Source organism: Methanobrevibacter sp. (assembly GCF_015062985.1).
Lineage (GTDB): Archaea > Methanobacteriota > Methanobacteria > Methanobacteriales > Methanobacteriaceae > Methanocatella.
In genome coordinates this window covers 1-57,671 of record NZ_SUTI01000010.1, presented here as the reverse complement: position 1 = coordinate 57,671, position 57,671 = coordinate 1, and the positions used below count along the sequence as shown (strand labels likewise).

Here is a 57,671-nt window from a genome sequence, read left to right as displayed (position 1 = left end):
TTTTATTCTCTAAAGTGTTGACGATGTGATTTAAATCAATAGAGCCTTCACCTAATGCAAGGTGTGAGTCATCATCACCAAAATTATCATGGATATGTACGTGTTTAATTGAATCAAAATACATTGCGTCTGGAGAATATCCTGCATGCTTTGCATGGCCGATGTCTAATGTCATTGACATGTCCAGTGATGTGAGAAGCTCATGCAAATCTTCAATATTGTGGTAGATCATCGCATCAAATATTGGCATGTTCTCAATTGTTGTTAAAACGCCAAGGTCATTTCCATACTCGCCGAGCTCTTTGATGGATTCATTTGAACACTCATAAACCTTATCTAAAAAATATTTTTTCGCCAAAAATGTGGCTAGTCCCGGATGGACAACAACGGCCTCGGCATTAATCCTGTTGGCCAAATCAATGGAATCCTTAATCTGGTCAATTGAATTCAATCGGCTTTTATCCTGTAGGGCGGCAATATTGACATCCATGAATGGGGAGTGAACGGAATATTTCAAATTGAAACTTTCCAGTATTTCAATGTCAATGTCTTCACAGGGGAACTGATGAACCAGTTCGGCATACTCGATTCCCAGGCTTTCTATAAATTCCAATGTGTTTTCCAATGAATCTTCTATTCCGGCAAGTGTTGATGCTCCAATTTTCATATTATCACATTTTTTGAACAGCAGTAATCTTCAATCCCATTTCAATAGCTTCAATAATGAAATCGGATAATTCTATTCCTCTTTTTATCTTAATTTCTCCCTTTTTGGAAGTGGTTGCAGTCAGCAGGTATTCATTTTCGATATAAACATCAAAGTTTTTTCCTCCGTTGTCTTTTCCCAAATCCAAAATCAATTGTTTTTTGGTATGAACTATGTCCACTTCAAATGGAGTTTTGTTAACTGGTTTTTCTTCTATAACTTCAACTCCAAGACTTATTCCGATGCTGTCTTCAATTTCAGCGATTCTTTTACCGTTTTTACCTATGATTTTTGGAACGTATTCTTCGGGAATGTAGATGTTCGCCCTTTCTGGGGAGATTACCTCAACATCAACTTTGGCTTTTTTAGGAAGAATCTTCTTGATTTTCCTTAGGATTTCCTTTTCGGCTATTCTGTCAACAGATGATTTGTGACGTTCATCATCTGAAGTCCCGTTGACAAGGTTCATGTCCATGACAATGGTTTGCTCACCATAAGTGTAGATTTCATTTTTGAGCTCGCCGGTTTCAAAATCCCTGACTTCGATAACGGGTCTTGCAAGATCTGCCTCTTTCATTCCGGTCGGAACCTTAACGGTCATTTTGGTTTCATAAACGCTTGTGACCTTACCGTTCTCAATGTAAATGCTTGTATCGACAATGGAAGGGATTACACCAAGTTCCACTCTTGAGGCAATTCTCTGTATCGCATCAATCGGTCTGGTTGCATGAACAACCCCAATCATTCCGACGCCCGCCAGCCTCATATCTGCAAAGATGTTGAAGTCAGTATTTTTTCTAAGCTCATCGTAAATTGTGTAATCAGGCCTTACGAGTAACAATACGTCTGCAGTATTTTCCATACTGCCTTCAAGCGGAGCGTATTGTGTTATTTCATCCGGAAGCTGCAGATCCCTTGGGGATTCCATAGTTTTTACAATCTTATTTAATTCTGATGAGTAGTATTTTGCGATGGCCTGCACAAATGTGGATTTTCCAGCTCCGGGAGAACCTGAAATCAGTATTCCTTCCGCACTGGTTCTGATTCTGTTTAATAATTTATCGGACAGGCGGTATTCATCAAGGCTTATGTTGGCCACAGGCCTTACGATGGTGATTTCCAAAGCTTCGGAAAATGGAGGGTAAGCTATTGAAATTCTGTATTCTCTTGACTGAACAACAAATGAACCTTCCTTCTCGCTTTCCAGGTAAGTTTTAGGGTCACTTTTAGCCTTGTCCAGGATTTCATCTACTATCTTCTTAAGTTCCTTGTAGGAATAGCGCTTTTCACTTAACACCTCAAAATCAATGTGTCCTGGTGTTCCTTTCTTAGCCATCGGAACTACATTTTCCTTCAAGTGGATGGACATTGTGCTTTCATCAAAGAATTTTTCTATTGACAACGGATTTTCAACATATTCCTGTTTGTAAAAGTAGACCGGAATTCCCTGCGCTTTTGCGGTTTCGGCCTGCACCTTATCATTTGTAAGTAGGGTTCCCATTTCACTTCTGGCCAAATCCCTTATTATGCTATCGATTTCACCGCTCTTTGCATATCTGATGTCATAATTGGTGGGTCTTTTCCCTTTAAAGCTAATGGATAGTTCCCCATCATATTGAAGCTCCTGCAGTTTCTGCAATTCTTTCAAGCCTCTGCGACCTTCAGATCTGTTGGCATTGGCTTGGTGTTCAAGTTCACAGACGACAGCTTCAGGCACGATAATTTCCGGATAATCCAAATCTTTCTCTTCAATCAATTTACTTACTGCACCTATAATGACTGCACTTGTGTCCGGTATTATACATTTCATCTTAATACACATCTTCTGGGTTTACAAGCCTTTCTAAAACGACTTCCAAATCTTCATCTTTCAAGTCTTCAATATCGACATCGCTTTCTGTTTTTAATTTTCTAAAGAAGCATGAACGGTATCCTTCATGGCAGGCTGCACCGGTCTGCTCGATTTTTAAAATGATTGCATCCATATCACAATCTACAAGGATTTCCTTAACTTCCTGGAAATGGCCTGAACTTTCACCTTTAAGCCATAATTTGTTTCTTGATGTGCTCCAGTAGTGTGCCTTGCTTGTTTCAATTGTTTTGATTAGTGCTTCCTTGTTCATGTTTGCAAGCATTAATATCTGATTTGTATTCACATCCTGTGCAATTGCCGTAATCACTTTAATGCCGTTGATTTCATGTCTGAAGTTTATTTCCATATTCATTCCTCTTTTAAATATTCAACAATTCCGTCAACATCAATTAATTCCTGCTCTCCGCTGACCATATCTTTCACGGTAACTTTACCTTCGGCAAGGTCATTGGCACCGATAATCAGGATTTTTTCAACCTTTATCTTGTCGGCATAATTCATCAGTTTCTTGAATTTTTTACCATTCAAATCAACATCGGTGTTGAAACCGTTTTTTCTTAGAGTTTGAGTAATTTCAAATGCTTTAGGCCTGACATCTGCTGAAATAGGAGCCACATACACATCCAAGTGTGAAGGCAATTCTTCCTTGTCTGTCAGTTCTTCAATCGCATTCATCAGTCTATCGAAACCTAGAGCAAATCCGGTTGATTCAACTTCCTGGCCTCCAAATAGTTTAACGAGACTGTATGATCCTCCGCCGCAAATCTGCTTTTGTGCGCCAAGTTCGGGAACATAAATCTCAAACACGATTCCTGTATAGTAGTCAAGCCCTCTTGCAACCCCAAGGTTCAATGTATAATTTTCAACCTGGAATGCTTCCAATAATGCTATTAATTCCTTAAGCTCTTCCAATGATTCTTTTGGCTCTTCATATGGTGCAATCAACTCTTCAACATCAGGTATGATGGTTTTGTCTCCCACCAAATCAATTAATTTTAACAATATTTGATTTAACTCATCATTGTCAATAATAGGCTCGTCTCCGCTTAAGGATTCGATGAGCAAATCCTTATCTCCCTTGTCGATGACAATCATTATTTCGCTTTGTGTTTCAGCTGAAATGCCGAAATGTTCAAAGAGCCCCCTGATGATTCCCAGGTGGTTAATGTTGACGTCGGCGGTGGTAATTCCTAAGGAGTTTATTGCATCGGTACATAATGCGATGACTTCAGCCTCTCCCTGAGGTGTTTTCGCACCTATTAATTCACAGCCGAATTGCCAAAATTGTCTGAATCTGCCTTTTTGAGGCCTTTCATATCTAAAACAGCTCCCATAGTAATAAAGCTTAATTGGTTTGGTAGCTGTCTTTTCAAGTTCGTTTAAGTATAATCTTGCCACTGGAGCTGTTATTTCAGGTCTTAATGTTAATTCTCTGTCTGATTTATCCTTGAAATTGTATAATTGATTTACAATTTCGTCTCCAGATTTTGTTGTAAATAATTTTAATTCTTCAAATAAAGGGGTTTTGATTTCTTGATAACCGTAACTTTCGAATACTTTTCTTAAGGTACTTTCCGCTTTTTTTCTTTCTCTCATTTCTTCAAATAAGAAATCTCTTGTACCTCTTGGTCTTGTAAATTCCATTTTTACACTCCTTTGATAAGATATATTATAATTAAAATTTGTATCTGCAAAGTTATATAATCTTTGTTAATCAATTAAATATTATATGAAAATTAAAGGTAGTACAAATATTGTAGGGCTGATAGGCCATCCTGTTGAACACAGTTTTTCACCGCCAATGCACAATGCTGCATTTGACAAGCTTGGAATGGATTATGCCTATGTTGCATTCGATGTCGATCCTCAGGATTTGAAATCAGCGATTGAAGGTGCAAAATCCCTTAACATTAAGGGATTCAATGTCACAATTCCTCATAAAATCGAAGTGATGCAGTATTTGGATGAAATTGATGAAATTGCCGGTTTAATCGGTGCTGTCAATACAATCGATTTTGGGGATTTGAAAGGATACAACACTGATGGAATTGGTGCTGTAAAGGCAATTGAAGAGGTAACCTCCATTAAAAATAAGAATGTGGTTGTTGCAGGTGCCGGTGGGGCATCAAGAGCCATTTCATTTTACCTTGCAAAATATGGTGCTGAGTCCATAACATTATTGAACAGAAATGTGGAAAAGGCGCAAAGTCTTGCCAATGACATTTCAGCTTCAGCTTTGATAGATGATGTTAAGGCGGATTCAATTTCTGAAATTTCCTCCTATCTGGGCAATTCAGATATTTTGGTGGATACAACACCAATCGGAATGCATCCTAACATCGATGATGAACCGATTGCCAAGGCTGAGGACATGCATGAGGATTTAGTTGTATTTGATGCGGTTTACAATCCTAATGAAACAGTATTGATAAAAGAAGCTATTAAGGCAGGTTCAAAGCCTGTTTATGGAATTAAGATGCTGCTTTATCAGGGTGCTGAAAGCTTTAAAATTTGGACTGGAAGGGATGCGCCTGTTGACGAGATGGAAACTGCCCTAAAGGATACACTTAATTTAGAATGATAATATGGATTTAATGTTTGATATTTCAGGATTTAATAATGAAAAAGAGGAATTCTCAAACTCTAAAAAAGATGTATTGAAATTTCTGAAGATAATTGGAGTTGACACCCGTTTCGTTTCATACACTCCGCAGAAGATTTACATCAACAATTTGAGATTTTCAAAGTTTTCTAGGAAACGTGAAGCTACCTTTATGAAGCAATATCCTGAAATTGAAGTTGTCAGAAACAAGCTTTTCCAAAAGATATGTTCAAAGTCATCCAAACATCTTGCTCTTGAAATCGAGCCGAATTCCCGCATATTAATGACAGATGATAATTTCATCATTGAACTGCTTATGGAACCTTATACCCGTAAGTATGGCGTTAAGTTAGTTTATGAAGGGGAATATGATTTAAAGGTCAATCCTCTGATTTTGGATGATCAGGTCAACGATATCTTTGAAGGCATTTTTTCAGGCGAGGGTTTAAACTATTCTAAAAAGTCAGATGAGGTTTATCCATTAATCAATGTTCCTTTGGATTGGATTAACTCCTTTTTAGAAATGGATGGTCAGGATATTCTAGAAAATGAGAATAAAAATGATTTGGCCAATTCATTTTCCGAATTTTTGGAAGATGTTGCCCCGCAATATAGGGAAAATGTTGTAAAGGCGGCCGAATACATTGAAAATAAATTAGAAGCTGAACAATGAAACTTGCTTATCAGTTTTCTTTTTCTCTTTTTTCTCTTCAGCTTTTTCTTCTACTTCTTCTAACTCCTCAACAGGTTCTTCAGGGGTTTCCTCTTCAGTTTCATTTGAGTCGATTCCAGGAATTTCAAATGGCAGTTCATCTTCATGAGGCTCTTCAGCTTCAGGAATGAAGTTAGTCATTTGGGCTTTAAGCTCTTCTGCACGTTGGTCACGTTCCTCAACTCTCATTTGAGCTTTTTGTTTTTCCATTTTATTGATTACTTTTTTAGGAATCTTTTTAGATCTGAATCGCTTGATTTCAGTATCTTCAAGTTCTAAAAAGTCAGAGATTTCCCAAGCGAGCTCATCATTTTGAAACATTATTTCAAGATAAGGGAACATTGAAATTGCCTCATATCTTGAGATGTGTAATTTCTCGGTCATTTTATCGGCAATTCCATCTCTCAAGTTTCTCTTGCCTCTGTTTCGGCTCATTAAAGTGAAGATTGTTGGGGTCTGAATTTTTGTGAATTTTTTATAGGTTTCATCCTTGGAGTTGCTCACTCCAATCCCCATAAAGTCGCTTGCATATTTCCAATAACCATAATTTCTGCTTGCATTGGTTCTTCCAAAGAATATGTCGGCTTTTGAAATGTAGTCATAAGCCTTTTTAATCTCTTCTTTTTTCTTGTATTCCCTTGGAATGTTTTCTGCAATGTATTCCATAACGAGTGTAGGGTCTTCTTCAATCCATAGGGCTTCTTTAACATGAGCGGGAGTTTTACTTTTTAAAACACCTGTGATGGCATTGAATATGTCGGAACGTGTGTCCTTGGTGACCATATTTTCAACGTCGCTAACGCCTAATTTATGGTCTTTGTCAGATAGTGCCTGCAGTGTGTTAATCGCAGACCTTACGTCCCCTTGGGATTTTACTGCAATTTCCTTTAAAGCAGCAGGTTCCACTTCCACTCCTTCTGCAACGGCTATTTTTCTTAAAAGTGCAGAAATGGAATTCCATCTTGATTTTTTCATTTTTATTACTTGACATTTCGGTTTGATGGATTGCAGTCTTTTTGAATAAAAATCATTGGCTATTAAAATCATTGGGTGCTTTGAGTTTTTTATTATTTCGCCGATGGCCTTAACTCCCCCACGGTCATTGGTTCCGTGTATTCCGTCTACCTCGTCCAGAATAATTAGTTTGTATTCGTCTCCAAAAAGAGATCTGGAGGATGATGATTCTCCTATTGTGCGTTTAATCACGTCTTGGGAACGCTTGTCACTGGCATTAAGCTCAATATATTCTGAAAAGTCTTTTGCAATAATCTGTGCCAGCGTAGTTTTTCCAATGCCTGGCGGTCCAACTAGGAGTAGTGGTATTTGAGGGTCATTTGATTTCCATGCGTTAACCCAATCTGTGATTATCTTAATCTCTTTTTTGTTACCGACCACTTCATTAAGACTTTGAGGTCGGTATTTATCAGTCCATAACATTTCAATACCTTATAAGAATTGGGTTAATAAAGCTTCAAGTTGTATTCTCGGATTGGCGCCTTCTCTAATTCTGAAATCACATTCGGCAATTGATTCAATTAAATCCATGTAAATGTTTGCATCCATTTTGCCTTCAATTACTCTTTTGGAAACGTCCTGATAAATTTGGGTCACCATATCCTCTCCACTGGTTCCCTGTAAAACCATGGTTTCTCTTAGGATATTTCGGGCACCCATAAAGTCGCCCATAAGCGCTTTGTTAATCATGTTTCCGATATCTTGCGGTTTGGCCTTTGAAACAACTTCATAAACTGAATTTTCGGTAATCGCTTCGCCTTCTGAAGCTGCTGCCTGAAGGATATTGACGGCTTTCCTCATATCCCCTTCAGCGAAATACACGATTGTTTCAAGACCCTTTTCCTCTGCTTCGAAACCTTCATTGTCACAGATGAATTGCAGACGTTCCTTTATCTCTTCTCCTTTGAGTGGAGCAAACCTGAATATTGCACATCTTGATTGAATAGGATCTATAATTTTTGATGAGTAGTTACATGAGAGTATAAATGAAGCGGTTTTAGTATACATTTCCATTTCACGACGAAGTGCATGCTGAGCATCTTTTGTCATGTTGTCTACTTCGTCTAAAAATATTATTCTGAATGGGGCGCCGACAGGTTTCAATCTGCAGAAGCTTTTAATGCGCTCTCTTACGGTATCGATTCCTCTTGCATCGGATGCATTCAATTCTAAAAAATTGTTTCTCCAATATTCCCCTAGAATAGATTTCACTAGTGCTAAGGCAGTGGTTGTTTTACCAACACCTGCAGGGCCGGTAAACATTAGGTTAGGCATGCTTTCTTCGCCTACATATTTTTCCAATCTTGCTACTATTTGCTTTTGCCCTACGATGTCTTCTAATTTTTGTGGTCTATATTTTTCTACCCATGGTCCGCTCATTTAATCACCATTTTTTTATAGTAAGATTTATGTATGATGTGGTTAAATTATTTTTTGCTTAACTTTTATTAATGTATGAAATCTAATAAATATATAATTAAAGTGAGCATTTGATAAGTAATGTTTACAAAAAATTAGGGTGTTAATAATGAAAGGCACATGGAAACTTAGATTAAGAATGTGGATTATATCCATTTTGATGTTTACAACAGTTTATATTCTCATCATGGCTGCCGGAATATATCTGGGCGTCCGCAGTTACATGGTATGGTTTGTTGCAAGCTTAGTAATTGTATTTTTACAATATTGGTTTGGACCATCATTGGTTAAACGCTCTATGAATGTAAGGCCGTTGTCTGAAGCTGAAGCACCTCATATTCATCAGATGGTTCAGGAATTGGCAGATGCTGCAGGAATTCCAAAACCTGAAGTGGGCTTGTCTGAAGTGAATATCCCAAATGCATTTGCTTATGGAAGATCAAAAAGGAACGGACATATTGCAATTACCCGTCCGATTTTAGGATTGCTGGACCGTGACGAGCTAAGAGCCGTACTTGGTCATGAGATGGGCCACATTAAACATAATGACATGATTGTAACTACAATTGTCAGTGTTGTCCCGATGATTTGCTATTATGTTGCTTTGTCCTTCATGTTTTCAGGGGACAGGGATAACGGCGGAACAATAATCATTGGAATTTTAGGTTACGTATTTTACATTATAGGTCAATTCTTGGTATTGTTCATTTCAAGAATAAGGGAATACTATGCTGATGAGGCAAGTGTGGAGTTCGGAAACAGGCCTGCGGCATTAGTGTCAGCACTTTATAAATTGTCCTATGGTGCCGCAAAATGCAGCAATGAAACAATTGCGGATTTAAATACAAACAGGGCATTTTTTGTCAATGATATTAATAACGCAAAACATGACGTTAATGACTTCAGTCAAATTGACTTTGACGGTGATGGAAGAATATCAGATGAAGAGTTAAGAAGACTTGCAAATTCTGAGGTTACTATATCCAAGAAAAATGGAATCATGGAACTGTTGTCCACTCACCCGGATTCCTTAAAAAGAGTTAAAAGATTAGCTGAGCTTGAATTAGGTGAATAGCATGAAGATGATTTTAGATGAACGTGGAAAGAAATATGTTTTAAAACCTGGTGAGGACTTTCAAAGCGATTTGGGAATCGTCAAGGCAGAGGTTTTGGATGATGCTGAAATCGGCGATGAAGTTAAAAGCCACCTTGACCACACATTTAAAATCATGAAACCTAACATCAATGATTTCATTGACATAATGGACAGGAGATGTTCAATATTAATTCAAAAGGATATTGGGCAGGTTTTAGCCCATTCAGGTTTAGGTGCCGGTTGCCGCGTTGTTGATGCAGGAACTGGTGCCGGAGCCATTGCACTTAATTTTGGAAATGTCGTAGGCCCTGAAGGGGATGTATTTACCTACGAGATTCGTGAAGACTTTGCCGAAGTCGCCCAAAAGAACATTGACAGATTTGGAATAAGCAACGTTCACGTTAAAAACCAGAATATTAAGGATGGAATCGATGAAGACAACATTGATTTGATCTTTTTGGATTTGCCGAAGCCTTATGAGATTTTTGAAGAGGTATGGGATTCCTTGAACGTTGGAGGATGGCTATGTGTCTATGCACCATATATTGACCAGGCGGAAATATCCTATAGGGTTGCCAAAAAGTTAGGTTTCTATGACATTGAAATATTTGAAACATTGGAAAGGGGCCTGGAGGTTAGAACTCAAGGTGTAAGGCCTAAAACACGTATGGTTGGCCATAGCGGATATCTGATGTTTGCAAGAAAATTATAGTAATATTTTAATAGTAAAAAAAGAAAAATAGTTGGAATAATTAAATTATTCCATAAATAACGCTGGTTTGTAAGGCATTGCGTTTTTAGCCTTATTTTGTGGGTCGTATGAGTCATCGGTATGAATGATAACTTCGTTTCCACATTCTTCTTTTATGTAGTCAAGAGCATCGGTTAAGATTTCCTCTTCGTTGATTTTTCCGATGTATCTTGTTTTGGTTATTTCCTTACCGATTTTTTTAGCTACCATAGCTATTTCCTTTTTGTCATCGTAGATGTTAGCTCCGATAGCTCTGCCCATAATTTGGCCGATATCAGGTTTTCCAACTTCATCAGCTATTTTGTATAATTCCCATTTCCAATCAGGAGCAAGGTATATGTGGACTTTTTCAACATCGTCTCCAACCATCTGTTTGATGTGTGCAATGTCCTTGATGATATTTTCCACTAATTCTTCTGATTTTTCAATTTCGAGACTTACGTGATCTTCATCATATTCAGGCCATGCGGCTTCACTTACAAAGCCTTCTCCACCATAAGTGGACCATAACTCTTCAGAGGTATGTGGTGTAAATGGTGCTAAAAGCCTAATCCATGCTTCAAGGACAGTTGAAAGGACATAGATGACTGCAGGGTCCTTATCATCAATTATGTGTTTCACACGATATAAGTAGTGGTCAACATCTTTTTTAAGTAGGAATAAGGAATTTTGCAATGCTTGCCTGGTTTGGAATACTTCCAAAGCTTCTGTTGATTTTTTGATGTGCTGATTTAGTTGACTGATCATCCATAAGTCGATGGTACGGGTCAGTTCAACTTCCTCGATGTTGCTCAAGTCTAAAGGTGAACCTTTGATTTCTTCTATTCTGGCTGCAAATTCCCTAAACCATTCAAGTCTTCTTTTTGTTCCAAGAACTTCTTTCTCTCTCCAGTCGAAGTCTTGCCATGGTTCGGCTGATGCCATTAGGAATAACCTTACAACGTCAGCAGTATAATCTTTAATTGCATCTTTTAGGAGAATCACATTCCCTTTTGATGAGGACATTTTATTTCCTTCCAAAAGACCCATTCCAAATACTACGGTTCCTTTAGGCCATTTTTCTTCAGGATAGATTGCACTGTGAGCAAACATCAAAAAGCTTAAGTGGTTACCTACGAGGTCTTTTGCGGACAGTCTCCAGTCAAGAGGATACCAGTAGTTGAATTCGTCCTGAATCTCTTTAACTTTTTCTTCAGGTACTGTAATTTCACCTGAATCCTTGTTTAGCAATACCTTATCAAAGAATGCAAGGTTTAAATCATCAGGATCCATGTCTCTTAAGTATTTGGCAATTGCATAATAGGACATGTAGATTGTTGAATCAGTTAAAGGCTCGATTAACCATTGATTGTCCCAAGGGAGTTTTGTTCCAAGCCCTACTTTTCTGGAACATGCCCAATCATCTAACCAGTTAATGTAATAGTCAAAGTTATTTTTAAGTTCATGAGGAATTATGGTTTCACCTTCAAGGACTTTTAAAGTTTTCTCGGTCCATTCCTCATTACCATATTTCATGAACCATTGGTCGTCCATAATTTTCACGACACAGTTGTTTCCGCATCTGCAGATGACTGGCCTTTCAGCAAAGTCGTACATGATTGTAGCCATATTTTTGGAAATTAGTTCTTCTTTTAACTCTTCACGAGCAAAACGAACTTTCATTCCACCAAATCCTGGGATGGATTCGATAATGGTACCTTTACTGTGCTGTTGTTTGTATAGCTCATTTGTAGCTTCATGTAATTTTTCATCATTCTGGTCTGTAATTCCAAGCCTTTCGATAATGTCTGCTGCCGGGATTTCTCCGTAGCCTTTAAGGGTACAGACTGGAATAGGTACCACATTTTCAACAATTCCTTCCAAGTTGTACTTGGCTATCAATTCATCATTATTTTTTAAATCTTGAAGAGCAATGTAGTCGGCAGGTGCGTCAGCAGGTTCGGAAAATACAACACCGCTTCCGTATGATGCACTTACAAAGCTTGCAGGGAAAACTGGGATTTCATTTCCTAAAAATGGATTTGTAGCCATTTTACCAATTAAATCATTAGGGTCAATTTCAGATATGATATCCAAATCTTTAATTTGATTTTTTAAATTATAGTGAGCTTCTTTTGTAATAACCCATTTTTCGCCATTGGCATTAACTAAAACATATTCCACATCAGGATTTAACCAGATATTGGTTGCTCCAACGATAGTTTCAGGTCTAAGTGTTGCAGTAACAAGGATTTTATCTTCAATTGGGAATTTTAAAAGGGTAAGTTCATTGACGCCTACTCCTTCACCTTCGAGTAAATCATGGTCTCCAACAGGATTGTCACAGTTTGGACAGTATTTTACAGGGTGTTCCCCTTTTTGAACTAATCCTTTTTCATGCAATGTTGTAATTTGCCATTCTATGAATTTCTTATAAGTTGGATCGATTGTCCTAAATTCCCTTCTCCAGTCAATAGAATAACCCATTTCGTCCATTACTTCATGGTATTCTGTTGAAAAGTATTTCACAATAAATTCAGGATCTTCCAATTCAGGTAAGGTTTCTTTTGGGACTCCATGCACTCTGTGGTATAAGTCAAGTGTCCATGGGTCTTTCCTTTTAATCCTATCTGCAATTCCAATAACTGGGGCACCGGTTACGTGCCATGCCATTGGGAATAATACATTATATCCTTCCATTCTTTTAAATCTTGCATATACATCAGGTACTGTATAAGTACGTCCATGACCTATGTGCATTGCTCCACTAGGGTATGGAAAAGCAACAGTAATGTATAATTTTTCTCTTTCATCAGGGTTAGATTCAAATAATTTTGCATCAGCCCATTTTTTCTGCCATTTCTTCTCAATATTTTCGCTCACTAAATCACCATTATAAGGTTGTTTTTAAAGGACTTTCAGGAACTTTGCTTTTGTGTTTGCTCCTGACCACTTTATTAATAATCATATCAACATCATCAACTGAAATGTCTAGTTTTTCAGCTATTTCATCATTTTTCATCTCTTTTTCATAATAGAGATATAAAATTTGGTCAAGTAAATTGTAGGTCATTCCAATTTCATCTTCATCAGTTTGATTTTCCCATAATCCTGCACGAGGAGGCTTTTCAATAATTTCTTTTGGAATGTCCAGGAATTTGCTTAAGTTAAAAACGTCTGTTTTGTATAAATCTCCAATCGGTTCAATATCACATGCGCCATCCCCATGCTTTGTAAAATAACCAATTAGGATTTCGCTTTTATTACCTGTTCCACAAACGAGGTAATTCTTTTGATTGGCATAATAATAAATGATTGACATTCTAATCCTAGCTTTCAGGTTACCAATAGCTAAATTATCGCTGTCAAGTTGGGTTGCAGATAAATATTCATTCAGAATGCTGTCAATAGCTATTTCCTTATGGGGGATTCCCAGGATTTGAGCTATTTCAGTTCCGTGAATTTTATCTTCTGTTGGTGTTGTAGTGGATGGCATAATTATCCCAAAAACGTTTTCACATCCTACTGCTTCACAAGCCAAATAGGCTGCAAGAGTTGAATCTATTCCTCCGCTCAGACCAACAACAAGGCCGCCGGTTTTAGATTCGGATACTTTTGAGGCAATGAATTCAACAATGTCACTTTTTGTTTTTTCACAGTTCAGTTCTGGAATTTCACTAATGTTCTCACCAACCTATCATTTATACATTATTTAGTTTGTAATTATTTATTAATAAATTATATCATGAAATTTTAAATGACACTTTCAAAAACTTTGTTGATTTTCAAAATCGGATTTTTGACTTTGATTCCATCTTAAATCTCTGCGATATATTGTTTTAAATTCATCATTTTGTCTTGAATATCAGTTTTATTGATTTGGGCATTATTTTTTCAATTTGTTTTATCTTTTAAGTGTGAATGAAGCGTTTATATCTTGAAAGATTAATTTTCTAATTATTTTGTTTAACACACTTTTATTATTTAAAATTAGTTAATATTTTATTATCCTTCTTTCAAAAGTATTAATAGGTGATAAATTGTTAGAAGAATATTTACCTTTTATTGGATTAATTATATTTGGGAACATTGAAAACCTTATTTTAGCATCACAAGGTGTTGTTCAAGGTGTAAACCCTAAAATTTTAGGTGGTTTGAGTATTATTGCAGTAATAATCTGGTTGGTAATCGGAACTGTAGCTACAGAAATTGCAATACAATATGCGAATTATATCACATTTATTGGCGGGCTTGCAATATTCATATTAGGTATTCAAGCTGTCTATGAAGCTATAAAACACATTAAAGCTACTAAAAGGGGTGAATAAGATGGTAGATTTGAAAGCTTATGCTCCTTTTACAGGATTACTTATTTTTGGAAACATTGAAAACTTAATTCTAGCATCCCAAGGTGCTGTAGCACATGTAGATCCCTTTATATTAGGGGGATTAAGTTTAGTTGCAGTAGTAATTTGGTTATTGCTTGGAACTTATGGAACAAAAATTGCCATCAAATATGCTGACTACATCGAAATTTTCGGCGGTGTGGCTATTATCATTTTAGGTGTTCAATCCATGATTGAAGCTATGGGATTAACTCTTTTCCCATAATCCTTATTTTTTTTATTTACAGCGGATTTTAAAAAAATAGAATAGAAGTTAAAAATTAACTTCTAAAATACCAGCTATCTGCTTTAAAACGAATGTTTAGTAGCTAACACGTATCATATTATGCGATAACTCAAGCCATGAAAAAATTTCAAATCAACAAAGTTTTTGAAAGAGTCTTTTAAATGGGGCAGCAATGAAGAAATGTTCATTTCATGGCAATTACTTTAATTAATATTAAAATCAATATAATAATGACAATAATCATGACAGTATTGCATTTTAAATTTTCAATATTTGCGGGCATTCTTTAGCGCTCGCATGTTATGAGTTAAGGAATTGGGAATATGAACAGTGAACATGAAAGGGAAACAATAAGGGAAAAATCAGAAAAGCGTTTTCATTAACAGAGGATTCAGCATCAAATGAAGAAATTCGTACACGTCTCTTGGATGGCGGACAGATTACCGGAACGAATATGTGTGTATTGGTATGTGCAATGGTAATTGCATCTGTAGGTCTCAATATGAGTTCAACAGCAGTTATTATAGGAGCAATGCTGATTTCACCTATAACGGGAAGTATTCTTGCTTCAGCATATGCAAATGTATCCGCAGATTATCCTTTGTTTACTAATCATATGGTCGGTTTCGGAATGCAGATTGCAATCAGTGTTATTGCAGCATCAATTTATTTTTTCCTTTCTCCGGTTAAAGAGCCAACTGCAGAATTGATGGCAAGGACTGCACCAACATTCTATGACGTGCTGATTGCCTTTTTCGGGGGACTTGCAGGAATCATCGGACAGACCAGGCTAGACAAAGCAAACACTGTCATCCCGGGTGTTGCAATTGCAACCGCCCTTATGCCTCCGCTTTGTACCTGAGGATATTCAATTGCAAACGGAAGGTGGGACATGCTCCTTGGAGCAGGATATCTCTTTATCATTAATGCATATTTCATTTTCCTGGCTGCCAGCATTATCTTAAGTATTTTAAAAATCCCAAAAACTAAGGAATTGACAGAAAAAGAATGGAAAATGCATCGTTTAAGAATGATCCGCAATACACTCATCATTGCGATACCTAGTATAGTGGCAGTTTATTGGATGATACAGTAAATCAATATTATTGGAGATGGAAGTTATGATGTGTTTTCCACTATAACTTCTATTAACTTCAAATGACCATCACCGACTCATTTTAAAAACAATTTTATACAGAATACTTGCTAATGTTCAATTAAAAAAAGTTCATATGTTGAAATATATATTACTTGGGATTTTCTCAAATATATTGTATTTTTTCACATAATATTGTCTTGTTAATTAAATTAAAATTGTTGTTAAGTTATTTTACTTTTTATAATATAAAGCTATTTTTTTAAAATTTTTTTAGAATTTTTGCTGATATATGAAACATTGTGTGATTGTTATTAACAATTAAGTTTATATACTATAAACATTAAATAACATTTAGTAACTAAAAGTAACTTTATTAAGGAGGTAATTTACTTGGCATTTAAAGATTATTTCAAATTCAATAAAGATGATACAACCTTTATTTTCGTAGGAGGTAAAGGAGGTGTTGGAAAAACATCTGTATCTTCAGCTACTGCACTTTGGTTAGCTGAACAAGGTAAAAAAACTTTAATTGTATCAACAGACCCTGCACATTCACTATCAGATTCACTTGAAGTTCCTATTGGAAGCTACCCTCGTGAAATAAAAACCAATCTGTTTGCTGTTGAAATCGATCCGGAAGTGGCAATGGCTCAAAAACAAGCACAATTGGAAGCCCAAAAAGCAGCAAATCCTGATGAGGATGGGGGTTTATTCGGTATGGATTTCCTATCTGATCAATTGGATATGGCATCATCTTCTCCAGGTGCTGATGAAGCGGCAGCATTTGAATTGTTCATGGGTGTAATGAACTCAGATGAATATGATGTTGTTGTATTTGATACCGCACCAACAGGCCATACCTTAAGATTGCTGTCCTTCCCTGAAGTAATGGACTCATGGGTAGGTAAGATGATGATGCTTAAGGCAAAACTGGGTACTGCAACAAATGCTTTAAAGAAAATCATGCCATTTATGGATGCTGTCGATGACCCTCAAACTTCTGAAGATTTGAAAAGAACAAAAGAGGAACTTGATAAGGCAAAAGCTATCTTATCCGATCCAGACAGAACAACTTTTAAAATGGTTGTCATTCCGGAGGAAATGTCAATTTATGAATCAGAAAGAGCATTAGAAGCATTAGCCAAACATGACATTACTGTAGATAGTGTTATTGTAAATCAGGTAATGCCGGACATTTGTGATTGTGATTTCTGCCATTCAAGACATAAATTACAGCAAAAACGTTTAGCTTTAATCGACCAAAAATTCCCTGAGCAACACATTGCTGAAATTCCATTATTTAAAGATGAAGTTAAAGGTCAGGAAAAGCTATTAAAATTAGCTCACATCTTGTATGATGATGAAGACAATGATGAAGTTGTTCAAGAAGCTATTCAACTCTAAAAAATAAAAATAAGTTAAAACCAATGTGTTTTAACTTCAATTAATTTTCTTTTTTTAAAAAGCTTTGACAAAGTGGAATTGCTACTATTAAAAACAGTAATATCCAGCTTATCGAAAGGCTTTGCATTGTTGCCAATTCATAAACTAAAACTATTATGAATGCAATATCCAAAATTTGCACAATTATGTGCTGTTTTCTAAAAGCATCTATTATTTTCATTTATATTCCTCTCCAGCTTTCATCCCAATATTTTGAAGGCATGCTAAATGGTGTAAGATATTCTTCACAGAAATATTTGTATGTCTCCGGCTTAGTTAACTTTTTTGTTTTTCCGTCGCTGATGTATAATGCATTATCCCTATCAAGAGTCAGGTCATTGTTGATTTTGACTTCAATATAGTCGTATCCTCCGTTATTGTTTGGAATGTTGTATACTTTTTTAGATTGAAGATAGCCGGGACGTGTAAATGTTACCTTATCCATTGTTTCGTGCCAATATTTCTCATCAATCATTCCTTCCCTATACTTTGTCCCAATGTCCTGTATTAGGGTCATTGTTGACAATAATCCAAAGCAAGCAACTTCTGCGCCAGTAGATACTTTGGTTAGTATAAATATCAGTCCTTTGTAGGCTATTGTGCTGAAGGAGTGCATGTTATTTAATTCATCCGTTAATAGATATGCTCCTGGAGCTACAAATTTTATCATCTCCCTGATTTCATTTATCATATCATTTGCCAGATTGCAGATGCTGCAGCAGTCATTTGTGGTGGTGACGCTTGATCCTTTATAGATGGAACTGTTTTTATTGAGTATTACGCTTGAAACGCCACTTGTACAATTTAATATGATTGCAGAACTTTTATCATTTGAAAATACATATAATAAATCCCCTAATTGGAACATACTGTAATTATTTGAAACAGATGAAAATATATTAACGAATGAATTGCTGCTTTTATCTGAATACCTATTTGAAATGCTTTTAAGGGCATAATCCTCCAATTCAGGCAGGTGGAGTGAATTGATCAGTCGGAATAGAACAACATTTTTATTTTTCCCCTGAACATCCATTCCCATATCCGCATTTAGGATGTCTATATATGTATCTTGAAGATTTATGCCTGCTAATATTGTTAGAGTATGGTTTCTCTGCCATTTTACTTTAAAGTCACTAGAATATTCATTGGCAAAAATATCGCTGAACCAGGTAGTTTCAAGTGAAGCTAAATGCATTCCGTAGGCGTTTAATACTCCAAATCTATTCAAATATCTTGAACTTTTCGAAATCCAGTTTTCCAAAACTTTTTTAGTAATCTTCTCGTTGATTATGCTATAGGATTGCAGAACTTCAAAGCCCATAGCATTTCGGTATTTGTCGCTTAGTCCATAGCTAATTGTTTCATTTTTTTCAGCTTCCTCTTTTCCATTTACCATGAATTTTGTTATTATATTTTCTTTTGAGGGATGTCCTGTGATATAATTGTTGTAATAGCTGAATGTGACAGGCTGTTGGGTATTTGCAAATTTTATTGATTCAAGATTGTCTCTGGTAATTTCATAATAGTTTCTGTAGTAAAAATCATAGGTGGGCCTTCCATAAAATTTGGCGATGCTGTATTTCAAGCCGTCCTCATCATAATTCACAGTCTGGATGTTGATTTTTGCCATTATTTTGTCATTTTGAAGGTATGTGAATGTCTCTCCCTGGTCCAATCCTTTACTTGCATAAAATCCGAATAATGCCGTGTTATCCTGAGTTCTGCTCTGATAATCAATTACGGTGTAACCTTTCATTGTTGAAATGATTATGCCGTCTTTTTTTAGATTGTTCTTGTCCATATTGTCCTCCATAGTGTTTCCATCCAATGGTATGAGGTAGCTTCTGAGTCCAAGCAGTGTGGAATTTATGCCGGTAATTTTTGCGGTAGAAAACTTATAGGTTTTTTCTCCGATTTGGATTGTAAAGAGTTCATTTTTAGGCATTCTTATAATTCCGTCAAATCCTGTTTTCAACGAATAGTAATAGTTTTCATAAACATATGGGACGGTGACATTGACATAATTCGGAATCAGCATGGTGTGCTTGAATGGTGTAGTTATAACTTTCTTTACAGTAATCTTATTGGAATTCTTAAGTCCGTCATATTCGGTTGTTATCGGATAAGTCCCGGTCTTCAGATTAAGGTTTAGGGATGCAATTCCGTTTTTGTTTGTTGTTCTTTCATAGCTTTTTCCATTGATGTTTATTGTTACTTGCTCATTGGGTGAAGGATTTCCCATACTGTTTAAGATTTTCACGCTGAATTTTTCAGGGGAGGTTTCATTCATTGTCAAATCTTTGGTTATAATCAGTGATTTTACCGTAATCGTTTTTTTAAGTATTTCCCCGGTTTGTGAGTTAATCGATGAAATGGGATATTCTCCGGGTTTTTGGTTTATAACTATTTTTGCAATGCCCTTGCTGTTTGTCTTAACAGTGTAGTTTTTGTTTTTCAGTGTAAATGCAACGGAAGCATTCTTAAGAATGTTTCCTTTTTTGTCATAAAAAATGGAGCTGTATTTTTCGGTATTTCCGTAGTATTTTGTAAAATCATCGCATTTTATGGTGCTCTTCACGATGATGGTGCTTTTCACAATCCTTCCGTAGTGAGTGCCGTTCCCGGTAAATTTTGTCTCAATGGTGTAATTTCCACTCTCTAAATTTATTTTAAGGTAGGCAATACCTTTACTGTTGGTTTCTTTAGTGTATGTACAATTGTTTACAGTAAATTTTATTTTAGCTTTGCTTATCGCTTGATTGGTATTGTCTTTCAGCAATGCTTTGAATTTGCTTCCATCCTCATAGTACATGTTTAAATCAGGAGCATCAATCACGACTTTCTTTTTAGCGGTTGTGCTTGCAGCCCCTAAACTTTCCACTTCGCCTTTGTCCGTTCCTTGTTCTTCATTTATCTTACACAAATCCTGATTTGGTTCAGGCTGTTCAATTGCAGTTGTCGTTTCATTTTCATTATTCGCTGCAGATACTGCGCCAGCTAAAAATAGTAATAGGAAAATGAAACATATGGTGTTTATTTTTTTGTTCATAGTATCTACCTTAAATGTCAATTCAATTTATTTGACGTTTAAAGTATGATATTATGGATATATAAACTTTAATTTTAAAAATAAATAGTAAATGATTTTTAAAATGAATTTTACGGATAAATTGTTCTAATAAATTACCATAATGCACATATAGGTAAATTCACTTTGAGCAATATCCTTCAAGTTGGACTCAACAATTCTTTCATCAGGATAACTTAATCTTTCACAGACTACAACCTTCCTGTCCTCTTCAACTCCATTGTCGATTAAAAATTGTGCCATATCTTTCACTTTTCTTGATGGGAGGGCAATTGTTGTTTTTCCATTGTTGATGACCGGCAGGATGTCTTCTATATTTTCTCTTCCATGGAAGGTCATCACATTGGCGTTGTCCCATTGGATGTGGCATTTTGCCGCTGCAAGCTGAAGGGAACTGATTCCAGGGATTACTTCAATGTTTTCTTTTGGAAAATCCTTTTCGGCAGAAATTCTTAAAACGGTATTTAAAACACCTGAAAAACCGGGGTCTCCTGTTGATAATATTGAAACGGTATTGCCGTCACAAGCAAGTTCCACACCCTCTTCCAATTTGTCAAGCAGTTCCTTCACATTAAATGAGATTTTGTTTTGCACATCATCAAATAATTCGATTGCCCGTGTACTTCCAACAGTATAATCGCTCATTTTAACAGTATCAATCGCTTTTTTAGTTAGATATTCGCTTGCTCCAGGCCCAATTCCAATAATATAAATTTTTCCAGTCATTTTAATCATCAATGTTCAATGTTTCTTTAAATGTATTCTTCAATTCATTTCTAACTTCGTCAGAATAGCTATTTTCATCATGTAATGTAAACATGGCTAGTTCATAGACAATTCTATTCATGGATTTTCCATATTCAGTCAGATAATACTCAGTGCTGACAGGACTTGTATTTAAAACTTTTTTTTCAATTAAACCATTTTCTTCCAATTCTTTCAGGCAATTTGACAGTACTTTATTGCTTAGGTTTGGTTTGTCCTCTTGAAATTCTTTAAAACGTTTCTTTCCGAAAAACATGTCCCTTATAATTTGTATGCTCCATTTCTTATTAATCAGATTTAGAGTTCTATCCACGGGGCAGATTATTTTTTCGTTGTTCATATTTTTAAATTGTTTTAAATCATTATTTAATAGTTACTTTTTAGTTACTGGGTTTCCTTGAAGTTACAAAAATAATTTAAATACTCAAATTCTAATAATAATTAACACTTTTAAGGAGGGATTAAAATAAATAGCGAAGAACAGTTGGATTTTTTAATAAATTACTTAATTGAAGAAAGAGGCGAGTTAATTGAAATTCCAAACAGTTATGGGGAAAAGAGAGGATTGCTTCGTTCATTGATGAATGTCAGGTTGCCTCAAAACATATCCGATGAATTTTTAAAAGTTCAGGATGAATTTTTAACTTCAGAAACATTGAATAAGGAGTTGACATCAGTTGAAGATATTAAGGAATTTAAAGGAAAAATCATGCTTTGGCAAGGCGACATTACAACTTTGAAAGTCGACGGAATTGTCAATGCCGCCAATTCCAAATTGCTCGGATGCTTCATCCCTCAGCACAATTGCATTGATAACGCGATTCATTCCGCTGCAGGAATCCAATTGAGGGAAGAGTGCAATGCCCTCATGAAAGTTCAGGGAATCGATGAGGAGGTTGGAAAAGCCAAGATAACAGCAGCTTATAATCTTCCTTCCAAACATGTCATACACACTGTAGGTCCTGCAATCGCTTATGGTTCAAAACCGAGTGATGAGGACTGCAAAGCATTAGCTAGCTGTTACAGGTCCTGTTTGGAAATAGCTGATCAAAATGATTTAGAATCAATTGCATTCTGCAATATTTCAACAGGAGTTTTTAACTTTCCGCAGGATATGGCCTGCAGGATAGCAATCAAAACGGTTGATGATTATTTGAATTCAAATGAAAGCACATTGAAGCATGTGATTTTTGACGTGTTCAGTGACTCCAGCTATTCATTATATAAAAAGGAATTGTTCGGTGATTAGGATGGAACGTTTTGTTCAAAGATTAGATAAGGCAAAAAAGGCTATTGATGATGCCGATTATATTTTAATAGGTGCAGGTGCGGGATTTTCAGCGGCCGCAGGGATAGAATATTCAGGGAAACGCTTTGAAGAAAATTTTCAGGATTTCATTGAAAAGTATGGCGTTCAGGATATGTACTCTGCAACATTTTATCCTTACGAAACACAAGAGGAAAAATGGGCGCACTGGATTCGCCATGTTTATGTAAATAGATATTCAGTTGGAAAAACAAGATTATATGAGCAGTTATTGGAACTTGTAAAAGATAAGGATTACTTTGTCCTGACGACAAATGTTGAACATCAATTTTGGATAAACGGATTTGAGGATGAAAGGATTTTTGCTACTCAGGGAGATTACGGTTTAATTCAATGTGAAAAAGCCTGCCACAACAAGCTTTACTCAAATGAGGATCTGGTTTTTGATGCTTTGGAAAAGATAGAGGACTGTAAAATTCCCTCTGAACTGGTTCCGGTATGCCCTGTTTGCGGCGGAAATATGGAAATCAATGTAAGAAAGGATAATTTCTTTGTCGAAGATGAAAAATGGCATGAGATGTATCATAATTATCAGAATTTCCTATCAGGCATTGATGAAAATAAAAAGATAGTCTTTTTGGAGTTGGGTGTTGGATTTAATACTCCCGTAATCATAAGGTATCCATTTGAACAGATGACCTATGAAAATCAGAATACAACATTAATCAGATTGAATAGGAGTCATCCAAATGCAATTCCACAGAATAAGGATAAGACAATAAGCTTCAATGAAGAAATTTCTGAAATATTCGATTATTGGCTTTCAAGATTTTAAATCGTTTATCTCTTTTTTCAGAAACTTGTAAATTGATGAAGCGCCGATTAGCTCTCCAGGGTCTTCCCACTCTGAAGGGTATAAAATGAATGGTTTTGTCTGGTCTCCTCCAAGACCTCCGTGAGACCCGATAAGCTCTTCAAAAGCACAAACCTCATTGAGCTTTTTGTCATAAAAGCTGTTTACCATTATGTCCGGCATGTTCTCAAATGAATTTTCTCGTTTCAGGTGTTCTGCAGCATGTTTTCCGAAATCCTTCAACGGATTTTCACCGATAATCCTATCATCATCAAGATAATATATTCCATTTTCGCTGATGACCATTCCTCCATTGGATATGGAATCCACTAAAACGAATCCAATTCCGGGATGTTTTACAAGTCCTGGAATCAAATCGGGGAATAACATCACTATTTCTTCATAGTTTAGGCGTTGTTTCCATTCGGTTAGGTAAATCAACCCTAAATTTCCGGATCCCAAAACAATCAGTTCGGAATCTCGAGCTTTTTTGGTACTATGTTCCCTGCTTTCATAGTCTGTAATGTATTCCAGGTTATTTGAATATCTTTCACGTAAATTAAGGAATTGATTATTTTCAAAAATTATTGCAGGCTTCCTGTTTTCCAGTCCTTCCCTGATGTTCTGTAAGAACTCCCTATCTTCGAAAAGGTCTCCGCGAATATAACCCATTTTTTCTTTTATGTTTCTGATTTGTTTATTTTCAGGAATGATTGCGTCTCTAAAGTGGTCAATGTTGTATTCTGTCTTAAACATTTTCAAATCATCGGGGAGGAATCTTCTAACATAGTTCCCTAATGTTATTCCGTATCTCTGTTTGAATGTGGCACCATTTGACTGGCCGTGGTCTGATAGGATTACTAATTTGTATTCTCTGTCGCTCATCTTTATTGCAGAGGTGATTTTTGCAAATTGAGCATCAATCATCTTCAAGGTTTTCCAAACATCATCATCCTGGACTCCTGAATGGTGAGCTATTTCGTCATATCCCATATATGTGGCATATGCAGTGTCGATATTGCCTGTCAATATTTCACTTGTCAATACATCGGTTGTAACTTCCCTTAGGACTACATTAGCTCCAGCCCTGACTGCAGCATAGACGATGGTTCTTCTAAGGCGTGGCTGTATATTTTTTATATAATGAACCGCCTGTGACTTTAATTCAAGAATTATGTCCCATAAAAACAGAACGAATAGCCTTTGGAAATTATATGCATCTAAAAAGACAGCATCCAATGGTTTATTGTAGATATTGGCCAAACCCTCCAGTTTCGAGGATGTTAAGGTTGGAATTTTACTGTCTCCAGAAAACATGTTTGCAATACTGATTCCATCTACAAGTAACCCCTGCCCATCACTGATTTTCTCTTCAATTTCCGGAGCATCGCTCAATTTTCCTGAAACGATTAGTCTATTGTTATTTTCCTTTTCGACCCATCTGTATGAAATAATGTTTTCATTAGTTCCATGCAATATTCCTGCCTGGCTTGCTCCTGTTTGTGATGACAGGTCAGTTTCCCAGCCCTTCAGGGTGTGTGTCTTTTCATCCAGGTATTTTTTAATGTTGGGCATCATCCCTTTGTCAAGAGCCATTTTTAAAGTATTGGTTGAAAGGCCATCTATCTCAAGCATTATTACTCCAGGATATCTCTTTTTATAGGGTGTTTTTCGCTTTAGAGCATAATTGAGGATATTTTTCATGTATCTGTCATAGTAACTTGTGTTGATGATATTGCTGGTAAATGTAGAAAAGATTGCCATCACAATCGGAACTTGTAAAACCCCATAAATTCCGGCTGAAACTCCAGGCACGAATAATGATGCAATATAAAAGATTAGCGAGTTTAGGAAGATTGATCCAATCCCAAAAGTGAATATGATGATTTTCATAAAAAATCTTCTAAAAATTGGCCATAACAGTGCATTTGCAATTGCAAGCGCTATAAGGATAATGATGGCATTGTACCAAGGACCTATTGTGAAATCGGCGCTAATGTAGTCTACCACATATATTGCAATTATGTTTGACAGTGACAGCAGTAATGTTGTTATTATAGTTCGCAGGGATGAAATTAATCTATTCTTGATCATTCTATCTTTATTCTTCTTTTCTGATTTGTTTTCAATGTTATTATTGTAATTTCAGGTTTGCAGTTAATTCTTATCCTGAAGGAGTTTGTACCAAGACCCTTGCTTGTGTATTGCATCATATTTCTAACTTTATATAATCCAACAGGGTATTTTGATGAATTAGGACCTCTAAAGGGTGTAGTTTCAAATTTTGGAATAATTAACTGGCCTCCATGTGAATGTCCGGAAATTTGAAGGTCAAACAGATTTGTCTGACTTGATTCCTCTGCAAAATCGGGTTCGTGTACAAGAAGGATGCTCGGTATGTTTTTAGGCATTTTAGCAATCACTTTGTCCAAGTCGTCAGCGCAAACGGTACAGCTGTCGACGCCGCAGATGTTTAAAAAATCCCCATCCTTTTCAATAGTGCAAACATCATTGCTTAAATCGATAATGTCTGCTTTTTTGAAGATGTCCCGGATTTTATCGGCGTCCATCCAATGGTCATGATTTCCCAAAACTCCGAATTTTCCGTATCTTGCATTTAACTTTTTAAGAGAATTCGTTAAGCATTCTTCATATCCATCAATAACATATGAAAAATAATCTCCTGTAAGAGTAATCAGGTCAATGTTGAGGGTGTTGACATAATCTACCAGGTCATCCAGATACTCCGGATTGATCCATTGGCCTATGTGAATATCAGTCAGATTCAATATCTTAAAGTTGCGAAAGTTCTGACCCAAATTGTTGATTTCAATGTCCACTTCGACTAAATCAATTCCATCGGTTGAAAACTTCTTGTTAGGAAGTGAATTTGTCATTGCATCTTGAATGCCTTGTCTAATTTTCATCCCTTGGGGACGTTCTATATCATTTTCTTTCATTAAATAATAATTAATTCTGAAACTATTTATAATTTTAAAAACATACATTTAGATGTTATTAGATATTAAGTGATTATTATGCTTCAAATTGCAGTTTGTGGAAAACCAAATGTCGGAAAATCCTCTTTTTTCAATTCAGCAACAGCGTCAACTGTAGAAATGGCCAATTATCCATTTACAACTATTGATGCAAATAAGGCTGTTGCTCATGTAATTAAGGATTGTCCATGTAAAGAATTAGGAGTTACCTGTAATCCTCACAATTCAATTTGTATAGATGGAAAAAGATTGCTTCCAATAGAATTAATAGATGTCGCCGGACTTGTTCCGGGAGCACATGAAGGAAAAGGATTGGGTAATAAGTTTTTAGATGATTTAATGCAGGCAAAAGTATTTATAAACGTCATTGATGCTTCAGGTTCAACAGATCTTGAAGGAAACCCAGTCGACCCTGGAAGCCACGACCCATTGGATGACCTGGAATTTTTAGAAAATGAAATTGTAATGTGGATGTATGGAATCTTATCAAAGAATTGGGTAAGGCTGGTCAGAAAAGTTGGAGCTGAACATTTGGATATCTCAAAAGTATTATTTGATCAGTTGTCAGGAACAGGAATAGCTATCGAAGATATTATCGAAGCTAAAAGAGGCATTGAACCTGATTACAATAAGTGGGAAGAAGAGGACTTGATTGAACTCACAAGGAATATTCTCCACATTGCCAAGCCGATGATGATTATTGCGAATAAGGCAGACCTCCCAACATCAGAGGAAAACATCAAAAGGATTAAGGAAAAATATCCTAACGTAATTCCAACTTCAGCCGAATCTGAAATCGCGCTTGTAAGAGCATCAGAAGCAGGTCTCATTTCATATGTTTCAGGCGAGGATCACTTTGAAATATTGAAGGCTGATGAATTAAATGCAAACCAAATTAAAGCGCTTGAATATATCCAAACCAATATTTTGGACAAATATGGCAGTACCGGTGTTCAGGATGCCCTTAATTATGGTATATTTGATTTGCTCGACAGAATAGTTGTGTACCCCGTTCAGGATGAACATAAATACACTGACCAAAAGGGTAATGTCTTGCCTGACGGATTTTTGGTTCCAAAAGGTTCAACCCCAAAGCAATTGGCTTATATTGTACACACTGACATAGGTGATAAGTTCATGCATGCCGTTGATGCAAGATCACATATGCGTGTAGCCAGTGATTATGAGTTGAAAGACGGTGACATTATCAGTATTGTAACAAGAGGATAATTCCTCTTCTATTTTTATTTTTAAAGATTTTCATGGTTCAATTAACTAGAGACTTAAAAGCAGATGAATTTAAGGAATACTATTTTTTAAAAGAGGATTTGAAAGATTTTTGCAGGCTGGAAGGTTTAAAGGTAAGCGGTTCCAAACAGGATTTGGAAAATCGGATAATTCATTATTTGGCCACTGGCGAAAAGTTAGAAGAGCCTATCACCAAACAATATTCAAATCAATCAAACTTGGAAATTACTTTGGATTCTAGATTAGGTGAAAACTTCAAATGCGGTGAAGACAAAAGGCAATTTTTCGAGAATGAAATTGGAAAAGGATTTAAATTCAAAGTCAAATTTCAGAAATGGTTGAAAGCTAATCCTGATAAGACTTATCGTGAAGCTATCGACGCTTATTATGAAATTCAAAATTCAAATGGAAAAACAAAGATAGGTAAACAATTTCAATACAACCAGTACATACGTGATTTTTTCGAAGATAATGAAGGCAGGTCTCTGGAAGATGCAATTAAATGTTGGAACTATAAAAAAGGCCTTAAAGGCCATAACAAGTATGAAAAAAGCGATTTGAGAGTGTTATTATGAAAAAAGTAAAAATTACCGTCATGCGAAAAGTTAGGCATGATGATTTGATTGAAAAATATGAAAACCCTCTAGAGCATGAATGTGATGTTGAATTGGGTGATGTTTTCATAGCTAATGGATGGGAAAAACCTGATAATTTCTGTGACAGTGCATGGGAAAGTCTTTCACCCTTTGTAATGGCTCTGGCCAATGGTGCCGAGGACTTTTATGATGGTTGGATGAAGAATAAAAAATCTGCAATGATATCCTGCAATGATGGTTTCAGACCGGTAAGCTTTCTTTTGGAAACTTTAGATGAAGATGCCGATTGATTACTTTGGAGATTTTAAATTCAGATTCGAGGTTTTCTGCACTCGGCGTAAATAGTTTATTATATTACATTAAATAAACAAATACTATGGTTAAATTAATGGATAGTGCATTTGATTTTTTTAAAAAGGAAATTGTATTTTCAATATCTGTGATTTTAGCCATTATCTCTTGTTTTTTTGTTCAGCCGAATATCGATTATTTGGTTTATATTAATTGGGATACAATCATATTGCTTTTTGTTATAATGCTAATTGTTGAAGTTTTAAAAAATCTTTCTATTTTTGAGGTGCTGGTTCGCAAATTGTTAATTCGGATTGGAAATGCCCGCCAGCTGGTCCTGCTTTTGGTTTCAATTGTATTTTTTAGTTCAATATTCATCACTAATGATGTTTCTTTAATTATATTCGTACCTTTTGCCATGTTGGCTTTAAAAAAGGTTGGCAGGATTGATTTAATAATATTCACAGTTTCTTTGCAGACAATTGCCGCTAATGTGGGATGCATGGTTCTTCCTATCGGGGCACCACACAATATTGTTATGTATACAGTATCTAAAATCTCATTTGAGTCATTTTTCCTATTGCTTTTGCCGTATATTATTGTATCTGTGATATTTTTAGTTGCTTTATCATTGTTTGTTTCAAGGGATAGGATTTCTTTGCCTGAAATAAATAAAATAGAAATCGATAGAAAGAATTTCCTAAAAAGGGTTTTTCGTGGTGTCGATTATTACTTGCTTTTAACTTTCATTGCATTATTTATTTTGATTGGCAATTTGGAAAATATTCCATTTTTCACATCAATATTTAAGAAGTGGATTATTGGCAATGAAGTATTTTGGGGCATTGTTGCATCCCAAGTAATTTCCAATGTTCCTGCGGCAATGTTGCTTAGTGGTTTCAGCACTAATTATGAGGCCATCATAGTTGGAATTAATATTGGTGGTTTGGGAACGCTCATTGCTTCAATGGCGAATTTAATTTCATATAAAATTCTTGTCAGGGAATATGATGAATTTAAAATCAGGTATCTTTTTGTATTCACACTATTAAATTTTATATTGTTATTTATTTTATTGGGCAGTTATTTTTTAATAAAGTAATTATTTGATATTTAATTTAGGGATTTGTTTAAAAATATTTAATATATGAAAATAAATATAATATCCTGAATGTTGAAGAGGACGTCACTGGGAAAAAATTATAGCTGCTACATTTAAACTTCTTCAAGAGGAAGGGGTTCAAAAAACAACAACAAAAAAGATTGCTGTTGAAGCAGGAGTTAATGAAGTAACTATTTTTAGAAAGTTTGGAAATAAAAATGCTCTCGTGGAAGCTACTAAAGAGTATTATCTTAAGGAATTAACTGATAAATTAGAAGAAATTTTTGATTTCAATGGTGATGAAGAAATTGATGAATATCTTAAAATCAATTTTTACGGGATTTTAGTTTTATCAGAAGATGACTTTAGTATAATGAAAGTAGCAATGGAAGAAGTTAGGGAAGTTCCTGATAGGCAACTTTTAATGTCACAGATTATCGGTACAATTGTCGTTAAATTGGAGGAATTTTTCACATTACAATTGGAAAAAGGAAAAATTAGGGAAGTTAATCCTAGATCATTATCCCTATTGGTATTCAGTATCTTGTTCCAGTCTGTAATCCTGTCAAAAATATATAATAGGGCTCCTACTCATCAAGAAGATTTCTATGCCGATGAATTTTTAGATATCCTGTTTAAAGGAATAAATCCTGAAGAATCTGTTGATTGAAGTTTCAGCTTTCCCATAACTAAAAAATCGAGTTCGAAACTCGTAATTTTCAATGAAACTAATTTGTCCCAGGGTAGATTGTCATATAATCACAATGGGATATTCATAATCCTATAATGGTGATGTAGGACATAATAATTAGGGGGATTATTCTCGTGTTCTCATTTTAAAACGGATTTTTTTTCCTGTTTTGAATATTTCTTCAAATATATGTTTCACTCTCAACATTAAACTAAAAAATTAACTTAAATATTGCCTTATTTATTTTAATTAATCTTTAAATTACTTATTTTTTTAAAATATTAATTTAAATTTACTATTTTATTATTTAAAGATGTAAGTGTGCACTTGCATTCGAAAAACTTTATATATAGTCTTTTTCATATAATTACTTGTGTCAAATTGGTTATTTTCTTCAACCGGCTTTTTTTAAATCAATAGGATTAAGGTGATATTATGGATATTATGAAAACATATTTAGCATTACTTATAATATTTTGTATAATTGGTTCTGCAGCAGCTGTTTGCGCTGCAGATGTGGGTGATAATTTTGACGCTCAAGCTTTAGGTCAAAGTAATGATTTTGACGGAGGCTGGGCTGGTAGCCAATACAATGCAACATTGGAAAATGCAACCACTGCAATTGATGCAACTAATGCAATAAATACAACCAATGTAACTAATGCAACTAATGCTACCGATGTAACTGCAAACACAACTGCTCCTGTTGTTGCTAATTCAACAAATTCAACAAATTCAACTGTTCCTCACAATATGTTAGCAACTGGTAATCCAATCTTATTATTACTCGGAGTATCAGCAGTTTTAGGCGGTTACACTGTTTTAAGAAAAAAAGATTAAACCTTATTATTAACCATTTAAAAGCAGGATTTTAAATCCTGCTTTCCTCCCTTTTTAATTTAAGTTATTTTTTTTACTAAATTTTTATTGGAATGTGCCATTATTTGAACGGCATTATTCATCCCATAATTCGGCTACTTTTTTTGCAATAAACACGCAGCAGTCAACGCATGGTGATTTATCTTCTCCATTTTTACTAATTATATCACAACGGACAGTCCCATATTCCTCTTTAAAAGCGTTGAATATTTCTTTTGCATTAGATTTGATTTTTGCAGGATCGTCTAAAACAATACCATTAGCCATCAATGCTCCTGTTACTGCTCCGCAGGTTCCCTCATCAAATGTGCCACCCATTCCGCCTGCAAATCCGCAGGCCAATTTTGTCATTTCAGCAGGGGTAATATCTGCACCGGCAGTTTCACAAAGCCCCATTAATGTAGATTCAGAACAACTTTTAAAAGTTCTGTATTCTCTAATTTTTTCCTCTAAAATTTTTTCATCAAGTTTCATAATGCAATCTCCCAATTCAGTTAATTAATTATATTAATTAAGAATTTAAAATATTTATTTGTTAAAATGAATTAGGTGATAAAAATTATACATCCAAGACCAAGTCCAATTGCCGCCACTCTTTATACACTAAGGGATATGAATGTTGACGTCATTGTTATGCATGGACCTACAGGCTGTTGTTTTAGGACAGCTAGGCTTTTAGAAAGCGATGGGGTACGCGTTGTAACTACAGGAATGTCTGAAAATGATTTTATTTTAGGTGCCGGTGAAAAATTAGTTGAAACTTTAACTGAAGCTTATGATTTATTCAAACCAAAACTGATGGGCATTGCAGGTACATGTGCCAGTATGATTATCGGTGAAGATTTAAAAGAAGCGATTGCAACAGCAGACTTGCCCTGCACTGTTATTCCGGTGGAATCCCATGGAGGATCAGGTGAAGGAGACAATACTGTTGGAGCAATAATGGTTTTGGATGCTGCAGTTGAATGTGGTGTAATCCCAAAAGAGGAAGCTGATAGGCAAATTGAAATGCTTGAAAAAGCAACAGAAGTTGAAAAAACCCGTGGAATGGCACAGGGAAAGTACATCAAGCCTAATTTTGGTGATTCAAAGGAAAGTATTGCAAAAATTGTTGTCAAAGCTCTGAAAGATAATAAAAAAGTTGCTTTTGTCCTGAATGTTAAAAAAGAAACATCATATCTGTTTTCAGATATCATCAATTTCGACTATACGGATATTAATCCGGAGAATAAACCTCTTTTTGTAGCTAATTTGGATGAAAACATAGGGCTTCCTAGAATAAGGCAGCATGCAGTGAATATTAGAAATCAACTTGATATGGAACCTGATTTTATTACTGGAGGCCTTGATGAGTATCCTATTACTGGTGATAAAGCAGCAGAATTCTTAAAGGATAAGGATTTGGATTTGATTGTTGTATTCGGTGTTCCACATGCATTCCCAATTGAAGACTTTGACGCTGAATCAGTTGCTGTAACTGATGGTCCTCGTCTGGTGGAACCTCTTAGGGAATTGGGCTATACTCATGTTGTGGCGGAACTTGATGCGCACTCAAAAACATTAGGTACTGATGAAATAGTATTTTCAGACTTTGGCGGAATGATTAGATCAGCTATTGGATGGTTAGATGAATGATAACAATTATTGATTATAAAAGCGGTAACTTAAAAAGCATTTCAAACGGATTTAAAAAAATCGGTGTTGACTACACAATAAGCGATGATAAAGAGGTGCTTGCAGACAGTGATTTTTTAGTTCTGCCGGGTGTTGGAGCATTTGGCAGTGCAATGGAAAATCTGGAACCTTTTAAAGATGTAATTTATGAGCATGTTAATGATGATAAGCCATTTTTGGGAATTTGTCTAGGCCAGCAGGTCCTGATGGGTTCAAGTGATGAATCCCCTGGAGTTGAAGGCTTGAATCTCTTTAAGGGACATGTCGAAATATTGCCTAAAGGTGTCAAAATTCCACATATGGGTTGGAATAAACTTAAAGTAGTTAACAGTTCACCTATTCTAAAGGGGGTTGATGGTGAATACTTTTATTTTGTTCATTCTTATCATGTTGTCCCTGATAATGAAGAAATTGTTGCAGGAATATGTGATTACGGAGGTGATGTTGTTGCATCATTATCTCAAAACAATTTGTTCGCCACACAATTTCATCCAGAAAAAAGCGGTATAGCAGGACTTAAAATTTTAAAGAATTTCACTAAATTGGAGATATAACCATGGATATTGAGGGATTTGTAAGAGCTAGAATTGATGATTATGATTATGAAGACCTTGCAGAAATTTTAGCTGTAAGAATCAGAGAATATAAGAAAATTTCAGAAGAAAATTCTGTTGAAATGGCAAAGGCTGTAATTGATGAGGTTTCAACAACTCTCAAATTGCAGGAAAGTGACGATGAATTTTTAAAGGAAATCGCTAATGTAAATAAGGCTGGCGTATTGATGGGCGAAATGGGAGTTGGATCCCGTGGAGCTGGTGATTTCTTTGTTCACAGGAAAATCGCAGAGATTGTATCATCCACCAATACTGCATCTTTGGTGAATCCATCCGAACAGGATGACGGTGGTGTTGTAAAGGCTGCAGTTAAAAATGATGAAGTATACATTACAACAGCTGTGGATGGAATACACTCACGTTTAAGTGAATATCCATTTTTAGGAGGATTCCATGTAACAAGAGCGACTCTAAGGGATGTTTGTGTAATGGGCGCTGATCCCGTTGCTATTTTAAGCGATGTTCACCTTGCAGACGATGGTGATGTTGCAAAAATATTTGACTTTACAGCAGGTGTGGCTGCCGTCTCAGAACTTGTAGATGTTCCGATTGTTGCGGGAAGTACATTGCGTGTCGGTGGAGACATGGTTTTAGGAGACAGGTTTGTATCCGCTGTTGGAAGTGTAGGTGTGTCACCGCATCCTCCAACTGCCCGTAAAGGCGCAACTGAAGGAGATATAATCCTTTTAACAGAAGGTTCCGGTGGAGGAACAATCACAACAACCGCATTATACAACGGTTTTTTTGATGTTGTATGGGATACAATGAACGTAAACTTTGTTCAGGCATCACATGCATTGTTTGAAGCTGACCTCGTAAAGGACATTCATGCAATGACTGATGTAACAAACGGAGGTCTTAGAGGAGATGCTCATGAAATATCAAATACAACAGGAGTTGGTTTGGAGTTCTATGAAAAAGAAATCAGGAAAATGGTGGCTCCAAATGTATTGAACATGCTTGAAACATTGAATATCGACCCATTAGGTGTTTCAACAGACTCATTAATGTTAATTGCACCTCCTGAAATAGTTGGAGACATTAAAAAAGCGGTTGCAAAATATGATGTTGACATTTCAGAGATTGGTGTGGTAAACAACTCAGGAGAACCGATATTGATTAAGGAAGATTCAACTGAGGAAAAATTAGTTCCATTGTTTAGGGAAGCCGCATATACCAAAATTAAAAAGTTGGTTGGAGATACAACCCCTGAAGACTTTGAAGAAATGAAAGAAAAGGTTCAAAGGGCTTCAGACGCGGCGATAGCTAAAAAGGATAAAGTGATAAATCATATTCGTGCAAATTAATTTTTGCACACTTTACTATTTTTTTAATACTTTAAAATCCTATTTTCATTCATGTTAGATGAAAAAGGATATTTTTACATTATCGATGCAATTCTTGCAGTAACATTGCTTTTAATCGCATTTTTGATTGTGAATGCAGCCATCTCTGTTCCAAATCCTGATTATTCATACGAATCAAAGGACATCAGAATTGCTCAGGATGCAATGGAGATGCTGAGCGGTAAGGTGAATTTTACAGACCGGACTTTTCTTGGTGAAATTTCTGAAATTTTAAAGCGCAATGAAAATTCAAAAGAGTCCATTCGTGAGGTTTCAAATCTCTGCAGGGATAAACTGGATTCATTGAACATTAAAAATTACAGATTCAGTGAAAATAACATTTTAAAAGGAAAGGTATTGGCATCATCCGGTGATTATTCCAAAGCGATTGCAGTTTCAGTTGCAACAAGGAATTATGGCAATTATTCATATAGCCTTTCAACATGGTAATTATTAAATAGTATGAAAAATATAAAATTAATTGTTATCTTATTTTGTTTAGCCCTGATGGTGTAGTTTGGATAACACATGGGACTGCGGATCCCATTCCCCGGGTTCAAATCCCGGTCAGGGCATTGTAATTTTCCGTGATTATTATGTTAAATGCTACTACTTATGTTACAGCTCAAAAAGGTATTGGTGGAACAATCAGAAACCGATATGAAGACTTTTATGTTGAAGAGATTCCAGAAATCATTCCTGAAGGTGAAGGGCCTAACGTTTATGTGTGGATTGAAAAATTGGGAAGGACTACATTGGATGTTGTCTTAGACATTGCCCGTGATTTGCACATATCCCGAAAAAGAATGGGTTTTGCAGGAATGAAGGATAAAAAGGCTATAACCCGTCAATGGATTTGCATAGCTAATATGGATTCAGAAGAACAATTCAAGCAAGTTGAAAACTTGGATATATATAAAACTGATTTTTTAAAAGTTGTCAGAGGCCGGAAAAAACTTAGAATGGGACAGCTAAAAGGAAACAAGTTCAGAATTCTCATTAAGGATTTGGATGATATTCGGGAAAGTGCCGATATCGCTAATGAGGTTCTGGCTGAACTTGAAGTCAAGGGAGTTCCTAATTACTTTGGCTGGCAGAGGTTTGGCAAGCCTAGAACAATAACCCATCTGGTGGGTGAGGCTCTGGTTGAAAATGACCTTGAAAAAGCTGTCAATACTTATATCGGAAATCCTCAAAGCGATGAAGGTGAAGACAATCGGATGGCAAGGCAGGCATATGATGATGGAAACCTCGAAGAATCCCTTAATTTGATGGGTAAAAGCATGCGCTATGAGAAAATGATGGTTAAGGAATTAATAAGAGATTCTAAAAAAGGTGAATTGACCGATAAGTCTTATATGAATGCATTGCATGCACTTCCAAAACCTCTTCAAAGAATGTTTGTCCACGCTTATCAATCTTATCTATTCAATGAAGCCGTAAGTAAACGGGTGGAGATGGGAATCAACAGATATGTTGAAGGAGATATTGTCATTGACGCTGAAGAGCATATTGTTCGTGATAAGACTCCCGAAGAAATCCAAGAAATGATTGATAATTTTGAGGCAAGTCCAACCTGTCCGCTCTTCGGTACCAAAGTTCCATTTGCCGGAGGGGAAGTTGGTGAGATGGAAGAAAACATTTTAAAAAATTATAATATTACAAAAGCCGATTTTGAAGTTCCAAAGATGCCACGTTTGGGAAGTCATGGTCTTAGAAGATCCATGAGATTCCAGGTATGGGATGCATCCGCTAAAGCAACTGATGATGGTGTTTTATGCGAATTTTCAATAAATAAAGGTTCTTACGCTACTGCAGTTTTAAGAGAAATAATGAAAAATGAGGTTGTTTAACTTTTTATATTATTATAAATAAATTAATATCAGATGTTTAAAATGGTAATTTGTCCAGATTGTGGAAAAGAAGTAAAAGATGCAAAATTCTGTTCCAACTGTGGAAGTCGTCTTCCAGAAGTTGCTGATGCTGTTTCCGAAGAAAAAATCGACGATGCTATTGGTAAAGAAGTAGTTGAAGATGTTCCTGTTGAAGAAGTTGAAGCTATTGAAGAGGAAGCTGTTGAGGAAGTTCCTGTGGAAGAGGTTCTTGAAGGGCCTGCTGAGGAAGTTGAAGCTATTGAAGAGGAATCTGTCGATGATGTTGTTGAGGAAAAAGAGGAAATCATCGAAGAACCAATCGAAGAAAAAGAAGAAGCAGTAGATGTCAATGTTGTTAAAAAATCTAAATTTTGCCCTAACTGTGGAAATGAAGTTACTCCAGAAACAGTTTTCTGCTCTAAATGTGGTTTCAGATTAATTGGTGAGGAAAAACCACAAACAAAATTCTGCCAAAATTGTGGTAAAAAAATAGACATCAACGCTGAAATATGTCCTCATTGTGGTGTTAGGGTAGCTAATAGGCCGGCTTCTGAAGAGAAAAATGTGCTTCTATCACCAATCTTAAGCTTTTTATTCCCTGGTCTTGGTCATTTGTATCTTGGTTTAAGCAAAAAAGGAATTTCATTTATTCTTGCTTATATTGTTTCAGCTATTCTCATTTTTTTATTCATAGGTATCGTTTTAATGATAGCAGTATGGCTCGGGGCTTTGATTGATTCAATCAAATCAACTGAAGCCATTAACCGCGGGGAATATGTTGAAGATAAGTTATTCTAATCTCATTTATTGGTGATTAAATGATTGAATGTAGAAATATTGCAAAAGGAAAAGGAAAAGGAGAATTAATTGTTTCATCTGAACCCATAAGCTTTTTAGGTGGAGTCAATCCTGAAACAGGTGTGATAATTGATCCAACACATGAATTAAAAGGTGAATGCATAAAGGATAAAGTCTTATTCATCCCGGGAGGTAAAGGCTCAACAGTCGGGTCATATGTTATTTTCCAGATGATGAAGAACAATACTGCTCCTAAAGCCATTATATGTCTTAATGCAGAACCGATTATAGCAACTGGAGCAATCATGTCAGATATTCCAATGGTTGATTCACCTTCTGAAACTAAAGATTTGACAACTGGAACTTTAGTTGAAGTGGATGGGGACAATGGAACAATAGAAATATTATAGTGATAACATGCAAACTCTAATTGAGAATGTAAACATCTTAAATCCGAATGAGGACATCAGGACTCATCAGAATGTATTAATCGAAGACAAATTTATTAAAGAAATCTCATCAGGCAAAATAGCCACTAAAACTGATGTAAAGGTTATTGATGGTGAGGACAACTTTTTGCTTCCGGGTTTTATTGATTGCCACACACACATTTTCGCAAAAGGTTTCCACAAGGAAGAAAACATGGCAAATCCATTAGGAATTCATTTTTACAATGCGGTTCCTCACTCTTTACAAACAGTCAATGCAGGTGTTACAACAATTAGGGATTGTGGTTCAGCAGATTTAAGTTTTAAGTTGGCTCAACAACGAGGGCTTTTTATAGCCCCCAAAGTCCATCTGTCAATCACTCCGTTAGTGATGACAGGAGGACATTTTGATCTGCTTCTTCCTTCAGGATGGGACATGGAAATAATGTATCCGGGGTTTCCAAAAGGAAGATGCGACGGTGTTGAGGAAGTTCTGAAAAAGACCCGTGAAGTTAAAAGGGCAGGTGCTGATTTTATCAAGGTGATGTGCAGCGGCGGTGTTTTGACTACAAACACCTCTCCCGAATTCGCACAATTCAACAAAAAGGAACTTAAGACAATCGTCAATGAGGCTGCTGTGAACAATATGAAAGTTTCAGCTCATTGCCATAGTTTAAAAGGAATGAACAATTGTATTGATGCAGGATTTTCCTCAATTGAACATGGAACATTCATTGATAAAAAAACATCCTGCAAAATGGCTAAAAACAATGTAAGTTTGGTTCCGACACTTCTTGTTCATCAATTTTTATATAAGAGCGGATTTCCGGCATGGGATAATTATGCAGAAGAGAAAACCGCTAAATTAAAGGAAGTAGTTAAAGTCCACAAGGAAAACATTTCAACCGCTTACCAGGAAGGCGTTAACATTTTGATGGGAACAGATAGTGGGGTCATTCCTCATGGACATAACCTGGAAGAATTGGTTCATTTAACAGACATCGGAATGAGTGAAGCTGAAGCACTGGCCAGCGGTACAATTAAGGCTGCGGAATTTTTAGGAAAAGATGATTTGGGAATCATTAAGGAAAATTACGTGGCGGACTTGATTTTAGTCAATTCAAATCCTATGGATGACATTTCTATTTTAAGTGATAACGATAACGTTTTAATTGTCATTCAGGACGGCAAATTGGTAAAATAAATATATTATAACTTATTTTTAATTTTTAAACATTATTTAGTATAACCTAAACTTTTATAATATTTGAAATAGATATTTAGTTTTATAGAATTGAAACGGTTGTGATACTTTGGTAAAGCATAAGCATATGGATTTGCCAATTGAAGGAATGCACTGTGCTTCATGTGTCTTAAGCGTCAATAAAACCTTTGGAAGGATTGAAGGTGTAGAAGAGGTTGATGCGGACCTTGCGGCAAACAAATTACACATTACAGTTGATACTAAAAAGATTTCCTATGAAGAGATTGAGAGGTTAGTTAAGAATCTTGGTTTTGATCTTCACTCTGATGAAATGACAATAAGGATTCAGGGGATGCATTGCGCTTCATGCACAATGAATGTTGAGAATTTTTTAATCAGGTTAGACGGGATTTTTGACGTTAAGGCTGATTTGACTTCACAATCTGCAAGAATAAGATATGATTCATCTAAAGTAACATTGGATGAAATTGATGAGGTAATCACTTCGTTGGGTTTTGAACTTCTCGGCGTTGAAGGGCAAACGGAAATCGACGAAGAGGCAATCTACCAGCAGGACTTAAAGGAAAAACGTAACAGAATCATTGTAGGTTTAATATTTTCAGCTATTTTAATGATTTTAATGTTTAGCGGATGGGATCCGTTAATGGGATTGACCCATTCAATCCACCAGGTAACAGGCCTGCATATTTCTTCCATGGGACTTTTGTCATTAATCGTAAGTATAGGTCCTTTTTTATATGTTTCCCTACCGATTTTAAAGGCAGGAATCAACGGATTAATGCATAAAAACCTGAACATGGATGTAATGTATTCAATGGGTATCCTAGTTGCATACGTTTCAAGTATTTTAGGAACATTTGGTATTGTCCTGGACCACACATTCATGTTTTATGACTCCGCAGTAATGCTTCCGTCATTTTTGATGATAGGAAGATATCTTGAGGCAAGGGCTAAAAAAAGGACTTCCGATTCAATTCGCGAATTGATTGGCCTTCAGCCAACTGTCGCAACAGCCATAGAAATTGATGAAAACGGTGAAATAACATCTCAGAAGGAAGTTTCAATATCAGATATTGTCATTGATGATCTGCTTCTGGTAAAGCCTGGTGATAAGATACCTGTTGATGGGGATGTTGTTGGTGGAGAGTCATATGTTGATGAATCCATGATAAACGGTGAACCGATTCCTAAAGTTAAAAAAGACGGTGAAGAAGTATTTGCAGGAACCATTAATCAGGATGGTGTGCTCCACATTAAGGCAAAAAAGATTGGAAAGGAAACTGTACTGTCCAATATCATTCGCCTTGTTGAAAAGGCACAGTCATCAAGACCACCGGTTCAAAAGTTCGCAAATACAATTGTTTCATATTTCATTCCGGTTATTTTGACAATAGCCATTGTCGTATTCCTGATTTGGTACTTTGTGCTAGGTGCCTCCTTATTGTTCTCACTTACATGTCTGATTTCAATTCTGGTGGTGGCATGCCCATGTGCGCTTGGTCTTGCAACTCCAACCGCCGTTACCGTAGGTGTTGGAAGGGCTGCAGAATACGGAATCCTAATTAAAAATGGTGATACTCTGGAAAATGCAGGGCAGGTTGATGTGGCTGCATTTGACAAGACAGGTACAATAACCGAAGGAAAGCCTGAAGTGGATGATGTCATTCCATATGATGTTTCTGATGAAGAATTAATCAAGCTTGCCGCCAGTGTTGAGCAAAATTCAAATCACCCCATTGCTAAAGCTATCGTGAACAAATCCCGGGAATTAAACATTGATTTGGATTCAACATCACGCTTTGAAAATATAACCGGTAAGGGCTTAAAGGCTGAGTTAAATGGCAGCGAAGTTTTAGCGGGTAATTTGGCTTTAATGCAGTCTGAAGATGTTGAAGTCTCTTCTGAACTTGTTGATAAATATCATGAACTTGAAAAATTGTCCAAAACCATCATATTTCTGGCTAAGGACAAAAGCGTTAAGGGAATTTTAAGCCTATCTGATAAGATTAAACCAACATCCAAAAGGACAATCGAAGAGTTCCACAAGATGGGTGTTGAAACTTATATGTTGACAGGGGACAATGAATCCACTGCCTTAAATGTTGCACGTGAAGTTGGAATTGACAATGTCAAAGCAGGGGTTCTTCCTGAAAATAAGTTGGACATTGTTAAGAAAGCTCAGGCAAACCATACTAAAAAGGTTCTATTTGTTGGGGACGGCATTAATGATGCTCCTGCACTTACACAGGCAGATATCGGTGTAGCTATGGGCAACGGTACTGACATCGCTATGGAAAGCGGTGACATTGTTGTCATGGAAGGAGATTTGGAAAATGTTGTTGCCGCAGTGCAATTCTCTAAAAAGGTAATGCGTAGAATCAAGGAAAACATTTTCTGGGCATTTGCATATAACTCAATTTTAATTCCGGTTGCTGCAGGTGTGTTATATCCTGCCTTTGGAATAACATTCGAACCAGCTCTTGCAGGATTGGCTATGGCAATGAGTTCAGTAACTGTAATATCTCTTTCATTAATGCTTAAGAGGTATGTTCCTGAGATAAAAAGAAAAAATAGTAAAAATTAATTGAAATCATTCAATTAATTCTTTTTTTAATTTTAAAACCAACTTTCGGACTTTTCAAGCAGTTCATCAATGATGGTTGGTATGGATCCGATGTAGGTGTGAGGGTCCATCAGTTTATCGACATCTTCTTTGGTCAAGTATTTTTGAACTTCCTCGTCCTCTAAGATTAACTCACCAAGCAATAACTTTTCTTTGTTTGCTTTAATGGCATTTTTTCTTACAATTCCGTATGCGGTTTGTTTTCCCATTCCTGCACGGGTAAGTTCTGCCATTAACCTTTCAGCCATGATTAATCCGTTGGTTAGGTTTAGGTTTCTTTCGATGTTTTCATCGTAGAAAACTAAGTTATTCATTAATTTAATTGTTAAGTTTAAGATGTAATCGGTTAATATACAGCTTTCCGGAAACATTATCCTTTCACAGGAGGAATTGGTCAGGTCTCTTTCATGCCAAAGAGGGTTGTTGTCCAATGCGGCATTGATGAATGATTTGACAATTCTTGCCACTCCACAAATCCTTTCTGCTGTAATCGGATTCATTTTGTGCGGCATTGTACTGCTTCCGACTTGTTTTTCAGGATCGAAATATTCGCCCACTTCCATGATTTCTGTTCTTTGCAGGCTTCTGATTTCAAGAGCGATTTTATCTAAAGTACTTGCGATGTTGGCTAAAACACTAATGAATTCTACGTGATTGTCTCTTTGGACAACTTGGTTTGTTATTGTTGCTGCAGGCAATCCTAATATTTCAGCAACGGTTTTATGTATTTCCCATCCTTGTTCGCCTAAAGCGGCTGTTGTTCCTACTGCCCCGTCCATCATTCCGATACATACATTAGATTCAGCATGTTCCAGTCGTTCATATTGTCTGTGGAGTTCATCAGCCCATAGACCAAATTTCATTCCATATGTGGTTGGAAGCGCATGTTGGCCGTGTGTACGTCCTATGCAGACTTTCATCTTGTTTTCTTTTGCCAAATCAAGCATTATTTTAGTCAATCTTTCCAATTTTTCTTTCAATACTCCAATGGAATCTTTAATTAACAATGAATTTGAACTGTCTACTATATCATTGGATGTTGCTCCAAAGTGCACATATTCTCCGGCACCGTTTTCACAAACTTCTGTAATAGATTTTGATAAAGCAGCTATGTCATGGTTGGTTTCTGCTTCGATTTCTTTCATTCTTTCTAATTTAACATATTTGGTGTTTGCTTTGGCCGCAATCTCATCGGCAACCTCTTGAGGTATAATGCCGAGTTTTCCTTCAGCTTGAGCTAATGCGGATTCCACATCTAACATTTTTTGTAATTTATTCTCTTCTTCCCAAATGTTTTTCATTTCGGGTGTCCCATATCTAAATTCAATTGGGTGTATAGCCATTTTTTATCAACTCGCATAAATTATTAATTGAATAATATAATATTTAATTTTTAAATTATTATAGTTTAGGTAAACGTTTTGGAAACATTTATATTGTTTTATATAAAGATTTAATATCACTGTTATAATCATAATAGGTGGTTAGTTGGAAACAAGAATAAGACTGTTGCGCCAAAAAAAAGGCATAACCCAACAGCAACTCGCTGATTTAGCTGGTGTAACACGTCAAACAATAAATGCTTTAGAAAATGCTCGCTATAACCCTTCCTTATTATTGGCCTATCATATAACTAAGATTTTGGGTAAAAATGCTATAGAAGATGTTTTCATCTTCAATGAAGATGATTGAATGTATTATTAAATGAATAATTGATTATTTGGCTATAATTTTTAATTGTCTTTCACTTATCAGACAGTTTTATCAAAAAATTTTAGGATTGATTTTTTTATTTTTAAGTGATCCACATGTCTTTATTCAACGATAAACTTAAACAAATTAGTTTAAAAGAAGTAATTTCTTTAATGATTATTCTATTTGTTCTAATGTTTATTATTAATCGTTTGAACATTTTTCACATCGACCCGATTTTTATCAATATTTTTCTAATATGTTATATTTTGTATAAAATTGGAAATTTTTCAAGTTTAAAACATGATATTTTTGAGGCATTTTCTATTGATTTGTTTAAATATGCTCTATTTGTTGTCATATTGAATATTTTCTTATCATATGGCCTATTGTACTTGGCAGATTCAATTTTGAATATATTCCCTGCTTTAAACTTCTTAGTTTATTTGAACATGTCTTCTATTGATTTAACCTATTCAATTGTAATTTCCAGTTTTGTCGCTACAGTTTTCATATCTCCTGTTTTTGAGGAGCTATTCTTTAGGGGTATTTTTATGAATAAGTTGAACATTATTGTCCCGCCACTTTTTTCAATATTGATTATATCTCTTCTCTTTGCAGCATTGCACACTTTCGGAAATATCACTTCAGCATTTGTTTTTTCAATTTGCATGGCTATCCTGTATATTAAGACAGACAATATTGTTGTTGCGATATTGGCACACTTTTTAAATAATTTCATTGCTGAAAGCATAGTGGTTTTGGACACAAACAACCTGCTGTTTACAAATAGTGTTGTCATGGGATGTGTCTCTTTTTTAGCTATTGTGTCAGCTATTTTACTCATTGTTTCAATTGTTCGGGAATTGAATAAGATTAAATAATAGTGAATTATAGATATTCTATTATGGATTTAAGAAAAATCGGAATTGTTTTGATATTTGTTGGCATCTTTTTAACTGTCATGTTTGTAGGTAATGAGAAAGTTTTTGTTCCTGCATTGACAATAACTGTTCTGGGATTTTTCATAACTGTTGTCGGATTTGTCATACAGATTAGAAAGCAGAAGATTATCAATGATAAGTTGGACGAGGATATAGGTTCCATTCTCCAGCCTTTGATTACAAAGTATTCAAATTTGAATAAACAGTACCGCAGCGAATATGAAGGTGAAGAGTACGCTGAAAAAAGGCTTCAACTGAATAGGAATTTGGAAAAGGAAATTGCCGATAAACTCCCATATCTGGAAAGCAGGGAAATTAAAAAGATAGTAATCCAGTTCAGCAAGGAACAGGACAAAATGAATTAAATTTTTTTAAATTTTTTTATCAATGTACAAATTGTTACAACAAGGTTTTAAATAGTACATTATACTAATTATATTATGTAAAATAAAAAATGTGATATGATGTTTTCCCCAAGTTTAGATGAAGTAAAAAAAATTGCACAAAATAAGGAGTTTAAATGCATTCCAATATCTTATGAATTATTTTCAGATATTGTCACTCCAATAGGCGTTTTAAGAATTTTAAAAGGTATCAGCAAGCATGTTTACATGTTGGAAAGTGTTGAAGATTCACAAAAATGGGGAAGATACAGCTTTTTAGGATTCGATCCGATATTGGAGTTCACATGTCAGGACGGAACTGTACATATCAGGGGAGATAAGGATTTCAATGGCCTGACAGATGATGAGGAAATTATCGAAACCCGCAATCCAAGTGAAATTATTAAGGGGATTGTAAAAGAAAACAGGTCTCCAAAGCTTGATTATCTGCCTCCATTTACAGGTGGATTTGTCGGTTATTTTGCATATGACTATATCAAATACGTTGAACCGTCATTGAACTTGGATGCTGAAAACCAGGATTGCTTTAAGGACATCGATTTGATGCTATTTGATAAGGTAATTGCATTTGACAATTTCAAACAGAAAATCATTCTTATTTCCAATATCAAGACCGATGATTTGGAAAATAACTATAAAAAAGCATGTGAGGAGTTAAAAGAAATTGCTCATTTAATCAAAAATGGAAAAAAATCTAAAATTATACCACTTAGCTTACAATCAGATTTTAAGCCTATTTTTTCACGAGACAAATATTGTAAAATGGTTGATGCAGCAAAAAAATATATTTATGAGGGGGACATATTTCAAGTTGTACTCTCAAACAGGATAGAAGCGGATATTTCCGGAAGCTTGTTTGATACTTATAGGGTATTGAGAACAACCAATCCATCTCCTTACATGTTTTACTTTTCAAGTGATGACATTGAGATTGCAGGGGCATCACCTGAAACGCTAGTCAAACTAACTGATGATAAACTCTATACTTTCCCTCTTGCAGGAACAAGGCCCCGCGGTGAAACTGAAGAGGAGGACATGAACCTAGAAAAGGAATTGTTGGCGGATGAAAAGGAGTTGGCCGAACATAACATGCTTGTGGATTTGGGAAGGAATGACATTGGAAGAATTGCAGAATTTGGATCTGTAAAGGTTGACAAATATCTGTCTGTTGAGAGATTTTCTCATGTAATGCACATTGGCTCAACTGTATCCGGAACGTTGAGAAGCGATTTGGATTCGCTTTCTGCTATTGACTCAATATTGCCGGCAGGAACATTGTCCGGAGCTCCAAAGATTAGGGCATGTGAAATAATCAATGAATTGGAGGACAATAAAAGAGGAATCTACGGTGGTGCGATTGGTTATATTGATTTAAGCGGAAATATTGATACTTGCATCTCCATAAGAATTGCATTTGCACGCAACAACAAGGTTTTCATCCGTTCCGGTGCAGGAATTGTGGCGGATAGCGTCCCTGACAAGGAATTTGATGAATGCTTAAATAAGGCTAAAGCGGTTATAAATGCCTTAGAAATTGCTGATGGGGGTATTGAATGATTATTTTAATTGATAATTATGACAGTTTTTCATTTAATCTTGTTCAGCTAATTGCTGAAATCAATTCAGATATTCAAGTTTATAGAAATGATAAGATTACAATCGAAGAGATTAAAAGTTTAAATCCGGAATGCATTATTTTGTCTCCCGGACCTGGAAGGCCTGAAAATGCAGGAATCTGTGTTGATATTGTAAAGGAATTTCACAATTCAATTCCTATATTGGGGGTTTGTTTAGGCCATCAGGCAATATGTGAAGCATTAGGGGGCAGGATATCTCACGCTAAAAGATTAATGCACGGTAAATCTTCAGATATTTCCTTGGATTATGATTATATCTTTAAGGGTCTGCCTAGTGAAATTAGCGTTGGCAGGTATCATTCTTTAAGCCTGGTTAAGGATACTCTTCCTGAGTGTCTTGAAATCATTTCAAAATCAAAGGATGATGGTGAAATCATGGCTGTAAAACATGTTGATTTTAATGTCTATGGCCTTCAGTTTCATCCGGAATCTATATTAACACCTGATGGGTTAACAATTATGAGAAATTTTTTAGAAAAAGTAGATAAAGGGATTTTATGATTAAGGAAGCTATTTTAAAAGTATATAAACATGAAGATTTAACTTATGATGAAGCATATCAAACTATGGATGAAATCATGAGTGGTGAAGCAAGTGAAGTTCAAATGAGCGCCTATTTAACAGCAATGTCCATGAAAGGTGAAACAATAGATGAAATCACTGCATCCGCTGAAGCCATGAGAGCTCATTGTGTAAGATTATTGAATGACAAAGAGGTTTTGGAAATCGTCGGAACCGGAGGGGATGGATCAAACACCTTCAATATTTCAACCACATCGTCGATTGTCATTTCGGCTGCGGGTGTTCCGGTTGCAAAGCATGGAAACCGTTCCGCATCCAGCAAATGTGGTGCTGCGGATGTATTGGAGGCGCTGGGCGTCAACATTTACATAGAACCGGAAAAAAGTTTAAAATGTCTAGAAGAAATTAATTTATGTTTCTTATTTGCTCAGAATTATCATTTATCAATGAAATATGTAGCTAATGTGCGTAAAGAGCTTTCTATAAGGACAATATTTAATATTCTAGGTCCTTTAACAAATCCTGCCGGTGCTACAATGCAAGTGTTGGGAGTTTATGAAAAGGAATTGGTAGAGCCATTGATGGATGTATTGAAGAATTTGGGTGTTAAATCCGCCGTATCTGTTTATGGTATGGATGTCATGGATGAGATTTCAGTCAGTGATAAAACTTTTGTATGTGAACTTAAAGATGGTAAAACAATGTCTTATGAAATCTCACCGGAATTCTTTGGAATGGAGTTGGCATCCAAGGAAGACATTGTGGGTGGAGATGCAAAAGAGAATGCCGAAATCACCCTGTCAATATTGAAGGGTGAAAAAGGCCCAAGGAGAAACGCCGTTCTTTTGAATTCTGCTGCAGGTCTGTATGTTGCAGGAAAAGCCGAATCTTTAAGGGAAGGTGTTGCTTTAGCAGAGGATCTCATCGATTCCGGGAAAGCTTTAAGACAACTTGAAAAATTTATTGAATTTACAAACAGCTGATTATTATGTTGGATGAAATTGTTGAAAAAACAAAGGAAAGGGTTGAGAAGGCAAAAGAAATCATTCCTTTGGATGAACTTAAAAGGGAAGTATCACAATTGGAGATATCAGAGGATTTTCCATTTAAAGAGGCGCTGAGCGGAGATGATATTTCAATCATTGCGGAAGTTAAAAAGGCCTCTCCTTCAAAAGGACTGATTGCTGAAGATTTCGACTATTTAAAAATTGCAAAGGAATATGAGGAAGCCGGAGCAAGTGCCATATCAGTTTTAACAGAACCTTACTTCTTCATGGGGGATGATGATTATCTCAAGGAAATTGCCGAAGCCGTAGACATCCCCGTCCTGAGAAAGGATTTCGTTGTTGATGAATATATGATTTGGGAAGCAAAATTGCTTGGCGCTTCAGCCATTCTACTGATTGTTTCAATATTGGATATTGTTCAGCTAAAAAGATATTTGGATCTGGCTCATGATTTGGGATTGTCCGCAATTGTGGAGACTCATGACGGTGATGAAATCATGCGTGCAATGACAGTCGGAGCGGAAATCATAGGAGTCAACAACAGGAACCTAAATGATTTCACAGTTGACATTGAAAATAGTATCAGTCTACGTAGATGTGTTAGTGGAGATGTCATATTTATTTCAGAAAGCGGCATTAAAACAAAAGAAGATGTTGCTAGATTAAAAGAAAATGATGTTGATGCAGTTTTAATAGGTGAAACTTTAATGAAAAGTGATGATAAGAAGGCTATGATTTCGGAGTTGAAGAATGGTTAAAATCAAAATCTGTGGACTTAAAAGATTGGAAGATATTGAAATAGTAAACAAGTATAACCCTGATTATATTGGTTTTGTGTTCGCAGACAGTAAAAGAAAAGTTTCTCACGAATTGGCCAGTAAATTAAAGAAGAATTTGGACTCAAATATAATTTCAGTAGGTGTTTTTGTAGATTCCTCTCAGGATGAAATATTAAGCTTATTCAATGACGGAACAATTGAGATTGCACAGCTTCACGGAAGTGAAAGTGAAGAGTTCATCAGCGGTTTGAAAGATAAAACCGGCGGGGACTTGAAAATCATCAAGGCAATTGAAATGTCAAATGACATCAATTTGGAGGAATATGAAAAATCTGAAGCGGACTTTTTGCTTTTGGACAGCGGCAAGGGAAGTGGAAAAACTTTCGACTGGCGCTTGATTAGAAAAAATTTAAAAAAGGAATTTTTCCTGGCAGGAGGATTGAACAGTTCAAACATTTGTGAAGCCATAAAGGAATTTAATCCTTATGCTGTTGACTTAAGTTCCAGTCTTGAAACTGATGGATTTAAAGATGAAAATAAGATAAAGGAGATTATGGAGGTTATAAATTGAATAATGGGAGATATGGTGAGTATGGTGGTCAGTACATATCTGAAACATTAATGAATGAGCTGCTCTATTTGGAAGAGCAATATTATCATTATATGAATGATCCGGAATTTGTAAATGAGCTCAATACATTATTGAAAGAATATGCTGGAAGGCCGTCCCTATTGTATTACGCTAAACGAATGACAGAAGACCTTGGCGGAGCTAAGATTTACTTGAAACGTGAAGACCTGAATCATACAGGAGCTCACAAGATTAACAATGTTCTTGGCCAGGTTCTGCTTGCTAAAAAAATGGGAAAGACAAGGGTCATTGCCGAAACAGGTGCGGGCCAGCATGGGGTGGCAACCGCCACTGCGGCAGCACTTTTGGACATGGAATGTGAAGTGTTCATGGGGGAAGTCGATACCAAAAGGCAAGCATTGAACGTTTATAGGATGGAATTGTTGGGAGCTAAGGTTCATACAGTTAAATCAGGTACAAAAACATTAAAGGACGCGGTAAATGATGCTTTCAGAGATTGGATTGCACGCGTTCATGATACCAATTATGTAATAGGCTCTACAATGGGACCTCATCCATTTCCGATGATTGTCCGTGATTTCCAATCAGTTATCAGTGCAGAGGCACGAGAGCAGTTTCTGGAAAAAGAAGGAAAATTGCCAAATGCAGTAATTGCCTGTGTTGGAGGTGGCAGTAATGCAATGGGAGCATTTTATAATTTCATTGAAGATGAAGAGGTTAAATTAATCGGCTGTGAAGCTGGAGGAAAAGGTGTTGACACTCCATATAATGCGGCTGCATTGACCAACGGCAAAATTGGAATATTCCATGGGATGAAATCAATTTTCAACCAGGGTGATTACGGTCAGATTGCCCCTGTTTATTCAGTTTCAGCAGGCCTTGACTATCCTGGTGTAGGTCCTGAACATGCTTATCTGAGGGACTGTGGAAGAGCGGAATATGTTCCTGTCACTGATGAGGAAGCGGTGGAAGCATTCGAATACCTCTCAAAAATGGAAGGAATCATCCCAGCTATTGAAAGTGCACACGCAGTTGCTTATGCAATGAAATTGGCTCCTGAAATGGATAAGGATGAAATAATAATGATTTGTCTTTCAGGTAGGGGAGATAAGGACGTAAGATCAATTGCTGAATACAGAGGAGTTGATTTAAATGAGTAAGATACCTAATGCATTCAAGAATGGAACTGCATTTATAGGATTTTTAACAGCAGGCGACCCAACAGTAGATAAGACTGTAGAATATATTTTGGCTATGGAAGAGGCCGGATGCGATCTGATTGAAATTGGAATTCCATTTTCAGATCCGATGGCTGAAGGGGTTGTAATTCAGGATGCAAATGTAAGGGCATTGAAACATAACACCACTACTGATGATGTGTTTGATATTGTGGCAAGAGTTCGTGAAAAAACAGATATTCCATTGGTATTTTTAACTTATATCAATCCGGTATTCTTTTACGGATATGAAAAGTTCTTCAAAAGATGTGCTGAATTGGGAATTGATGGAATAATATCTCCTGACTTGCCTTATGAAGAGAAAAATGAAATTTCAGACATTGCCAAATCAAACGGTGTTGATGTCATATCCCTAATCGCTCCGACTTCCAGTGAAAGAATTAAGATGATTGCCAGTGAGGCAACAGGATTCATATATGTTGTTTCCTCCTTGGGAGTCACAGGTATGCGTGCCGAAATCAAAACGGATTTGAATGCAATTTTATCAGACATTCGTGAAGTGACAGATCTGCCATTGGCAGTAGGTTTTGGTATTAACACTCCAGAACAGGCTTCAGACATTTCTAAAATCGCTGACGGCGTTATTGTCGGAAGTGCAATTGTAAAAATAATTGAAGAGCATGGTGAAGATGCCGGTGATGCTTTAAAAGAATATGTCTCAAGCATGAAGAATGCATGTTTATAAAGAGTTTTCCAACTCTTTTTTAATTATTTTTACACATTCCTCAGCTTCATCATCTAATCTGAAAGGGTCATTTGCACAGACGCTATAATTTTCCAAAACATCAGCTGCATTAATGGTTTTGAACACATCCACTCCCTTGTTTTCTAAAATTGTATTGACGCAGTTATTTTTACAGCCGTTAACAGCTATTATAGGGTATTTTTTAAGCATCGGTGTGTTTTTATTTTCAATGTCTGCTGAAGTGGAGCCCATGCAGATAGATATTATATTTTCATTTTCTTTTTTGATATCTCCTACTGCAACGCGGCATACTAATCCATTGGCGCTCATTCCGTTGCAGGGAGCAAGTGCAATTTTTTCATCCATGAGTACTCTATGGTATGGTTACTATTTAAATTTATATGAAAAGATAAACTTATAATATATAAAAAACAAATATAAATACATTATTAATAAGAGGATTATCTATGTTTAAAGCAGAATTAAGTGATTCTAGTATACTAAAAACCAGTTTTGACGCTATTTCATCCATTGTTGATGAAGTACAGATTCAAACTGACAGTGAAGGTATGAGATTAGATGCCTTAGACCGCAGTCACATAACTTTCGTTCATTTAGAACTTAAATCTAGTTTATTTGATGAATATATTTGTGATGTTCCTGAAAAAATTAACATTGATACTGATGAATTTATGAGAGTTCTTAAAAGGGCTAAATCACAGGACAGAGTATTGATGTCTGTTGATGAAGGCAATTTCATAATTACCTTTGAAGGCGACGCTACAAGAACTTTCAAAATCAGATTGATTGATATGGAATATGATAACCCAGTTCCACCTCAAATCGATCATCCGACAAATTTCAAAGTTCGTTTCTCAATCTTAAAAGACTGTATCAACGATATTGATATCTTTTCAGACAAGATTGCTTTGCAGGTCGATGAGGATTACTTTATTGCATCCGCAGATGGTGAATTTGGTGATGCAAGCATTAAGTATCTCCATGGTGAAAATATTCAAGAACATGCAAAATCTTTATTCTCATTAGACAAGATTAGAGAAATGCTTAAAGCAGATAAATTTTCAGAGGAAGCCGAAATTAGTTTAGGTACTGACATGCCGTTAAGTTTAACCCTTAACATGGTCACCGGTGACGGTAAGCTCAGTTTCTTGCTTGCTCCTAGATTAGAAACAGATGAATAATTTCATTTGTTTTAACTTTTTTTTATTTTTAAAAGATTTTAGAGATGGTATTAAGTGGATCAATTTTATCAGGAATTGCGTAAAATTCAGAAAAAAGAACGTAATAACGCTACATTAGCTCGTGTAGAAGATAATTTCTATTCTATACTTCAGCAATACATAGATGAGCTTAAAGAAGAGGCAATGAGGGATCCATTTTCAAATGTTTCTGGAATGCTTAAGCAGGCTCAGATTATCGCAACCGAAATTTGTGAAAGGCGTGAAAAAAAGATTTCTGAGGCTGCAGTGGTAAATATCCACAGGTCCTATCATTTGTTCACTGGTAAGCCTAAGTTTGATCTGGTTGATACTACACCTTTAAATTTGACCCCTGAAGAGGAAAAATTTTATTTTTCATTGATTGATACCTTGAAAAATCATAGGAATGAAATCTCCTTGGATAAGCTCTCTGATGAGGAGGAAAAGGGAGATGTCAAAACACCTATCATCAAGCCTAAGGAAACTCAAACCAATACTTTGACTTCCAGTCCGGCCAAAGAAAGTGATGATGAGGTATTGAACAGACTGGAGGAAATAAAAAAGGCAAAACCTATCAAAGAGGAACCTAGGCAGCCTATTGAAAAACAGATTGCCAAATCTCAAGATACTTCCAATGTTCAAAAAGAGATTCCGCAGAAACCTCATGATATTGAAGAAAATCCTAATGTTTTGGATGACCAGGATGAGTTCTATGATCTGGAATCTAAAAGAATTGCTAAGGATACTCAGCTGGTTACTATGCTTGTATTTGATGATGTGGGACCTATTGTTGGGGTGGATGAAAAGGTATATGGTCCTTTCAGGCCTCAGGATTTGGTGACTTTACCATTGATTAATGCAAAAATATTTTTCAAAAATCGTAAGGGGCGCCAAGTAAAAATATAGCTATTTTTCCATTACCTTTAAATAACTTGATAAATAAATATATTTGATGTATCTATTTGTGATAATAAAAAATTATATTTTATTATAATTTGGATTTTTGCTGTATGTAGACTTGATGCGTTACAATGCAGTTTCAATCTCTACGTTTTTTGATATAAATTGAGTTTAGATAAATTCACTAATAGATTTACAATGATTTATTAATTACGGTGAAAATATGAAAATACCAAAAGAAAAAAGAACATACTGTCCTCACTGTAAAAGACACACAATTCACGAAGTGCACACTGCTAAAAAGAAAAAAGCTAGTGAATTAACCTGGGGACAAAGACAATTTAGACGTGTAACTGCTGGATATAGAGGTTACCCAAGGCCTTTACCTGCTGGAAATAAACCAGTTAAAAAATTGGATTTAAGACTTAAATGTAAAGAATGTGGTAAATCTCACATTAAACAATCTTTCAGAACAGGAAAACCTGAATTTGTAGCTAAATAGGTGGTAACATGGTTAGTAAAGGTAGAGGAAACTTTTTAAAAGTTAAATGTTTAGATTGTGATAATGAACAAGTGATTTTTGATCGTGCAGCATCTGATGTAAAATGTATCATCTGTGGTAAAACACTCGTTAAATCTCGTGGTGCAAAAGCTAAAATCACAGCACACATTGAAAAAGTTTTAAACTAGATTCCTAGTTTTTAACTTATTTTTTACTATTTTTTATATTTTTTATTAATGTTGGTGAGAGTATGGTAAGAAAAAGTCAAGAATGGCCTGATGAAGGAGAACTTATTGTCGGTACTGTTTACAAAGTTCTTAATTATGGGGCTTTTGCTAAATTAGAAGAATATCAGGGCAAAGAAGCTTTTATTCATATTTCTGAAGTATCTTCTGGTTGGGTAAAAAACATCAGAGATCATGTAAGGGAAAACCAGAAAATCGTTTGTCGTGTTCTCAGAGTTAATCCTAAAAAGGGGCATGTTGATGCTTCCTTAAAAAGAATCCGTGAAGACCAAAGAACTAAAAAAATCCAACATTGGAAAATTGAACAGAAAGCTGAAAAATTCTTAGAATTATCTGCAAAATCATTAGATAAAAGTTTGGATGAGGCTTATGATGAAGTTGGTTATGAACTCATGGACATCTTTGGTGATGTTTATGGTGCTTTTGAAACAGCTTCTGATGAAGGTGCTGAATCTCTTACTGAAGAAGGCATTCCTCAAGATTGGGCCGATGCTATTACTGAAGTAGCTAAGAAGAACATCACTCCTCCGGAAGTTCATATCAGCGGTTATGTTGATATAGAAACCTTCGTGCCAAATGGGGTTGAAATTATTATTGCCGCCCTTAAGGCTGCCGAAGATAACGGTGATGATGAAGAAGAAATCAAAGTCCAATGTGTTGGAGCACCTAGATACAGAATAACTGTAAAATCTACTGATTATATATTGGCTGAAAAGGCTCTTAAAGCAGCAGCTGATAGATGTATTGCAGTTGTTGAAGAATCTGATGGTAACGGTTCTTTCCTAAGAGAGTTAGATTAATTAGATTCTTATGAATATGAAAATGAATAAATGTCCGGAATGTGGGATTTATACTTTAAAGGATGCCTGCCCAAAATGTGGCGGGAAACTTAAAGTAATTTATCCTCCCAAATTTTCTGTTGAGGATAAATACGGGAAATATCGTCGTATACTGAAAAAAGAATCAATGAAGGAGTAATCACATTGAATGCTGCAGAAATTACTATTTTAGAAGAAGTTGAACTCGAAAATCCTATTTTCATTGAAGCATTACCTGGTCTTGGACATGTTGGTAAGTTAGCTGCGGATCATATGATCGACGAATTGGGAGCAACCAAATTTGCCGAAATATATTCTCCAACCTTTCCGCCTCAAGTCCTTATAAAGGATGAGGGAATTATTGAAAACATGCTCAATGAGTTATATTACTTAAGGGATGTTGGTGAAGACAATTTGGATTTAATTATTCTTGTGGGTAATACTCAGGCATTATCTCCAGAAGGTCAATATTTGATGTGCAAAGACATTTTAGAATTTGTTAAAGGTTATAATATTGATAGAATTTACACACTTGGTGGGATGGCTATCCCGCAACCTGTAGAAGAGCCTAAAGTTTATGGTGCTGCTACCGATGAAGCTAATATTGAATTGCTAAAAGAAGCTGAAATCGAAATCAGGTCAAATGATGGTGGAATTGTCGGAGCTTCTGGACTATTTTTAGGTTTAGGACTTCGTCAAGGAATTTCCGGAACTTGTCTTATGGGTGAAACTCCAGGTTATTTCATTGATGCCGAATCCGCTGAAGCTATCCTGAAAAAATTATCCTTATTGCTTAATTTTGAAATTAATATTGATAAGTTAGATGAAAGAGCTGAAGAAACCAGGCAAATGATTGCTAAAGCTCAACAAATGGAACAAGACTTGATTAACAGAGCTAATGCAGGAAATGCAGACGATTTAAGATATATTGGATAAAATTCAATATATTTTTTTTACTTTTTTTTTATGAATGTCATAGTTGTGCCCGATGCGGCAATGATTGTAATTCCCTTGATTGAAAAAAATGGGCATAGTTATTTATCTCCGTCAAATTTTTCCAGATATGACAATATGGACATTTGTGAGGGGAATTTCAAATTTAATCATCTGATTAATAAATACTGTTCAAGTGAACTTCCTTCCGGTGTTAGGGGAAGGCTTTTTTTGTTTTCAAAGGTTGTTGAAAGAGCTGATGCAGCCATTGTCCTTGGCAAAAGGCCCCGTCAACGTGAAAGGATGTATGATGCATTAAATGATTTGATATTGTTTGGGGGGAATGCCTGTAATAATGCCCATAGCCTTGAAGTTAAGATTGTCGAGGATTTGGATATCCCCACTTTAAAACTGACTTTTCCAACAAATCAGAATGAGCTGGTCGATTTAATAAATAAAACAAATTGTTTTTTAAGAAATCTTGAAAATATTAACGGAACAGTAAATGAAGATAAGTTAAGTGTTGATTTATCTGTTAAAAAGGAAAATATGCCTATTTTTGATGTTAAAAAATTATTGGATAATTTAATATAATTTCATTTTCTAACAGTTATATATGTTAGTGAATGCTGATTTTCATATTCATAGTTGCTTTTCTTCCGCATCTTCTAAAGACATGTTAATTAAAAATATGGCTCCTAAAGCCAAATTAAAGGGATTGCATCTTTTAGGAACTGGTGATGCATTTCATCCGGGATGGCTGGACATTGTTGAAGAAAGCACAACTTATATTGGCGATGGAATCTATGCAGCTGATGATATGAATTTTGTTTTGACAACGGAAGTTGAGGCAAAGCATAGGATTCATCATGTAATTATTATTCCGAATATTGAAATTGCTCGAGAATTGTCTGAGCGATTGGTTTCAAAGAATAAGAATACAGATGGGAGGCCAAGAACAGGATACACCGGTGCCGAACTTTTGGAAATGGTGCGTGAATATGATTGCATGATTGGTCCCGCACATGCATTCACTCCTTGGACAGGAATGTACAAATCATATGACAGCATCTATGACTGCTACGAAAAAAAGCCGGATTTTGTTGAACTGGGGCTTTCGGCCGACACATATATGGCGGATACTGTCAGTGAACTTAAGGATTTTCCTTTTCTCACAAATTCCGATGCCCATTCCCCATGGCCTCACAGGTTGGGCAGGGAATTTAATCAGATTGAACTTGAAGACATTTCATATTCTTCAATAAAAAATGCAATTGGTCATAAGCGGATTATGGCTAATTACGGTTTAGTTCCGAACCTTGGAAAGTATCATATGACCGCTTGCACAAAATGCTATAAAATAATTGATCCCGATATTGCTCGGGAAAATAAGATGAAATGCAGTTGTGGCGGGACAATTAAAAAGGGTGTTGATTATCGGATTTCTGAAATTGCTGATTATGCCGAACCAAAACATCCTGATTTTAGGCCTGAATATGTTCATCTGATGCCTTTGGCAGAATTGATAGCCAGCGTTTATGACAAGGGGGTTACAACAAAAACGGTTCAGTGCAAATGGCAAAAATTAATCGATGAATTCGTAACTGAAATAGATGTTTTAATAAATGTTCCTTTGGAGGATATTGGGAAAATCGATTCAGGCATTGCAGGCGCCATTGAAGCATTTAGAAATAAAACAATCAATATTGTTCCTGGGGGAGGGGGACAATACGGTCAGATATCATTTAACAAAGAGTTTAAAGAGAAAAAATCAGATAAAATACTTACTTTGGATAATTTTTAAAAACGGACTTGGAGGGATTTGAACCCTCGATCTTAAGATTAGGAGTCTTACGCCCTTCC

The 57,671-nt window shown here is 35.8% G+C and carries 62 protein-coding genes, 1 tRNA gene and 1 pseudogene (1 of these 64 running past the window's edge); 47 read left to right on the top strand and 17 right to left on the bottom strand.

Features of this window, described 5'->3' with window-relative positions; all coding sequences use genetic code 11:
* The 4 genes in view from E7Z77_RS06145 to hisS are tightly spaced (at most 4 nt apart) and all read right to left on the bottom strand, a layout consistent with a single transcriptional unit that may run on beyond the window.
* Window positions 1-667, bottom strand: the 5' portion of a protein-coding gene (locus tag E7Z77_RS06145) for a sugar phosphate isomerase/epimerase (RefSeq protein WP_292751489.1). 83 nt of this gene lie to the left of the window's left edge; 667 of the gene's 750 nt are visible here — the first part of the coding sequence; its start codon is at window positions 665-667; its stop codon lies off the left edge, out of view.
* Between the two features lie 4 nt (window positions 668-671).
* The gene (locus tag E7Z77_RS06140) at window positions 672-2,516 is read right to left on the bottom strand and encodes a PINc/VapC family ATPase (RefSeq protein ID WP_292751486.1); all 1,845 of its coding nucleotides are present in this window, start codon (window positions 2,514-2,516) and stop codon (window positions 672-674) included.
* 1 nt (window position 2,517) lies between these two features.
* Window positions 2,518-2,925, bottom strand: a complete 408-nt coding sequence (hisI, locus tag E7Z77_RS06135; protein WP_292751483.1) for a phosphoribosyl-AMP cyclohydrolase — start codon at window positions 2,923-2,925, stop codon at window positions 2,518-2,520.
* Window positions 2,926-2,927: 2 nt separating this feature from the next.
* Entirely contained in the window at window positions 2,928-4,223 is a 1,296-nt protein-coding gene (hisS, locus tag E7Z77_RS06130) for a histidine--tRNA ligase (RefSeq protein WP_292751480.1), read from the bottom strand.
* An 85-nt stretch (window positions 4,224-4,308) separates the two neighbouring features.
* On the opposite strand from hisS, the gene E7Z77_RS06125 reads away from it, so the two are divergent.
* Both E7Z77_RS06125 and E7Z77_RS06120 read left to right on the top strand, forming a co-directional pair.
* Entirely contained in the window at window positions 4,309-5,160 is an 852-nt protein-coding gene (locus tag E7Z77_RS06125; RefSeq protein WP_292751477.1) for a shikimate dehydrogenase, read from the top strand.
* Between the two features lie 4 nt (window positions 5,161-5,164).
* Window positions 5,165-5,854, top strand: coding sequence for an ATPase (locus tag E7Z77_RS06120; RefSeq protein WP_292751474.1), 690 nt, complete (start codon window positions 5,165-5,167; stop codon window positions 5,852-5,854).
* Here E7Z77_RS06120 and E7Z77_RS06115 read toward each other — a convergent pair.
* Both E7Z77_RS06115 and E7Z77_RS06110 read right to left on the bottom strand, forming a co-directional pair.
* Window positions 5,837-7,330 carry a replication factor C large subunit gene (locus E7Z77_RS06115; RefSeq protein ID WP_292751471.1) on the bottom strand — a complete coding sequence of 498 codons (1,494 nt, stop codon included), beginning with the start codon at window positions 7,328-7,330 and terminating at the stop codon, window positions 5,837-5,839. The genes E7Z77_RS06120 and E7Z77_RS06115 overlap by 18 nt on opposite strands.
* A 9-nt stretch (window positions 7,331-7,339) precedes the next feature.
* The gene (locus tag E7Z77_RS06110; protein ID WP_292751468.1) at window positions 7,340-8,287 is read right to left on the bottom strand and encodes a replication factor C small subunit; all 948 of its coding nucleotides are present in this window, start codon (window positions 8,285-8,287) and stop codon (window positions 7,340-7,342) included.
* A gap of 148 nt (window positions 8,288-8,435) precedes the next feature.
* Here E7Z77_RS06110 and E7Z77_RS06105 point away from each other — a divergent pair, with 148 nt between their 5' ends.
* Window positions 8,436-9,401, top strand: coding sequence for a zinc metalloprotease HtpX (locus E7Z77_RS06105; protein WP_292751465.1), 966 nt, complete (start codon window positions 8,436-8,438; stop codon window positions 9,399-9,401).
* A gap of 1 nt (window position 9,402) precedes the next feature.
* Window positions 9,403-10,134 carry a tRNA (adenine-N1)-methyltransferase gene (locus E7Z77_RS06100; protein WP_292751462.1) on the top strand — a complete coding sequence of 244 codons (732 nt, stop codon included), beginning with the start codon at window positions 9,403-9,405 and terminating at the stop codon, window positions 10,132-10,134.
* Window positions 10,135-10,179: 45 nt separating this feature from the next.
* Here the strand turns inward: E7Z77_RS06100 and leuS are convergent, their stop codons facing one another.
* Both leuS and E7Z77_RS06090 read right to left on the bottom strand, forming a co-directional pair.
* Complete coding sequence (gene leuS, locus E7Z77_RS06095) at window positions 10,180-13,035, bottom strand: leucine--tRNA ligase (protein WP_292751459.1); 2,856 nt, start codon at window positions 13,033-13,035, stop codon at window positions 10,180-10,182.
* Window positions 13,036-13,045: 10 nt separating this feature from the next.
* Window positions 13,046-13,834, bottom strand: a complete 789-nt coding sequence (locus tag E7Z77_RS06090; protein WP_366510250.1) for an NAD+ synthase — start codon at window positions 13,832-13,834, stop codon at window positions 13,046-13,048.
* 358 nt (window positions 13,835-14,192) lie between these two features.
* Here E7Z77_RS06090 and E7Z77_RS06085 point away from each other — a divergent pair, with 358 nt between their 5' ends.
* The 5 genes from E7Z77_RS06085 (at window position 14,193) to E7Z77_RS06065 (ending at window position 17,287) form a co-directional block, all read left to right on the top strand.
* A complete protein-coding gene (locus tag E7Z77_RS06085; RefSeq protein WP_292751456.1) occupies window positions 14,193-14,480 on the top strand; it encodes a hypothetical protein in 288 nt (95 codons plus the stop codon).
* A gap of 1 nt (window position 14,481) precedes the next feature.
* The gene (locus E7Z77_RS06080) at window positions 14,482-14,763 is read left to right on the top strand and encodes a hypothetical protein (protein ID WP_292751453.1); all 282 of its coding nucleotides are present in this window, start codon (window positions 14,482-14,484) and stop codon (window positions 14,761-14,763) included.
* Window positions 14,764-15,208: 445 nt separating this feature from the next.
* A complete protein-coding gene (locus tag E7Z77_RS06075) occupies window positions 15,209-15,646 on the top strand; it encodes a DUF389 domain-containing protein (protein ID WP_292751450.1) in 438 nt (145 codons plus the stop codon).
* Window positions 15,647-15,676: 30 nt separating this feature from the next.
* Window positions 15,677-15,880, top strand: a complete 204-nt coding sequence (locus E7Z77_RS06070) for a hypothetical protein (protein ID WP_292751447.1) — start codon at window positions 15,677-15,679, stop codon at window positions 15,878-15,880.
* A gap of 393 nt (window positions 15,881-16,273) precedes the next feature.
* The gene (locus E7Z77_RS06065) at window positions 16,274-17,287 is read left to right on the top strand and encodes an ArsA family ATPase (RefSeq protein ID WP_292751445.1); all 1,014 of its coding nucleotides are present in this window, start codon (window positions 16,274-16,276) and stop codon (window positions 17,285-17,287) included.
* A gap of 40 nt (window positions 17,288-17,327) precedes the next feature.
* On the opposite strand, the gene E7Z77_RS06060 is transcribed toward E7Z77_RS06065, so the two are convergent.
* The 4 genes from E7Z77_RS06060 to E7Z77_RS06045 all read right to left on the bottom strand — a co-directional run bounded on the left by E7Z77_RS06060 (window position 17,328) and on the right by E7Z77_RS06045 (window position 21,522).
* A complete protein-coding gene (locus E7Z77_RS06060; RefSeq protein WP_292751442.1) occupies window positions 17,328-17,507 on the bottom strand; it encodes a hypothetical protein in 180 nt (59 codons plus the stop codon).
* A complete protein-coding gene (locus tag E7Z77_RS06055; protein ID WP_292751439.1) occupies window positions 17,508-20,378 on the bottom strand; it encodes a hypothetical protein in 2,871 nt (956 codons plus the stop codon). It lies immediately after the preceding gene.
* Window positions 20,379-20,504: 126 nt separating this feature from the next.
* Window positions 20,505-21,143 (bottom strand): cobalt-precorrin-7 (C(5))-methyltransferase, encoded by a 639-nt coding sequence (locus tag E7Z77_RS06050; protein ID WP_292751436.1) that lies wholly within the window; start codon window positions 21,141-21,143, stop codon window positions 20,505-20,507.
* A 1-nt stretch (window position 21,144) separates the two neighbouring features.
* The gene (locus E7Z77_RS06045; RefSeq protein WP_292751432.1) at window positions 21,145-21,522 is read right to left on the bottom strand and encodes a helix-turn-helix domain-containing protein; all 378 of its coding nucleotides are present in this window, start codon (window positions 21,520-21,522) and stop codon (window positions 21,145-21,147) included.
* Window positions 21,523-21,642: 120 nt separating this feature from the next.
* Between E7Z77_RS06045 and E7Z77_RS06040 the strand changes: the two genes are divergently transcribed.
* Window positions 21,643-22,431 (top strand): protein-ADP-ribose hydrolase, encoded by a 789-nt coding sequence (locus E7Z77_RS06040; RefSeq protein ID WP_366510249.1) that lies wholly within the window; start codon window positions 21,643-21,645, stop codon window positions 22,429-22,431.
* A 1-nt stretch (window position 22,432) separates the two neighbouring features.
* Window positions 22,433-23,284 carry a hypothetical protein gene (locus tag E7Z77_RS06035; protein WP_292751430.1) on the top strand — a complete coding sequence of 284 codons (852 nt, stop codon included), beginning with the start codon at window positions 22,433-22,435 and terminating at the stop codon, window positions 23,282-23,284.
* Here E7Z77_RS06035 and E7Z77_RS06030 read toward each other — a convergent pair.
* Window positions 23,273-25,396 carry a phage holin family protein gene (locus tag E7Z77_RS06030; protein WP_292751427.1) on the bottom strand — a complete coding sequence of 708 codons (2,124 nt, stop codon included), beginning with the start codon at window positions 25,394-25,396 and terminating at the stop codon, window positions 23,273-23,275. The two genes, E7Z77_RS06035 and E7Z77_RS06030, sit on opposite strands and share 12 nt — an antisense overlap.
* Complete coding sequence (locus E7Z77_RS06025) at window positions 25,393-26,262, bottom strand: metallophosphoesterase (RefSeq protein WP_292751426.1); 870 nt, start codon at window positions 26,260-26,262, stop codon at window positions 25,393-25,395. The genes E7Z77_RS06030 and E7Z77_RS06025 overlap by 4 nt, the downstream gene beginning before the upstream one ends.
* 78 nt (window positions 26,263-26,340) lie before the next feature.
* Between E7Z77_RS06025 and E7Z77_RS06020 the strand changes: the two genes are divergently transcribed.
* The 7 genes and pseudogenes from E7Z77_RS06020 (at window position 26,341) to E7Z77_RS05995 (ending at window position 31,069) form a co-directional block, all read left to right on the top strand.
* Entirely contained in the window at window positions 26,341-27,531 is a 1,191-nt protein-coding gene (locus E7Z77_RS06020; protein ID WP_292751423.1) for a redox-regulated ATPase YchF, read from the top strand.
* Between the two features lie 32 nt (window positions 27,532-27,563).
* Window positions 27,564-28,124 carry a DUF6434 domain-containing protein gene (locus E7Z77_RS06015; RefSeq protein ID WP_292751420.1) on the top strand — a complete coding sequence of 187 codons (561 nt, stop codon included), beginning with the start codon at window positions 27,564-27,566 and terminating at the stop codon, window positions 28,122-28,124.
* On the top strand, window positions 28,121-28,435 hold the full coding sequence (locus E7Z77_RS06010) for a TIGR04076 family protein (RefSeq protein WP_292751417.1): 315 nt from the start codon (window positions 28,121-28,123) through the stop codon (window positions 28,433-28,435). Before E7Z77_RS06015 ends, E7Z77_RS06010 begins: the two co-directional genes overlap by 4 nt.
* A 98-nt stretch (window positions 28,436-28,533) precedes the next feature.
* The gene (locus E7Z77_RS06005) at window positions 28,534-29,538 is read left to right on the top strand and encodes an SLC13 family permease (protein WP_292751414.1); all 1,005 of its coding nucleotides are present in this window, start codon (window positions 28,534-28,536) and stop codon (window positions 29,536-29,538) included.
* A 97-nt stretch (window positions 29,539-29,635) separates the two neighbouring features.
* A pseudogene (locus tag E7Z77_RS09805) lies at window positions 29,636-29,761 on the top strand (helix-turn-helix domain-containing protein); the annotation flags it as partial.
* Between the two features lie 3 nt (window positions 29,762-29,764).
* Window positions 29,765-30,208 (top strand): hypothetical protein, encoded by a 444-nt coding sequence (locus E7Z77_RS06000; protein ID WP_292751412.1) that lies wholly within the window; start codon window positions 29,765-29,767, stop codon window positions 30,206-30,208.
* A 456-nt stretch (window positions 30,209-30,664) separates the two neighbouring features.
* Window positions 30,665-31,069: a hypothetical protein gene (locus E7Z77_RS05995; RefSeq protein ID WP_292751410.1), complete on the top strand. Its 405-nt coding sequence runs from the start codon at window positions 30,665-30,667 to the stop codon at window positions 31,067-31,069.
* 114 nt (window positions 31,070-31,183) lie between these two features.
* On the opposite strand, the gene E7Z77_RS05990 is transcribed toward E7Z77_RS05995, so the two are convergent.
* The gene (locus E7Z77_RS05990) at window positions 31,184-31,582 is read right to left on the bottom strand and encodes a C-GCAxxG-C-C family protein (protein WP_292751407.1); all 399 of its coding nucleotides are present in this window, start codon (window positions 31,580-31,582) and stop codon (window positions 31,184-31,186) included.
* Window positions 31,583-31,669: 87 nt separating this feature from the next.
* Here E7Z77_RS05990 and cfbD point away from each other — a divergent pair, with 87 nt between their 5' ends.
* The 10 genes from cfbD (at window position 31,670) to E7Z77_RS05940 (ending at window position 41,651) form a co-directional block, all read left to right on the top strand.
* Complete coding sequence (gene cfbD, locus E7Z77_RS05985) at window positions 31,670-32,743, top strand: Ni-sirohydrochlorin a,c-diamide reductive cyclase catalytic subunit (RefSeq protein WP_292751536.1); 1,074 nt, start codon at window positions 31,670-31,672, stop codon at window positions 32,741-32,743.
* A complete protein-coding gene (hisH, locus tag E7Z77_RS05980) occupies window positions 32,740-33,336 on the top strand; it encodes an imidazole glycerol phosphate synthase subunit HisH (protein ID WP_292751404.1) in 597 nt (198 codons plus the stop codon). The genes cfbD and hisH overlap by 4 nt, the downstream gene beginning before the upstream one ends.
* A 2-nt stretch (window positions 33,337-33,338) precedes the next feature.
* The gene (locus tag E7Z77_RS05975; protein ID WP_292751401.1) at window positions 33,339-34,703 is read left to right on the top strand and encodes an AIR synthase-related protein; all 1,365 of its coding nucleotides are present in this window, start codon (window positions 33,339-33,341) and stop codon (window positions 34,701-34,703) included.
* A 51-nt stretch (window positions 34,704-34,754) separates the two neighbouring features.
* Window positions 34,755-35,192, top strand: a complete 438-nt coding sequence (locus tag E7Z77_RS05970; protein ID WP_292751398.1) for a hypothetical protein — start codon at window positions 34,755-34,757, stop codon at window positions 35,190-35,192.
* Between the two features lie 51 nt (window positions 35,193-35,243).
* Window positions 35,244-35,317: transfer RNA gene (locus E7Z77_RS05965), tRNA-Arg, on the top strand.
* Window positions 35,318-35,338: 21 nt separating this feature from the next.
* On the top strand, window positions 35,339-36,595 hold the full coding sequence (gene truD / locus E7Z77_RS05960; RefSeq protein WP_292751396.1) for a tRNA pseudouridine(13) synthase TruD: 1,257 nt from the start codon (window positions 35,339-35,341) through the stop codon (window positions 36,593-36,595).
* Window positions 36,596-36,637: 42 nt separating this feature from the next.
* Window positions 36,638-37,414: a zinc-ribbon domain-containing protein gene (locus E7Z77_RS05955; RefSeq protein ID WP_292751393.1), complete on the top strand. Its 777-nt coding sequence runs from the start codon at window positions 36,638-36,640 to the stop codon at window positions 37,412-37,414.
* Between the two features lie 20 nt (window positions 37,415-37,434).
* Window positions 37,435-37,824 (top strand): DUF126 domain-containing protein, encoded by a 390-nt coding sequence (locus E7Z77_RS05950; RefSeq protein WP_292751390.1) that lies wholly within the window; start codon window positions 37,435-37,437, stop codon window positions 37,822-37,824.
* Between the two features lie 7 nt (window positions 37,825-37,831).
* Window positions 37,832-39,046 (top strand): amidohydrolase family protein, encoded by a 1,215-nt coding sequence (locus E7Z77_RS05945; protein ID WP_292751386.1) that lies wholly within the window; start codon window positions 37,832-37,834, stop codon window positions 39,044-39,046.
* A 109-nt stretch (window positions 39,047-39,155) separates the two neighbouring features.
* Window positions 39,156-41,651 (top strand): heavy metal translocating P-type ATPase, encoded by a 2,496-nt coding sequence (locus E7Z77_RS05940; protein ID WP_292751383.1) that lies wholly within the window; start codon window positions 39,156-39,158, stop codon window positions 41,649-41,651.
* A gap of 32 nt (window positions 41,652-41,683) precedes the next feature.
* Here E7Z77_RS05940 and purB read toward each other — a convergent pair whose 3' ends face one another.
* Complete coding sequence (gene purB / locus E7Z77_RS05935) at window positions 41,684-43,033, bottom strand: adenylosuccinate lyase (protein ID WP_292751380.1); 1,350 nt, start codon at window positions 43,031-43,033, stop codon at window positions 41,684-41,686.
* Window positions 43,034-43,178: 145 nt separating this feature from the next.
* Between purB and E7Z77_RS05930 the strand changes: the two genes are divergently transcribed.
* The 10 genes from E7Z77_RS05930 (at window position 43,179) to trpA (ending at window position 51,190) form a co-directional block, all read left to right on the top strand.
* Window positions 43,179-43,382: a helix-turn-helix transcriptional regulator gene (locus E7Z77_RS05930; RefSeq protein WP_292751377.1), complete on the top strand. Its 204-nt coding sequence runs from the start codon at window positions 43,179-43,181 to the stop codon at window positions 43,380-43,382.
* A gap of 269 nt (window positions 43,383-43,651) precedes the next feature.
* Window positions 43,652-44,266, top strand: a complete 615-nt coding sequence (locus tag E7Z77_RS05925) for a CPBP family intramembrane glutamic endopeptidase (protein WP_292751374.1) — start codon at window positions 43,652-43,654, stop codon at window positions 44,264-44,266.
* A 23-nt stretch (window positions 44,267-44,289) separates the two neighbouring features.
* The gene (locus E7Z77_RS05920) at window positions 44,290-44,691 is read left to right on the top strand and encodes a hypothetical protein (protein ID WP_292751371.1); all 402 of its coding nucleotides are present in this window, start codon (window positions 44,290-44,292) and stop codon (window positions 44,689-44,691) included.
* Between the two features lie 99 nt (window positions 44,692-44,790).
* Window positions 44,791-46,287: an anthranilate synthase component I gene (gene trpE / locus E7Z77_RS05915; protein ID WP_292751368.1), complete on the top strand. Its 1,497-nt coding sequence runs from the start codon at window positions 44,791-44,793 to the stop codon at window positions 46,285-46,287.
* Entirely contained in the window at window positions 46,284-46,868 is a 585-nt protein-coding gene (locus tag E7Z77_RS05910) for an aminodeoxychorismate/anthranilate synthase component II (RefSeq protein WP_292751366.1), read from the top strand. The genes trpE and E7Z77_RS05910 overlap by 4 nt, the downstream gene beginning before the upstream one ends.
* A complete protein-coding gene (gene trpD / locus E7Z77_RS05905; RefSeq protein WP_292751364.1) occupies window positions 46,865-47,872 on the top strand; it encodes an anthranilate phosphoribosyltransferase in 1,008 nt (335 codons plus the stop codon). Before E7Z77_RS05910 ends, trpD begins: the two co-directional genes overlap by 4 nt.
* A gap of 5 nt (window positions 47,873-47,877) precedes the next feature.
* Window positions 47,878-48,654 carry an indole-3-glycerol phosphate synthase TrpC gene (gene trpC, locus E7Z77_RS05900; RefSeq protein WP_292751361.1) on the top strand — a complete coding sequence of 259 codons (777 nt, stop codon included), beginning with the start codon at window positions 47,878-47,880 and terminating at the stop codon, window positions 48,652-48,654.
* Window positions 48,647-49,246 (top strand): phosphoribosylanthranilate isomerase, encoded by a 600-nt coding sequence (locus E7Z77_RS05895; protein ID WP_292751359.1) that lies wholly within the window; start codon window positions 48,647-48,649, stop codon window positions 49,244-49,246. Before trpC ends, E7Z77_RS05895 begins: the two co-directional genes overlap by 8 nt.
* Window positions 49,243-50,427, top strand: a complete 1,185-nt coding sequence (gene trpB, locus E7Z77_RS05890; protein ID WP_292751356.1) for a tryptophan synthase subunit beta — start codon at window positions 49,243-49,245, stop codon at window positions 50,425-50,427. Before E7Z77_RS05895 ends, trpB begins: the two co-directional genes overlap by 4 nt.
* Complete coding sequence (gene trpA / locus E7Z77_RS05885) at window positions 50,420-51,190, top strand: tryptophan synthase subunit alpha (protein WP_292751353.1); 771 nt, start codon at window positions 50,420-50,422, stop codon at window positions 51,188-51,190. Before trpB ends, trpA begins: the two co-directional genes overlap by 8 nt.
* On the opposite strand, the gene E7Z77_RS05880 is transcribed toward trpA, so the two are convergent.
* Window positions 51,185-51,556 (bottom strand): putative zinc-binding protein, encoded by a 372-nt coding sequence (locus E7Z77_RS05880; RefSeq protein WP_292751350.1) that lies wholly within the window; start codon window positions 51,554-51,556, stop codon window positions 51,185-51,187. The genes trpA and E7Z77_RS05880 overlap by 6 nt on opposite strands.
* Before the next feature lie 101 nt (window positions 51,557-51,657).
* Here E7Z77_RS05880 and pcn point away from each other — a divergent pair, with 101 nt between their 5' ends.
* The 9 genes from pcn (at window position 51,658) to E7Z77_RS05835 (ending at window position 57,612) form a co-directional block, all read left to right on the top strand.
* The gene (gene pcn / locus E7Z77_RS05875; protein ID WP_292751347.1) at window positions 51,658-52,392 is read left to right on the top strand and encodes a proliferating cell nuclear antigen (pcna); all 735 of its coding nucleotides are present in this window, start codon (window positions 51,658-51,660) and stop codon (window positions 52,390-52,392) included.
* A 54-nt stretch (window positions 52,393-52,446) separates the two neighbouring features.
* A complete protein-coding gene (locus E7Z77_RS05870) occupies window positions 52,447-53,316 on the top strand; it encodes a hypothetical protein (protein ID WP_292751344.1) in 870 nt (289 codons plus the stop codon).
* 217 nt (window positions 53,317-53,533) lie between these two features.
* Entirely contained in the window at window positions 53,534-53,812 is a 279-nt protein-coding gene (locus E7Z77_RS05865; RefSeq protein ID WP_292751341.1) for a 50S ribosomal protein L44e, read from the top strand.
* 8 nt (window positions 53,813-53,820) lie between these two features.
* Window positions 53,821-54,000, top strand: coding sequence for a 30S ribosomal protein S27e (locus tag E7Z77_RS05860; protein WP_067044971.1), 180 nt, complete (start codon window positions 53,821-53,823; stop codon window positions 53,998-54,000).
* A 62-nt stretch (window positions 54,001-54,062) separates the two neighbouring features.
* A complete protein-coding gene (locus E7Z77_RS05855) occupies window positions 54,063-54,857 on the top strand; it encodes a translation initiation factor IF-2 subunit alpha (RefSeq protein ID WP_292751339.1) in 795 nt (264 codons plus the stop codon).
* A 10-nt stretch (window positions 54,858-54,867) separates the two neighbouring features.
* Complete coding sequence (locus E7Z77_RS05850) at window positions 54,868-55,035, top strand: RNA-protein complex protein Nop10 (RefSeq protein WP_292751336.1); 168 nt, start codon at window positions 54,868-54,870, stop codon at window positions 55,033-55,035.
* A gap of 5 nt (window positions 55,036-55,040) precedes the next feature.
* On the top strand, window positions 55,041-55,811 hold the full coding sequence (locus E7Z77_RS05845; RefSeq protein ID WP_292751333.1) for a proteasome assembly chaperone family protein: 771 nt from the start codon (window positions 55,041-55,043) through the stop codon (window positions 55,809-55,811).
* Between the two features lie 30 nt (window positions 55,812-55,841).
* The gene (locus tag E7Z77_RS05840; RefSeq protein ID WP_292751330.1) at window positions 55,842-56,402 is read left to right on the top strand and encodes a DUF2112 family protein; all 561 of its coding nucleotides are present in this window, start codon (window positions 55,842-55,844) and stop codon (window positions 56,400-56,402) included.
* 22 nt (window positions 56,403-56,424) lie between these two features.
* Complete coding sequence (locus E7Z77_RS05835) at window positions 56,425-57,612, top strand: TIGR00375 family protein (RefSeq protein ID WP_292751327.1); 1,188 nt, start codon at window positions 56,425-56,427, stop codon at window positions 57,610-57,612.
* Window positions 57,613-57,671: the final 59 nt, after the last annotated feature.

What these genes read in the sequence shown, in the direction of transcription:
- E7Z77_RS06140 (WP_292751486.1), bottom strand. Translation starts at nt 2,516, where the DNA reads ATGAAATGTATAATACCGGACACAAGTGCAGTCATTATAGGTGCAGTA.
- hisI (WP_292751483.1), bottom strand. Translation starts at nt 2,925, where the DNA reads ATGGAAATAAACTTCAGACATGAAATCAACGGCATTAAAGTGATTACG.
- hisS (WP_292751480.1), bottom strand. Translation starts at nt 4,223, where the DNA reads ATGGAATTTACAAGACCAAGAGGTACAAGAGATTTCTTATTTGAAGAA.
- E7Z77_RS06125 (WP_292751477.1), top strand. Translation starts at nt 4,309, where the DNA reads ATGAAAATTAAAGGTAGTACAAATATTGTAGGGCTGATAGGCCATCCT.
- E7Z77_RS06120 (WP_292751474.1), top strand. Translation starts at nt 5,165, where the DNA reads ATGGATTTAATGTTTGATATTTCAGGATTTAATAATGAAAAAGAGGAA.
- E7Z77_RS06115 (WP_292751471.1), bottom strand. Translation starts at nt 7,330, where the DNA reads ATGTTATGGACTGATAAATACCGACCTCAAAGTCTTAATGAAGTGGTC.
- E7Z77_RS06110 (WP_292751468.1), bottom strand. Translation starts at nt 8,287, where the DNA reads ATGAGCGGACCATGGGTAGAAAAATATAGACCACAAAAATTAGAAGAC.
- E7Z77_RS06105 (WP_292751465.1), top strand. Translation starts at nt 8,436, where the DNA reads ATGAAAGGCACATGGAAACTTAGATTAAGAATGTGGATTATATCCATT.
- E7Z77_RS06100 (WP_292751462.1), top strand. Translation starts at nt 9,403, where the DNA reads ATGAAGATGATTTTAGATGAACGTGGAAAGAAATATGTTTTAAAACCT.
- E7Z77_RS06080 (WP_292751453.1), top strand. Translation starts at nt 14,482, where the DNA reads ATGGTAGATTTGAAAGCTTATGCTCCTTTTACAGGATTACTTATTTTT.
- E7Z77_RS06070 (WP_292751447.1), top strand. Translation starts at nt 15,677, where the DNA reads ATGCTCCTTGGAGCAGGATATCTCTTTATCATTAATGCATATTTCATT.
- E7Z77_RS06060 (WP_292751442.1), bottom strand. Translation starts at nt 17,507, where the DNA reads ATGAAAATAATAGATGCTTTTAGAAAACAGCACATAATTGTGCAAATT.
- E7Z77_RS06055 (WP_292751439.1), bottom strand. Translation starts at nt 20,378, where the DNA reads ATGAACAAAAAAATAAACACCATATGTTTCATTTTCCTATTACTATTT.
- E7Z77_RS06050 (WP_292751436.1), bottom strand. Translation starts at nt 21,143, where the DNA reads ATGACTGGAAAAATTTATATTATTGGAATTGGGCCTGGAGCAAGCGAA.
- E7Z77_RS06045 (WP_292751432.1), bottom strand. Translation starts at nt 21,522, where the DNA reads ATGAACAACGAAAAAATAATCTGCCCCGTGGATAGAACTCTAAATCTG.
- E7Z77_RS06035 (WP_292751430.1), top strand. Translation starts at nt 22,433, where the DNA reads ATGGAACGTTTTGTTCAAAGATTAGATAAGGCAAAAAAGGCTATTGAT.
- E7Z77_RS06030 (WP_292751427.1), bottom strand. Translation starts at nt 25,396, where the DNA reads ATGATCAAGAATAGATTAATTTCATCCCTGCGAACTATAATAACAACA.
- E7Z77_RS06025 (WP_292751426.1), bottom strand. Translation starts at nt 26,262, where the DNA reads ATGAAAGAAAATGATATAGAACGTCCCCAAGGGATGAAAATTAGACAA.
- E7Z77_RS06020 (WP_292751423.1), top strand. Translation starts at nt 26,341, where the DNA reads ATGCTTCAAATTGCAGTTTGTGGAAAACCAAATGTCGGAAAATCCTCT.
- E7Z77_RS06015 (WP_292751420.1), top strand. Translation starts at nt 27,564, where the DNA reads ATGGTTCAATTAACTAGAGACTTAAAAGCAGATGAATTTAAGGAATAC.
- E7Z77_RS06010 (WP_292751417.1), top strand. Translation starts at nt 28,121, where the DNA reads ATGAAAAAAGTAAAAATTACCGTCATGCGAAAAGTTAGGCATGATGAT.
- E7Z77_RS06005 (WP_292751414.1), top strand. Translation starts at nt 28,534, where the DNA reads ATGGATAGTGCATTTGATTTTTTTAAAAAGGAAATTGTATTTTCAATA.
- E7Z77_RS05995 (WP_292751410.1), top strand. Translation starts at nt 30,665, where the DNA reads ATGGATATTATGAAAACATATTTAGCATTACTTATAATATTTTGTATA.
- E7Z77_RS05990 (WP_292751407.1), bottom strand. Translation starts at nt 31,582, where the DNA reads ATGAAACTTGATGAAAAAATTTTAGAGGAAAAAATTAGAGAATACAGA.
- hisH (WP_292751404.1), top strand. Translation starts at nt 32,740, where the DNA reads ATGATAACAATTATTGATTATAAAAGCGGTAACTTAAAAAGCATTTCA.
- E7Z77_RS05975 (WP_292751401.1), top strand. Translation starts at nt 33,339, where the DNA reads ATGGATATTGAGGGATTTGTAAGAGCTAGAATTGATGATTATGATTAT.
- E7Z77_RS05970 (WP_292751398.1), top strand. Translation starts at nt 34,755, where the DNA reads ATGTTAGATGAAAAAGGATATTTTTACATTATCGATGCAATTCTTGCA.
- truD (WP_292751396.1), top strand. Translation starts at nt 35,339, where the DNA reads ATGTTAAATGCTACTACTTATGTTACAGCTCAAAAAGGTATTGGTGGA.
- E7Z77_RS05955 (WP_292751393.1), top strand. Translation starts at nt 36,638, where the DNA reads ATGGTAATTTGTCCAGATTGTGGAAAAGAAGTAAAAGATGCAAAATTC.
- E7Z77_RS05950 (WP_292751390.1), top strand. Translation starts at nt 37,435, where the DNA reads ATGATTGAATGTAGAAATATTGCAAAAGGAAAAGGAAAAGGAGAATTA.
- E7Z77_RS05945 (WP_292751386.1), top strand. Translation starts at nt 37,832, where the DNA reads ATGCAAACTCTAATTGAGAATGTAAACATCTTAAATCCGAATGAGGAC.
- purB (WP_292751380.1), bottom strand. Translation starts at nt 43,033, where the DNA reads ATGGCTATACACCCAATTGAATTTAGATATGGGACACCCGAAATGAAA.
- E7Z77_RS05920 (WP_292751371.1), top strand. Translation starts at nt 44,290, where the DNA reads ATGGATTTAAGAAAAATCGGAATTGTTTTGATATTTGTTGGCATCTTT.
- trpE (WP_292751368.1), top strand. Translation starts at nt 44,791, where the DNA reads ATGTTTTCCCCAAGTTTAGATGAAGTAAAAAAAATTGCACAAAATAAG.
- E7Z77_RS05910 (WP_292751366.1), top strand. Translation starts at nt 46,284, where the DNA reads ATGATTATTTTAATTGATAATTATGACAGTTTTTCATTTAATCTTGTT.
- trpD (WP_292751364.1), top strand. Translation starts at nt 46,865, where the DNA reads ATGATTAAGGAAGCTATTTTAAAAGTATATAAACATGAAGATTTAACT.
- trpC (WP_292751361.1), top strand. Translation starts at nt 47,878, where the DNA reads ATGTTGGATGAAATTGTTGAAAAAACAAAGGAAAGGGTTGAGAAGGCA.
- E7Z77_RS05895 (WP_292751359.1), top strand. Translation starts at nt 48,647, where the DNA reads ATGGTTAAAATCAAAATCTGTGGACTTAAAAGATTGGAAGATATTGAA.
- trpA (WP_292751353.1), top strand. Translation starts at nt 50,420, where the DNA reads ATGAGTAAGATACCTAATGCATTCAAGAATGGAACTGCATTTATAGGA.
- E7Z77_RS05880 (WP_292751350.1), bottom strand. Translation starts at nt 51,556, where the DNA reads ATGGATGAAAAAATTGCACTTGCTCCCTGCAACGGAATGAGCGCCAAT.
- pcn (WP_292751347.1), top strand. Translation starts at nt 51,658, where the DNA reads ATGTTTAAAGCAGAATTAAGTGATTCTAGTATACTAAAAACCAGTTTT.
- E7Z77_RS05865 (WP_292751341.1), top strand. Translation starts at nt 53,534, where the DNA reads ATGAAAATACCAAAAGAAAAAAGAACATACTGTCCTCACTGTAAAAGA.
- E7Z77_RS05860 (WP_067044971.1), top strand. Translation starts at nt 53,821, where the DNA reads ATGGTTAGTAAAGGTAGAGGAAACTTTTTAAAAGTTAAATGTTTAGAT.
- E7Z77_RS05855 (WP_292751339.1), top strand. Translation starts at nt 54,063, where the DNA reads ATGGTAAGAAAAAGTCAAGAATGGCCTGATGAAGGAGAACTTATTGTC.
- E7Z77_RS05850 (WP_292751336.1), top strand. Translation starts at nt 54,868, where the DNA reads ATGAATATGAAAATGAATAAATGTCCGGAATGTGGGATTTATACTTTA.
- E7Z77_RS05840 (WP_292751330.1), top strand. Translation starts at nt 55,842, where the DNA reads ATGAATGTCATAGTTGTGCCCGATGCGGCAATGATTGTAATTCCCTTG.
- E7Z77_RS05835 (WP_292751327.1), top strand. Translation starts at nt 56,425, where the DNA reads ATGTTAGTGAATGCTGATTTTCATATTCATAGTTGCTTTTCTTCCGCA.